Source organism: Seongchinamella sediminis, from assembly GCF_003457605.1.
Lineage (GTDB): Bacteria > Pseudomonadota > Gammaproteobacteria > Pseudomonadales > Halieaceae > Halioglobus > Halioglobus sediminis.
Genome location: NZ_QRAN01000005.1, coordinates 1 through 57671, shown reverse-complemented (window position 1 = coordinate 57671; position 57671 = coordinate 1). Strand labels below are relative to the sequence as shown.

Annotated in this window: 42 protein-coding genes and 1 pseudogene (1 of these 43 running past the window's edge); 19 read left to right on the top strand and 24 right to left on the bottom strand. The window is 62.0% G+C overall.

Annotated elements, in window-relative coordinates:
• Positions 1-457, top strand: the 3' portion of a protein-coding gene (locus DWB85_RS06135; RefSeq protein ID WP_162846032.1) for a flavin reductase family protein. It extends 212 nt beyond the left edge of the window; the window shows 457 of its 669 coding nt (coding positions 213-669); the start codon falls outside the window, past its left edge; the stop codon is at positions 455-457.
• A gap of 53 nt (positions 458-510) precedes the next feature.
• Here the strand turns inward: DWB85_RS06135 and msrA are convergent, their stop codons facing one another.
• The 5 genes from msrA to glmS form a co-directional block, all read right to left on the bottom strand.
• Entirely contained in the window at positions 511-1089 is a 579-nt protein-coding gene (gene msrA, locus DWB85_RS06130; protein ID WP_117953335.1) for a peptide-methionine (S)-S-oxide reductase MsrA, read from the bottom strand.
• Positions 1090-1161: 72 nt separating this feature from the next.
• The gene (locus tag DWB85_RS06125) at positions 1162-2730 is read right to left on the bottom strand and encodes an AMP-binding protein (RefSeq protein WP_117953334.1); all 1569 of its coding nucleotides are present in this window, start codon (positions 2728-2730) and stop codon (positions 1162-1164) included.
• A gap of 3 nt (positions 2731-2733) precedes the next feature.
• On the bottom strand, positions 2734-3921 hold the full coding sequence (locus DWB85_RS06120) for a glutamate mutase L (RefSeq protein WP_117953333.1): 1188 nt from the start codon (positions 3919-3921) through the stop codon (positions 2734-2736).
• Positions 3918-5282, bottom strand: coding sequence for a methylaspartate mutase (locus DWB85_RS06115; protein ID WP_117953332.1), 1365 nt, complete (start codon positions 5280-5282; stop codon positions 3918-3920). Before DWB85_RS06115 ends, DWB85_RS06120 begins: the two co-directional genes overlap by 4 nt.
• Positions 5279-5692 (bottom strand): methylaspartate mutase subunit S, encoded by a 414-nt coding sequence (glmS, locus tag DWB85_RS06110; protein ID WP_117953331.1) that lies wholly within the window; start codon positions 5690-5692, stop codon positions 5279-5281. The genes DWB85_RS06115 and glmS overlap by 4 nt, the downstream gene beginning before the upstream one ends.
• 138 nt (positions 5693-5830) lie before the next feature.
• On the opposite strand from glmS, the gene rraA reads away from it, so the two are divergent.
• Positions 5831-6310, top strand: a complete 480-nt coding sequence (gene rraA / locus DWB85_RS06105) for a ribonuclease E activity regulator RraA (RefSeq protein WP_117953330.1) — start codon at positions 5831-5833, stop codon at positions 6308-6310.
• Positions 6311-6340: 30 nt separating this feature from the next.
• Here rraA and DWB85_RS06100 read toward each other — a convergent pair whose 3' ends face one another.
• The 7 genes from DWB85_RS06100 to DWB85_RS06070 form a co-directional block, all read right to left on the bottom strand.
• Positions 6341-7528, bottom strand: a complete 1188-nt coding sequence (locus DWB85_RS06100; RefSeq protein ID WP_117953329.1) for an amino acid aminotransferase — start codon at positions 7526-7528, stop codon at positions 6341-6343.
• 182 nt (positions 7529-7710) lie between these two features.
• Positions 7711-8886, bottom strand: coding sequence for a saccharopine dehydrogenase family protein (locus DWB85_RS06095; RefSeq protein WP_117953328.1), 1176 nt, complete (start codon positions 8884-8886; stop codon positions 7711-7713).
• 36 nt (positions 8887-8922) lie between these two features.
• On the bottom strand, positions 8923-9909 hold the full coding sequence (locus DWB85_RS06090; protein ID WP_117953327.1) for an ABC transporter ATP-binding protein: 987 nt from the start codon (positions 9907-9909) through the stop codon (positions 8923-8925).
• Positions 9906-10877, bottom strand: a complete 972-nt coding sequence (locus tag DWB85_RS06085; protein ID WP_117953326.1) for an ABC transporter ATP-binding protein — start codon at positions 10875-10877, stop codon at positions 9906-9908. The genes DWB85_RS06090 and DWB85_RS06085 overlap by 4 nt, the downstream gene beginning before the upstream one ends.
• 6 nt (positions 10878-10883) lie before the next feature.
• On the bottom strand, positions 10884-12857 hold the full coding sequence (locus DWB85_RS06080) for an extracellular solute-binding protein (protein WP_117953325.1): 1974 nt from the start codon (positions 12855-12857) through the stop codon (positions 10884-10886).
• Between the two features lie 13 nt (positions 12858-12870).
• Positions 12871-13938: an ABC transporter permease gene (locus DWB85_RS06075; RefSeq protein WP_117953324.1), complete on the bottom strand. Its 1068-nt coding sequence runs from the start codon at positions 13936-13938 to the stop codon at positions 12871-12873.
• A gap of 15 nt (positions 13939-13953) precedes the next feature.
• Positions 13954-14976 carry an ABC transporter permease gene (locus tag DWB85_RS06070; protein WP_117953323.1) on the bottom strand — a complete coding sequence of 341 codons (1023 nt, stop codon included), beginning with the start codon at positions 14974-14976 and terminating at the stop codon, positions 13954-13956.
• Positions 14977-15212: 236 nt separating this feature from the next.
• Between DWB85_RS06070 and DWB85_RS06065 the strand changes: the two genes are divergently transcribed.
• The 4 genes from DWB85_RS06065 to DWB85_RS06050 all read left to right on the top strand — a co-directional run bounded on the left by DWB85_RS06065 (position 15213) and on the right by DWB85_RS06050 (position 19925).
• Positions 15213-15752: a hypothetical protein gene (locus DWB85_RS06065; RefSeq protein ID WP_117953322.1), complete on the top strand. Its 540-nt coding sequence runs from the start codon at positions 15213-15215 to the stop codon at positions 15750-15752.
• Between the two features lie 65 nt (positions 15753-15817).
• Positions 15818-17029: an MFS transporter gene (locus DWB85_RS06060; RefSeq protein ID WP_239017232.1), complete on the top strand. Its 1212-nt coding sequence runs from the start codon at positions 15818-15820 to the stop codon at positions 17027-17029.
• 78 nt (positions 17030-17107) lie between these two features.
• Positions 17108-18676 (top strand): thrombospondin type 3 repeat-containing protein, encoded by a 1569-nt coding sequence (locus DWB85_RS06055; RefSeq protein ID WP_117953320.1) that lies wholly within the window; start codon positions 17108-17110, stop codon positions 18674-18676.
• A gap of 130 nt (positions 18677-18806) precedes the next feature.
• On the top strand, positions 18807-19925 hold the full coding sequence (locus DWB85_RS06050; RefSeq protein WP_133300571.1) for a hypothetical protein: 1119 nt from the start codon (positions 18807-18809) through the stop codon (positions 19923-19925).
• A gap of 5 nt (positions 19926-19930) precedes the next feature.
• On the opposite strand, the gene DWB85_RS06045 is transcribed toward DWB85_RS06050, so the two are convergent.
• Positions 19931-22714, bottom strand: a complete 2784-nt coding sequence (locus DWB85_RS06045) for a cation-translocating P-type ATPase (protein ID WP_275399809.1) — start codon at positions 22712-22714, stop codon at positions 19931-19933.
• A 67-nt stretch (positions 22715-22781) separates the two neighbouring features.
• Positions 22782-23276, bottom strand: a complete 495-nt coding sequence (locus tag DWB85_RS06040) for a helix-turn-helix transcriptional regulator (protein ID WP_117953317.1) — start codon at positions 23274-23276, stop codon at positions 22782-22784.
• 132 nt (positions 23277-23408) lie between these two features.
• Here DWB85_RS06040 and DWB85_RS06035 point away from each other — a divergent pair, with 132 nt between their 5' ends.
• The 5 genes from DWB85_RS06035 (at position 23409) to DWB85_RS06015 (ending at position 30776) form a co-directional block, all read left to right on the top strand.
• Complete coding sequence (locus tag DWB85_RS06035) at positions 23409-24593, top strand: coiled-coil domain-containing protein (protein WP_117953316.1); 1185 nt, start codon at positions 23409-23411, stop codon at positions 24591-24593.
• Positions 24590-25606 (top strand): efflux RND transporter periplasmic adaptor subunit, encoded by a 1017-nt coding sequence (locus DWB85_RS06030; RefSeq protein ID WP_117953315.1) that lies wholly within the window; start codon positions 24590-24592, stop codon positions 25604-25606. Before DWB85_RS06035 ends, DWB85_RS06030 begins: the two co-directional genes overlap by 4 nt.
• Positions 25606-28671: an efflux RND transporter permease subunit gene (locus DWB85_RS06025; RefSeq protein ID WP_117953314.1), complete on the top strand. Its 3066-nt coding sequence runs from the start codon at positions 25606-25608 to the stop codon at positions 28669-28671. Before DWB85_RS06030 ends, DWB85_RS06025 begins: the two co-directional genes overlap by 1 nt.
• Positions 28668-28988, top strand: a complete 321-nt coding sequence (locus DWB85_RS19510; RefSeq protein ID WP_162846031.1) for a DUF3240 family protein — start codon at positions 28668-28670, stop codon at positions 28986-28988. Before DWB85_RS06025 ends, DWB85_RS19510 begins: the two co-directional genes overlap by 4 nt.
• A 93-nt stretch (positions 28989-29081) precedes the next feature.
• Positions 29082-30776 (top strand): tetratricopeptide repeat protein, encoded by a 1695-nt coding sequence (locus DWB85_RS06015; protein ID WP_162846030.1) that lies wholly within the window; start codon positions 29082-29084, stop codon positions 30774-30776.
• A 17-nt stretch (positions 30777-30793) separates the two neighbouring features.
• Here DWB85_RS06015 and paaN read toward each other — a convergent pair whose 3' ends face one another.
• From paaN to DWB85_RS05995, 4 genes are all read right to left on the bottom strand, one after another.
• Positions 30794-32464 carry a phenylacetic acid degradation protein PaaN gene (paaN, locus tag DWB85_RS06010; protein WP_117953311.1) on the bottom strand — a complete coding sequence of 557 codons (1671 nt, stop codon included), beginning with the start codon at positions 32462-32464 and terminating at the stop codon, positions 30794-30796.
• Positions 32465-32547: 83 nt separating this feature from the next.
• Positions 32548-33495, bottom strand: coding sequence for a winged helix-turn-helix transcriptional regulator (locus DWB85_RS06005; protein WP_117953310.1), 948 nt, complete (start codon positions 33493-33495; stop codon positions 32548-32550).
• A gap of 91 nt (positions 33496-33586) precedes the next feature.
• On the bottom strand, positions 33587-35905 hold the full coding sequence (locus DWB85_RS06000; RefSeq protein ID WP_117953309.1) for a TonB-dependent receptor: 2319 nt from the start codon (positions 35903-35905) through the stop codon (positions 33587-33589).
• Between the two features lie 74 nt (positions 35906-35979).
• Positions 35980-37503 carry a carotenoid oxygenase family protein gene (locus DWB85_RS05995; RefSeq protein ID WP_117953497.1) on the bottom strand — a complete coding sequence of 508 codons (1524 nt, stop codon included), beginning with the start codon at positions 37501-37503 and terminating at the stop codon, positions 35980-35982.
• Between the two features lie 154 nt (positions 37504-37657).
• Here DWB85_RS05995 and DWB85_RS05990 point away from each other — a divergent pair, with 154 nt between their 5' ends.
• The 6 genes from DWB85_RS05990 to DWB85_RS05965 are packed head-to-tail and all read left to right on the top strand — an operon-like array spanning position 37658 to position 45063.
• Entirely contained in the window at positions 37658-38455 is a 798-nt protein-coding gene (locus DWB85_RS05990; RefSeq protein WP_117953308.1) for a DUF1295 domain-containing protein, read from the top strand.
• 23 nt (positions 38456-38478) lie between these two features.
• Entirely contained in the window at positions 38479-39405 is a 927-nt protein-coding gene (locus DWB85_RS05985) for an NAD(P)H-dependent flavin oxidoreductase (RefSeq protein WP_117953307.1), read from the top strand.
• A gap of 4 nt (positions 39406-39409) precedes the next feature.
• Complete coding sequence (locus DWB85_RS05980; RefSeq protein ID WP_117953306.1) at positions 39410-41086, top strand: class I adenylate-forming enzyme family protein; 1677 nt, start codon at positions 39410-39412, stop codon at positions 41084-41086.
• Positions 41083-42315: an acetyl-CoA acetyltransferase gene (locus DWB85_RS05975; RefSeq protein ID WP_117953305.1), complete on the top strand. Its 1233-nt coding sequence runs from the start codon at positions 41083-41085 to the stop codon at positions 42313-42315. The genes DWB85_RS05980 and DWB85_RS05975 overlap by 4 nt, the downstream gene beginning before the upstream one ends.
• Entirely contained in the window at positions 42312-43505 is a 1194-nt protein-coding gene (locus DWB85_RS05970) for an acetyl-CoA C-acyltransferase (protein WP_117953304.1), read from the top strand. Before DWB85_RS05975 ends, DWB85_RS05970 begins: the two co-directional genes overlap by 4 nt.
• 34 nt (positions 43506-43539) lie before the next feature.
• Positions 43540-45063 carry a tannase/feruloyl esterase family alpha/beta hydrolase gene (locus tag DWB85_RS05965; protein ID WP_117953303.1) on the top strand — a complete coding sequence of 508 codons (1524 nt, stop codon included), beginning with the start codon at positions 43540-43542 and terminating at the stop codon, positions 45061-45063.
• On the opposite strand, the gene DWB85_RS05960 is transcribed toward DWB85_RS05965, so the two are convergent.
• The gene (locus tag DWB85_RS05960) at positions 45045-46622 is read right to left on the bottom strand and encodes an arylsulfatase (RefSeq protein ID WP_162846029.1); all 1578 of its coding nucleotides are present in this window, start codon (positions 46620-46622) and stop codon (positions 45045-45047) included. The genes DWB85_RS05965 and DWB85_RS05960 overlap by 19 nt on opposite strands.
• Positions 46623-46788: 166 nt before the next feature.
• Positions 46789-49476: a DUF7933 domain-containing protein gene (locus DWB85_RS05955; protein WP_133300570.1), complete on the bottom strand. Its 2688-nt coding sequence runs from the start codon at positions 49474-49476 to the stop codon at positions 46789-46791.
• Positions 49477-49754: 278 nt separating this feature from the next.
• Between DWB85_RS05955 and DWB85_RS19745 the strand changes: the two are divergent.
• Positions 49755-50486, top strand: a pseudogene (locus tag DWB85_RS19745) (esterase/lipase family protein); the annotation flags it as partial.
• Positions 50487-50530: 44 nt separating this feature from the next.
• Here the strand turns inward: DWB85_RS19745 and DWB85_RS05945 are convergent.
• The gene (locus DWB85_RS05945; protein WP_117953300.1) at positions 50531-51982 is read right to left on the bottom strand and encodes a WS/DGAT/MGAT family O-acyltransferase; all 1452 of its coding nucleotides are present in this window, start codon (positions 51980-51982) and stop codon (positions 50531-50533) included.
• Positions 51983-52036: 54 nt separating this feature from the next.
• A complete protein-coding gene (locus tag DWB85_RS05940) occupies positions 52037-52810 on the bottom strand; it encodes an SDR family NAD(P)-dependent oxidoreductase (RefSeq protein WP_117953299.1) in 774 nt (257 codons plus the stop codon).
• A gap of 234 nt (positions 52811-53044) precedes the next feature.
• Between DWB85_RS05940 and DWB85_RS05935 the strand changes: the two genes are divergently transcribed.
• On the top strand, positions 53045-54148 hold the full coding sequence (locus DWB85_RS05935) for a DUF2891 domain-containing protein (RefSeq protein ID WP_117953495.1): 1104 nt from the start codon (positions 53045-53047) through the stop codon (positions 54146-54148).
• Between the two features lie 16 nt (positions 54149-54164).
• Here the strand turns inward: DWB85_RS05935 and DWB85_RS05930 are convergent, their stop codons facing one another.
• Together DWB85_RS05930 and DWB85_RS05925 are read right to left on the bottom strand one after the other, a co-directional pair.
• Entirely contained in the window at positions 54165-56312 is a 2148-nt protein-coding gene (locus tag DWB85_RS05930; RefSeq protein ID WP_162846027.1) for a winged helix-turn-helix domain-containing tetratricopeptide repeat protein, read from the bottom strand.
• Between the two features lie 210 nt (positions 56313-56522).
• The gene (locus DWB85_RS05925; protein WP_117953297.1) at positions 56523-57515 is read right to left on the bottom strand and encodes an NHL repeat-containing protein; all 993 of its coding nucleotides are present in this window, start codon (positions 57513-57515) and stop codon (positions 56523-56525) included.
• Positions 57516-57671: the final 156 nt, after the last annotated feature.

The following is a 57671-nucleotide window of genomic DNA, read 5'->3' as shown; positions in this document are numbered from 1 at the left end:
CGGGCTGGTCATCCGCCCCGGCGGGGACGAGCGCCATACCCTCGCCAACATACTCGCCAGTGAGTGCTACAGCCTGAACCACGTCAACGCCGACATCGTCGCCCAGGCCCACCAGACCGCTGCCCGCTACTCCCGCGACACCAGTGAGTTCGAGGCAACCGGCCTGACCCCGCAGTGGTGGCCGGAGTTCCCCGCGCCGCTGGTCGCCGAGGCGCAGATAAAAATGGCCATGCGCCTGCGCGAGCATCATCCACTGGAGATCAATGGCACCCACTTCCTGATTGGCGAGATCGTGGCGGTGGAACTGCCGGAGGCCAGCATGGGTGCAGACGGGTCGGTGGACCTTGCGCGCGCCGGCAGCGTCGCCCTGTCAGGGCTGGACCGCTACCACCGGGTGCGTTTGCACAAGCGCATGGCCTACGCCAAACCGGACCTCCCGCCGCGAGAGCTTGGCTAGGCGCTGTACCCGACACGGACCGCTCCTGATCGCGGAGCCGGTGACAGCCGCTGTCAGTGCCCGGCATCCTCGCCCCAGATTTCCTCCACGCGCTGGTCCCGGCCGCAGTTCCAGCGGTAGTACTTGTAGCGCAGGGGGTTCTTGAGATAGTAATCCTGGTGGTACTCCTCCACCGGCCAGAACTTGCCGGCGTCGCGCACCTCGGTGTAGACCTTTTGCCCGGGAAAGCGCGCCTCTACCGCCGCCAGCGACTGTTCCACCAGCGCCCGCTGCTCGGCGGTAGCGGGGAACAGGGCACTGCGATAGCTGAAGCCCTTGTCACAGAACTGGCCCGCGTTATCGAAGGGATCGATACTCACCCAGAACAGGTCCAGCAATTGCTGGTAGCTGATGACCGCGGGATCGTAGGTGACCTTGATCGCCTCGAAATAGCCCTCGTGATTGCCCTTGTAGGTCGGGTTTGGCAGGGTGCCCCCGGTAAAGCCGGAGACCACATCAATCACCCCTTCCCTGTCCTGGTAGTCGGACTCCATGCACCAGAAGCAGCCGCCGGCAAAATAGGCGGTCGCGGTGCCGGCGCTGGCTGACAGGCTGGCCAGCGCAAGCAGGCCGGCAAGCAAGAGTTGACGCATTGTGTTTCCTCCGCAGCTTCCGTACTACAGATAGACCACCGCCGGGGCATTGCGTTCAGTCGTGGCGGCAGTTCAGGCGGTGATTTCCTGCTTCAGGGCATCCTTGTTGACCCGGTTCTTGTCGCTTTGCACCAGCGGCAGGGATTTTTTGTACACAATCCTGCTGGGGATCATGTAGGAGGCCAGGTGCTGTTTCAGCTCGAACAGGATTTCCTCTTCGGGTATCTCGTGGGCGGAGGAGTACACCAGCACGATTTCTTCCTCGATCTGCTCGTTCTCTATGGAGAACACTGCGCTCTGGTCGATCTGCGGCAGGTTCTTGCGCACCACCGACTCGATTTCGAAGGGCGATACCCGGAAGCCGCGGGTCTTGATCATGTCGTCGTGGCGGGAGACAAAGTAAAAGTAGCCCTCCTCGTCCTTGTAGACGTAGTCGCCGGAGGCAACCACAATCTCGTCGGTCAACTGGCCCTCGAGGTCGATCACATCCTTGAGGATTTCTATCGACTTGAAGCGCTGGGCATTCTCTTCCGGCCCGTTCCAGAAGCCCCGGTAGATATAGCCACCGCGGTGAATCAGCTCGCCCACTTCCCGCGGGGCGCACTCCCTGCCCTCCTCGTTGATCACATAAAGTTCCACGTCGGGAATGGGCTTGCCGATAGATTCGGGGCGGATTCTCACCTGTGAGGGATCCAGGTAGGTCGAGCGAAAGGCTTCGGTCAGGCCGTGCATGGAATAAAACTGCGCCCGGGGGAAGGCCCGCGCGCAATCATTGATCATCCGCTCGGTCACATTGCCGCCTGAGGAGGTGATTATGCGCAGTTTGTCGAACAGTTCCGGGCTGGGCAGGCGCTGGCCGGGGTCATCGAACATCTGCGAGATATTCACCGGCATCAACGGCAGTATGGTCACCTCGTCGTCGATCAGGTGATTGAAAAAGTCTTCCGGCAGGATAAAGCGGTGCAGCGCCAGCGTGGCTTTCTTGTACAGGGCGCAGAAAATCTGGTTGAGGCCGTAATCCAGGTTGAACAGCAGGATGCCGGAAATGACGTCGCTCTCTTCCAGCTTGAGGTACTGGGACACCACCCGCGCCGAGTCAATCAGGTTGCGGTGCGAGATGACGATACCCTTGGGGGTACCGGTCAGGCCGAAGGAATAGGTAATCACCGCGTTGTTGTGGCCGCTGATATCGCAGCTGTATGGCTTGTTGTAGTACTTGTAGATTTCCTCAAAGGAATCCACGTCCTTGCCGGCGCTTTCGTAGGAGATCACCTTGCCGTCGAACGCGATTTCCTCGATGCTTTCCAGCTTGATGCGGTCGGTGATGATACAGCGCACGCCGCAATCATTAATAATGTACTCCACCTGCTCCGGCTTCAGCAGCCGGGTCAGCGGAACCAGCACATAATCGGTGGAGAGTATCGCCAGGATGGCGATGACCTGGTCCATCCCCTTGCTGGAGTACACCCCGATGCGGGCATTTTTGGCCAGGCCCAGTTCGTCCAGGTAGCAGGCCACCTGGTTGACCCGGGTGAACAACTCGCTGTAGCTCATCCGGTTGCCGTTGAAGACCAGGGCCGTCTTGTCACCGTGGCTTTCGACAGCGCCTTCGAGAATTGAGCGGATACAGTTGATCGACATAGCTTACACCTTTGTGCCCAGGGTCCAGATATCATAGTTGCTGTCGAGAACGGCAACCGGATTATGGTCGGAACTCAGGATCTTGCGATAAAAGAACGCGATGATGGTCTGGATTTCCTCAACCGACAGCACCTTGGTGATACCGCCGGTAAGGACAATGGAATTGATGGCCAGCAACTTCAGGCTGATGTAGGACTCGCCATAAGGCGACGTCTTGTACAGCACCAGGAATATGGCCAGCTGCATCAGGATGCGGGTGGCCTTGTCACTGTCCTCATTGTAGATATTTTCGGTTACACCCAGGTGCATCAGCAGTTCGTACGCGAACTCGTTGGACTGGGCGGCGAGCACCAGCGACTGGCGCGACTTGTATACCCCGAGGCGCTTGAACACCAGGCGGTCGTACTCGTTCTCGGTAACGATATTCTCATCCACCAGGTCCTTGGAGTAGTGGATGTCGGTGGTGGCGCCGCCAATATCAAGCAGGATAAAGGGGTTGGCTACCGTCATCCGGCTCTCGATGTGCGGCAGCGCGCGGTTGACGATATACGGGGTGGAAAAAATCTGGTTGGAGGTGATCTGGTAGAGATTCTTGATGTCCTCCTTGCCCTCGATATCCTGCTGGTAGAGATTGGTCAGGTACTCTTTCAGGTGCTCTTCCACAATGTGCAGGCGGTCGTCGATGATATTCGGCAGCACCACCAGCTGCTCGACTTTTTCCTCGACCTGCGCCGCATCCTGCGCCGACCCCACGAAGACGATATTGGAATAGCGTAACTGCGCCAGATAGCGGTACAGGGCCGCGGAAAACAGGCCGCGGTGGGAATCAACGCCGCCGACAATAATCACCACATCGATCAGGTCACTGGGAATGGAGTAGTCCCCGATATCCTGGAACAGGATGGTATCGATGATGTTGATGCCGGCATTGAAGGCGATATTGGTGGCGTACTTGAGGGAAAACGACCGGGTCACGCCAATAATCAGGGTGCTGAGGCCGCCATTGGCAGAGGAACAGATGTACACATCGTCCTTGCCGAAACGCTCCAGTGTATCACCACACTTGCTGCGCAGGTCATCGAGGATATCGCGGTTGAAGTCGCGGAAATGCTGCTCGATAAGATCCGGCGATGCCAGCTTGATGTAGGTGCTGCCCACATCGATCAACAACCTGTTATCACCGCCGCTCATTGCATAATGCCTATGTCGTGGATTATATCGTTAACGATACTGGTGGTGTCCTTGCTGAGGTCACAGTGAGACCTGTCGTACTCATAGCAACGATCGGGAATGGGCACGTTGCCCCGTTCGATAATGCGGATATTCTTGTTGGCGTCACGGATGGTGATCATTTCATTCTGGTTGATGATGTGCGGTGAAAACGGCACATCGATAACGCCGTTCTTGATCGAATTGAATACCTTGCGCCACAGGGTATCCGCCGGGTCGTTGAACACCGCCTCCATGATCGAGGTCACCTGCAGGGTGAGCATTTCCTCTTCCTCCTCGTCGACCACCTTCGGCAGGCCATTGAGTATACGCAGGCAATACTGGGTGTCGGCGACGGTCTTGGCGTTGGCTTCCCGGGTGGGAATGCCGGTAGCTTCCTGCCGGGTCTTGGTGATGATCTTGTCAGCACCCACCATGGCGGCGATCACCGTGGACAGGTTGATCAACTGGTCGGCGTAATCCTGGTTGGTGGGGAACGCCCCCATCCACTGGTGGTAGACCAGGTTGATGGCCGCATCGGCGCAGTCGGTTTCCGCGGCATAGTGGCGGGCCAGTTTCTTCAGTACCGCCCCGGTAACAATGTCCTGGTTCATCGATCCCTGCTGGGCGAATGACACCGAGAAGGATTTCACCCCCTCCTCCAGCGACAACAGCATCTCCAGCAACTGGATGACAATGGTGATGGCGGGGGGCACCAGGGTCGCGGTGAGCGGGCCGAAGGACTCACGGTTAATCGGCTCGTTGAGCCGGGAATAGTTGGCACATACCCGTTCCACGTACTTCCAGTACAGGAAAGCCTTGTCCAGCGGGAAATTCTTGGAGTACGGCAGCAGGTAGGTGATGGGCCCGCCCTCGATTTCGAAGATACCGGAGGCAATGGCGGTTTCGATCAGCAGGCGGGCGTCCGGGGTACCGTGGCGCAGGCTGACCGGCTTGTCGAAGTGGGTGATCATCTTGCGCGTGGTGCGGTAGCCGTGGGTCACCAGCGGATAGCCGTTAAGCATATCCATGTCGTTTTCTTCACTGAGCCGCAGCATCTTCTTGGCGGTGGCGTAGTCGTTGAGGCGGGTGTTGGAATCGATGGTCAGCGGTAACACGTCCACATTGGCCTTGACGAAGTACTCATACAGGGCATATTGCTGCTGGTAGGTGGGGAAGCCGCCCCGGGGTTGCACCAGCATCTTCTGCCTGCGGGCAAAGTGGTGGGAGATAAACAGTTCCTTGCTGGCATTGCTGACGAATTCGGCGACCTCGGCGAAGTCGAAGCGATCCACGTACTCGTTACTGAGGATGATTTCCCGTTCTTCCTGCAACAGGCTCACGCGGGGTACCTCTGCTCAACCAGCTCCTGCAACATATCCAGGCCGGTGTTGAGGTCAACCTGGTGGCACACCAGATCGAAGCCGTAGTTCTTGTAACGGGCGACAATTTCCTCGCTATCGCCGCTACCCACGACGAGGTTACCGCCTATCATCATGATCACCTCATCCAGGTTCTTGTACTGTGACTTGAGCAGCCGGACCTCACGGCCCCAGCCCTCCGCCTCACCGTTGAGCGAGGAGATCATCAGTACCTCGGCGCCGGTTTCCACCACCGCGTCGAAAAATTCTTCCAGGTGGGTGTTGACCCCCAGGTTGTAAACCTCGTAGCCCCTGGCACGCAGGGAGAGGTCGATCAGTCGGTTGGCGACCACGTGGATATCGTTACCCACTACGCCGGTTACTACCTTCATGTACGTTGCTGCCTGCTTGCCCAGGCGCGTCGGCGGCCCTGCCAACACACCATAAAAGCTAATAGTATCAAAAGTTTATGCCTAACACGGGGTCGTGGTGCTAGAATTCCCCCGCCCTATTGCATGAGAGGATTCCCCATGGCGTTTTTCACCGCCGATATCTGTGATGAACACAGCGACAAGTCCGCCGTACTGGCCCCCGGCTACCGGAATTTCGGCGGCGCGGAAAAATGCCGGGGCGAGATTATCACCATAAAGCTCGACCGGAACAACTCCGACCTGATCAGCCTGTTACGGGATGAAGACGGCAGCGGCAAGGTAGTGGTGGTGGACGTGGACCAGGCTTACTACGCCGTGGTGGGCGAAAACCTGATGAAATTCGCCCACCAGAACCACTACAGCGGCATAGTGATCAACGGCTACGTGCGCGACACCCTGCAAATAGAGGACATACCGGTAGCCCTGTTTGCCCTGGGCACCTGCCCCCGCAAGTACATTCCGGTCACAGCCGGGGAGCGGGATGCAGTGCTGGGTTTTGGCGGCGTGGAATTCCGGCCCGGGGATTACCTGTACGCGGACCGGGACGGGGTGATTGTTTGTCCACAGCGGCTGGATTAGCCAGCGGGGCCGGGATAACCGCGGAAGAGCTTACAACACCCGCGCAATACTCTCGGCCAGGTAATCCACATTGTTCGGGGCGATCGCGGCAAGGCTGATTCTGCTGGAGCCGACAATATAAATACTGCTCTCCTCCTGCAGCCGCTGCACCTGCTCCGGATCGATTCCGAGGAAGGAAAACATGCCCTTCTGGCGGGTGATGAAACTGAAATCCCGGGTCACGCCCTTCTCCACCAGCTTGTCTACCAGTAACTGGCGCATACCGCCGATACGGTCGCGCATGTCTTTCAATTCCGCGTGCCAGCGGGCAGTGAGTTCAGGGGAATCGAGAATGGTCTCGACAATGGCGGCGCCGTGGGCCGGGGGCATGGAGTAATTCACCCGCACGGTGGGCAACAGCACCGAGTAAATAATGTCCGCCGCCTCGGCGCTTTTGCCAATGATGGAGCAGGCGCCGATGCGCTCGCGATAGAGGCCGAAGTTCTTCGAGCAGGAGCCGCAGATAATCATCTCGTCCACGGTATCGGCCAGCAGGCGCAGGCCACGGGCATCCTCGTCCAGGCCCTCGCCGAAGCCCTGGTAGGCCATATCCACCACCGGCAGGAAGCCCACCTCGGCTGCCAGTTCGGCTATCTGCTGCCACTGCTGCGGGTCGAGGTCCATGCCGCTGGGGTTGTGGCAGCAGGCGTGGATTAACACCGCATCATCGGCGGACACCTGCCTGAGCGCCGCCAGCATGCCGTCGAAGTCCAGGCACTTGTTGTCGTAATCGTAGTAGGGGTAGGTTTTCACCGTCAGGCCGGCAGCGGCAAACACACCCTGGTGATTGGCCCAGGTCGGGTTGCTGACCCAGATAGTGGCGCCGGGCTTGCAGGTCCTGATGAACTCCCCGGCAATGCGCAGGGCGCCGGTGCCTCCCGGGGTGGAAATCGTGCGGATACGGTTGTCGGCAATGACCCGGTGCTCGCCCAGCATCAGGTCGGTGATTTTCTCGTTGAACAGGGGGGACCCGGCGGAGTTGATGTAGGTCTTGCTGGTTTCCCGGTCCACGCGGAGCTGTTCGGCAGCCTTGACGCATTCCAGTACCGGGGTATTGCCCTGATCGTCCTTGTAAATCCCGGCGCCGAGGTCGATTTTCTGCGGATTGCTGTCGGCCTTGAACTTGACGGTAAGACCGAGAATGGGGTCCGCAGGACGCGGCTCTAGTTCTGAGAACATGGTTACAGGCACCTGAATCTGGGACGGAAACGAAAAACTGCACTAGGCCACGCCCGACTCCTCGCCAGCGCTGGACGGGGCGCCGGGATTATAGCGGAAGAATACCCGGCAACAGAAGGGCCGGGGTGGAGACGCATGTTTTCAAAGGCGCCAGCCGCCTGGCCAGCGCTGCTGGTTTGCGGTTACCCCTCGCGCTGGAAGCTGAGCCCCGCATTGGCCTGCAGGCGCTCGATCAGCTGCGAACCCGGCGCCGCCGCCGGCGTCCATATACCTCCGCCAGCCGCCCCCGGGTCCAGGACGAGACACACGGCTGCCTCGGCGATCATTTTGCTGGTGGAACCGTAGCCCGGATCCCTGTCGCCCTTGACGCTGGCTGTCACCTGGTAGCCCGACGGGTTGCTTCCGACGAACATGACATCGTAGCAACCCTTGTCCCGCTCTTCCTTGCTCGGCCCCTCGCCGGGCTGCAGCCTGGATTTGGCCATGGAGTTGTCGCTGGCAACGGCCTTGGCAACCGCCTCTCCCTCCTCGCCCGGCCCGGTGAGCAGCATCTCGTCGTAGACAAAGTCCTTACCGTAGCGGTGGTCCAGGAGCAGGTTGCTGCGATGAATGTTCTTGGTGTTGATGGTGGCCATGACAAAGGGGGCCGACCAGCTACCCAGGTCCTCCTCGTACAGGGGCTTCATCCCCGACGGCTGTTCCGGGCCGGTGAAGCCCTCGGCAAGAGCAAAGGGGTTGGTCAGCACGGCGACCAGTTCCGGGTTATCGCCGGCGGCGGCCATGGTGGCCCTGAAGCTGGCCAGGGTGCCGCCGGACATGGTGCCCTTCATTGCCCGTACCCTGCCCTTGACCCGGTTCAATGGCGCCTGGCCGTCATCGGCCGCAAGCTGCTGCAGGTAGAGCACACCGAGGTCGAAGGGAATAGAGTCAAAGCCGCAGGAAAAGACAATCCTTGCGCCGCTGGCTTTGGCCGTGTCGCCGTGGGCGGCAATCATTTGGTGCATCCAGGCCGGTTCACCACAGAGGTCGACATAATCCGTGCCCGCCCCGGCGCAGGCCTTGACGATATCACTGCCATACAGTTGATAGGGGCCCACCGTGGTCAGCAGGACTCTGGTGCTTGCAACCATGGACGCCACCGAGGCCGGGTCGGCGGAATCCGCCACCACCAGGGACACGGTGTCGGCAATTCCCATCTCGTCGCGCACCTGCCTGAGTTTGTCTTCGCTGCGCCCGGCCATCGCCCACTTGATGTCGCCATCGACGCCGTACTGGTCCTGCAGGTACTCACATACCAGGCGGCCGGTAAAACCGCTGGCACCGTAGACAATAAGGTCCAGTTCACGTTGCTCGGACATGGAAATTCTCCTTGCTGGCGTTCTCGCCAGTCGTAATCAGTCGGGGTTAGGATGCCCGGTCGCCAGCAGGTGGCAGGCACAGGCGTGCTCGTTCTCGCGCACGATAAGCTGCGGCACATCACTGCTGCAACGGGCCATTACCTCGGGGCAGCGCGGATGAAAATGACAGCCGGAGGGTGGGTTGATCGGCGATGGCACATCGCCACTGAGCACCTGGCGCTGGGCCTTGCGGTGGGGGTCAGGCACCGGGATGGCGGAGATCAGCGAGCGGGTATAGGGATGGGCGGGCGCGCTGTAGATTCGCTCGCCGGACGCATACTCGACAATCTTACCCAGGTACATGATCGCCACCCGGTCGGAGATGTGTTTCACCACCGCCAGGTCATGGGCAATAAACAGGTAGGCCAGGCCCAGTTCCTGTTGCAGGTCATTGAGCAGATTCAGGATCTGGCTCTGGATGGACACGTCCAGCGCCGACACCGGTTCATCGCAGATGATCAATTTCGGGTTCAGGGCAATCGCCCGGGCGATACCGATGCGCTGGCGCTGGCCGCCGGAAAACTCGAAGGGGTAGCGGGTGACGGAGCGCGCCGGGAGGCCGACAATGTCCAGCAGTTCACGGACCCGTGCCAGGCGCTGCGCCTTGTCACCCAGGCGATGAATAAGCAGCGGCTCCTCGAGAATCTCGCCTACCGTGTGGCGGGCGTTGAGGGACTCCATCGGGTCCTGGAATATCATCTGGATATGCTGGCGATAAGGCAGCAGTGCCTTGCCCCGGAGCCGGGAAATGTCCTCACCCTCGAACAGGATGCGGCCGGCCGTGGGAGTATAGAGGCGGCTGATGCAGCGCCCCAGGGTGGACTTGCCACAGCCGGATTCGCCCACCAGCCCGAGGGTCTCACCGGGGTTGATGTGCAGCGAGACGCCGTCCACCGCGCGATTGTACTTGCGGGTGCGCAGCAATATGCCCTCGCGCACCGGGAAATGCATCTGCAGGTCGCTGACTTCCAGCAGGGGCTTCATTGCAACTCCCGCCAGCGACGACAGGCGACCCGGTGGCCATCGGCAACGGCTTCCTGCGCGGGCACGGCGGCACAGGCGTCCTCGGCGTGGGGGCAGCGGTTCTGGAAACGGCAGCCGGATGGCAGGTCGTAAAGACTGGGCACCATGCCCGCGATAATACTGAGCCGCGACTTGGGCGCGGTCTCCAGCCGGGGAATCGAGGCCAGCAGCCCCCGGGTGTAGGGGTGGGCAGGGCGATCGAATATGTCGAACACCGTGCCCTGCTCCGCCATGCGGCCGGCATACATGACCACCACCTCGTCGCAGGTCTCGGCGATCACGCCGAGGTCATGGGTAATCATCATCACCGCCATACCCATCTCGGCCTGCAGGTCGCTGATCAGTTCCAGGATCTGGGCCTGGATGGTGACATCCAGTGCCGTTGTCGGCTCGTCGGCGATCAGCAGCGCCGGCTTGCAGGCCAGCGCCATGGCGATCACCACCCGCTGGCGCATGCCGCCGGAGAGCTGGTGAGGGTACTCGCCCATGCGAATGTCCGGCGAGGGAATCCCGACGTGGTCCAGCAGTTGTACCGCGTCGCGGGTCGCCTGTTCGGGCCGGATGTCCTTGTGCAGCAGTATCGCCTCGGTCAGCTGGCGACCGATGGTGTGTACCGGATTGAGCGCCGTCATCGGCTCCTGGAACACCATGCCGATATCGGCGCCGCGTATTTTGCGCATGGCCTCCAGGTCAAGCGTGGTCAGTTCCCGGCCCCGGAAGCGGACCGCGCCACCGACAATCTGCCCCATCGGCTGGGGCAGCAGGCGCATGACCGATAACGCGGTCACACTCTTGCCGCAGCCGGATTCGCCGACAATACCCAGGGTCTGGCCCGCCTCGATGTTGAAGCTGAGCCCGTCAACGGCGCGCACCCGGCCCTCGTCGGTGGTGAACTCCACCTGCAGGTTATCGACCTCCAGTAGTGACATCTGGGCCTATTGCTCCTTCCAGCGGTCGTAGATCTCGATGGAAGGCTCGAAAGTCTTGCCGGATTTACGGGCTTGCAGGGTTTCCTGCCTGATATCCTCGTCAATCCAGTGCACAAACAACTCGCTTGCTCCCTGGGTGTGTTTGTAACTGAATTGTTCCGGGTACTGCACCCAGCGCCAGTAGCCGACCCGGTAGAATCCCTGGAAAAAGCCGGGCACGAAGGAGCCGTGCTCGTGGTGCAACTCCGACATGCTGTGGGCCAGCGCAATCATTTCCTCCTTGTCGTCAGAGGCCCGGTAGCGCTCTATCATCACGTCCATCTCGGGGTCGGCGAAGCTCTCCAGATTATTGGTCTGGGTTTTGATTTTACGGTCCGGGTTGACGCTGCCGTCCTCGAGGAAGGCCTGGTCGTAGGCATTGTCAGAATGGTAATGCTCCCAGAAGCGGGGGTACATTTCCAGGAATACGCCAAAGGCGGAGAAGTGAATGTCGTGCTGTTTCTCCTGTACTTTCTTCCAGCTCGCGGTGCCGTCCAGCACTTCAATACGGAACTCAAGCCCGGCTTTTGCCGCTTCCTCCTTGAGAATCGTAAGGATGTCCTTGAGGGACTGGTAACCTGAAGAAAGCGTGAACGACAAACGCTGGCCGGCAGCGTTCACCAGAATACCGTCGGGCCCCCGTTCGCTGAAACCGGCCGCGGAAAAATGGGCCTGGGCCTTGTCGATATCGAATTCCCTCGCCTGCAGGGTCGGATGGGTAAATTCACCGAAGCCGTCGTGCTCGGTGCGCATACGGGCGTAATCGCCGCGGAAGAACTTGTCGATCACCAGTTGCCAGTTGGAAGCGTGGTTGATGCCCAGGCGGATGTCCCGGTTGTCCAGCAGCGGCCGGGCGGTGTTGATCCACAGGCCATAGGTCGGCCGCGGACGCTGGTTGTAAAACACCGCTTTCTTGATGTAGCCGGCAGCCACTTCCGGCGCGTCGTCGGGCAGCTTCTCGTACCAGTGTTCGGCCAGGTTGAGCCCGGACTGGTCCAGGTCACCGCGGCGGAAGGCCTCGAAGATTTTCTCGGTATCGCGGATCACGGTAAAGCGAATCTTGTCGGCGTTGAAACGGTAGCGCCAGTGCTTCTTGTCCCCGGCCCACCAGTCTGGAATCCGGGTCATGGTGATCGAACGCCCTTTTTTGATGTCGCCATCCTCAATCACATAAGCACCGGTGGTGGGGGCAAAACGCCACTGGTAGCGATCGACAAAGTCCTCGCCCACTTCCTTGTAGAAATGCTGGGCGATGGGTATCAGGCTCAACACTCGCGCCTCGCCGTCCGGCTTGGACGCCGGGATACTGATCGACATGGTGTGATCATCGTAGCGGGTGATATTGGTGTACATGGTACTGTAGAAGTTGTTGTACCAGGGCGCGGTCACATAGGGCGAGCGGTAAAACCAGAACATAAACAGGAAATCATCCACGGTCACCGGCTCACCGTCCGAGAAGGTCGCTTTCGGGTCCAGCTTGATATAGAAGGTTTTGCCGTCTTCGCTTCGGGCCCAGGCAGTCGCGAGACCGGGAATGTAGTCAAAGTACTCCCGGTGACGGAAACCCAGCGGCACCGCCACATCGTCCTGCAACATGGCTCTGAAACCACCATTGGAGTCCGGCCCGATGGTACGCAGGGTTCGCGGAAAGTCCTGCAGCGCCCGGTACTCGGTACCGCCTTTCTTCGCCGCTGGCGAGCCCATTTCCGACAGTGCCGAGCCATCCTCCCACACCAGTCCTGCTGGCAAATCGGCCGGGGTCTTGAAGCCGAAGAAATCCGGGTTGGCGGCGTAGTAGGCCTGCACCTCCTCGGTATTGTCGATCGGGGCCGCGCTTTGTGCCGGCGCCGCCTCGTCCGGGCCACCGCAGGCCACCAGCAGGCCGGCACAGAGAGCGCCGAGGCAGGTGGTCCGCAGTCGATGGAATATTGCAGCTGTCATAAGCAGTACATCCTCAGCGATACACAGTAAATTTTTTCGGGTCGAATGACTCACGCACTGCCTCGCCGATAAAGGTGATCAGGGTGAGCAGGAACACCAGGGTGACAAAGGCCGCCGATACAATCCAGGGTGCGGTACGCAGGTTGGCAGTGCCCTGCTTGAGCAGCTCCCCCAGGCTGGGAGTGGGCGGCGGCAGGCCAAAGCCCAGGAAGTCGAGGGCGGTAATGGCGCCGATGGCCGAGACCACCACAAAGGGCATGAAGGTCACCAGCGTCGCCAGCACATTGGGCAGGATATGGCGGAACACGATGCGGGTGTCGGAGGCGCCGATAATGCGCGCGGCGGCGACATAGTCGCGCGCCTTCTCCTTGTAGGTCTCGGTGCGCATGTTATAGGTCATGCCGGTCCAGGAGAACAACACCATCACCGCCAGCAGAATGCCGATGCGCGCCGGAATCGACAGGGTCGAGGGAATCACCGAGAACACAATGATGACCATGTACAGGAACGGTATGTTGGACCAGATTTCGATAACGCGCTGGAAGAACAGGTCAAACACGCCGCCGAAATAGCCCATGGCGCAGCCCACCGAAATACCGATAAGGTAGACCCAGACGGTAAAGGCCAGGGCAAATACCAGCGCGATACGGGTGCCGTAGAACAGCCGCGCCAGGATATCCCTGCTGGTGGTGTCGGTGCCGAGGTAGTGCTGGTTCTCGGCCGATGGCGGCGTGGGTCGGAACACGCCGCCGTGACCGTTGTTTTCAAAGGCGTTGTAGGGTACCGGCGGCATCAGCAGCCAGTTGTCGCCGCCCTCCGCGACAAAACGGTCGCGCAGGTCGCGGTAGTTCACCTCATAGCTGTAGTCAAAGCCGAAATCGGTGCCGGGATGAAACGCCGTGTAGGTGGGGAAGTACCACTGGCCCTCGTACTTGACCACAATGGCCCGGCTGTTCACCAGCAACTCGCCGCAAGCCAGCACCACCAGCATCACCGCCAGCATCAGGAAACTGTAGTAGCCGCGCTTGATCTCGCGGAAGCGGCGCAGTTTCTTCAGGGTCTGGGGATTGAACTTGAACATGGTGTGCCGGCGGCCCTACTGGAAGCGGATGCGCGGATCGACCAGCGCCACCAGCAGGTCAGAAAGGATGTTGCCGATCAGCAACAACAGGGAACTGAGGAAAACCACGCCCATCACCACCGGATAGTCCCGGTCAACAATGGCGGTCAGCGCCAGCAGGCCGAAACCGTCGATATCAAAAATCGTCTCGATGAGGAAAGAGCCGGACACCAGCAGGGTGATGTTCTGGCCAAAAGTGGTGGCGATGGGAATCAGCGAATTGCGCATGGCGTGGCGGGTGACCGCCTGGCGAAATGACACCCCCTTGGCGATGGCGGTGCGAATATAGTCTGCCGCCAGGTTATCCATCAGGTGATTCTTGAGCAGCATGGTCACCACCGCGAAGGAGCCGACCATGTAACAGATCAGCGGCAGCACCGAGTGACTCAGCAGGTCCGCCGCTTTTTCCCCGAAGCTCATATCCTCGAATTTGTAACTGACAAAGCCGCCCATGGGAAACCAGTCCAGGCGCACCGAGAAATACAACAGCAGCAGTGAGCCCAGCACATAACCGGGGATGGCGTAGCCGATGAAAATGAGCACCGAGGTAGCGTTATCGATCACCGTGCGGTGCTTGATGGCCTTGACTACCCCCAGGGGTATACACACCAGGTAGGTAAGCACCAGCGTGGTCAAGCCGTAATAAAGCGAGATCGGGAAACGGTCGCTGATCACATCCCACACCGGTTCGTTGTAGCGGTACGAGGTGCCCAGGTCGCCGCGCAGCACTTTGCCTAGCCAGTCGAAGTAGCTGGCCAGCAGGGGCTTGTCGAAGCCGTAGTATTCCCTGAGCTTCTGCAACTGAGCCCCGGATATCGCCATGCCCTGCCCCGCCGCCTGGCTGGACATGCCTGAGGCCGCATCCAGTTGCTGGGCCTCCATGATGGCCCGCTCCAGCGGACCGCCCGGCACCAGCCGGGTAACGGCAAAGACGATGATGGTGATGCCCAGCAAGGTGGGTACAACCAGCAATAATCGCCGAAGGAAATAATCGCGCATTTAGCGGCCAGCCCCGCGAAAACGCGGAGGCCGGGGGGGCCATAGCTGCATGGAGGCGTGCTCTCGCATTAGTTGATGCTCATACCGGGCTGATGGTGCCACAAAGCCCCCGGGGGCGAAAGCGTTGGCGCCCATCGCCCGGCCGGCAGACATCTGTGCTGGCCGCAGCTTCACTCTGCGTTGATTTCGGAGTAGTCTCACTACAGGCAGGGCTATTGAACAGGCAGGGATAATCCATGCAACACAGCACGCTACTGGACGAGGATTTTCCCTCCCGGGTTGAGGCCATCTTCCCCGATGGCGGCAGTGCCCGCCGCGCCGCAACCGCCCTCTGCCTGCGCTACGGGCTGGAATCCTCCCAGATCAGCTTCGTCAGCCTGGAACGGAACGAAGCCACCACCCACCGCAATCGCTTCACCTTCAACGCCAGTGGCCGCACCCTGCAGAAACGCCAGCTGATCCGCACCCTGATCGCCTTCGCCTGCATCGCCGCCGGCATTGTGCTCATGCACCTGCTGTACAGCAACGGGGTGATCTCCCGGGAACTGGCCGGGGCCCTGCTGGCCATCCCCATCGGCGCCGCGGTGGTGATTACGGTCATGGGTATGCTGTCCTGGCGGCCGGCAGGGGCCAGTTCCCGTACCCGCCCGCGGCACAGCGACGAGGTGGTGCTGGTGGTAAAACTGCACGATGTCAGCGAACAGTACGAGCTGCGGCGGGCACTGAAGGAGCTGGGGGCCGAGTCGGCGCCGGGCAATATCGCCGAAATCTCCTGATCTACAGCGCCGATCGCCTATCCGCCGAGTAGCGCGCGAGCCCCGCTTTCCGCTAGGGTATGAGCATGCCCACCACACATATCTCGGCCTTCAGGTCCCCCGCCTACCGGCACTACTTTCCCGCCGCCATATTTTCCACCCTGGGCAGCTGGATTCTGCGCTTCCTGCTGGGCTGGAGCGCCTGGGAACTGACCCACTCAGCCACCTGGGTGGGCGCGACCGCCGGTTTGATGCTGGCGCCGGCACTGCTGCTGTCGCCCTTGTTCGGGATTGTTTCCGACCGCATCAACCCGCGCAACGGGCTGCTGCTCACGATAGGCGCGCATGCGGCGCTGGCCTGCGCTGCCGGTGCCGCGGTGTACGCCGGGCTATTCCGCCTGCCGGTGCTGTTGACCATTGCCCTGGCACTGGGGGTCGCCACCTCCGCCCATACGCCGATCCGCCTGGCCCTGGTGCCGCTGCTGGTACCGAGGGAGTCCCTGCCCAGCGCCATTGGCTATTCCGCCATTGTGTTCAATACTTCACGCATTCTCGGCCCGGCCCTGGGAGCCTGGCTGCTGCATGCCGCCTCGCCCGCCGCTGCCTACATCAGCGGTGCGGCGCTTATGCTGGGCAGCCTGCCCTTCCTGGCATTTATACCCGGCCGGGTCGGCGAGCGCGGCAGCGCCGAAGGCGCCGGCTTTTTCCGGGAACTGGCCGATGGCCTCGACTACACCCGCGGCCACGGCCCCATCCGCCTGGTACTGGCGTTTACCCTGGTCAACGCGCTGCTGGGCAGGACTATCATCGAGTTGTTGCCCGCGGTATCGGGCCTGCTGCTCGCTGGCGATTCAGCGACCCTGGCCACCCTGACCGCCTGCGCCGGCGCCGGTTCCATCCTCGGCGGCCTGGTAGTCAGCCGCCAGGGCGGCAGTGAACCGAGGCTGTTCAAACTGATGAACAGCAGCCTCGCACTGGGGGCCCTGCTGGCGGCCATACTGGGCTGGTTTGACAATGTGCCGGCGGTCGCCGCCATTATCGCCGGCATCAGCCTGATCACCACCATTGCCGGCACCAGCAACCAGGCCCTGGCGCAGTTGCTGGTGGATGAGCCCTTTCGCGGCCGGGTGCTCAGCCTGTGGACCATGATCGCCATGGGCGCCCCGGCAGCGGGCGCCCTGCTCATGGGCGGGCTGGGGGATGTGTTTCCCCTCGCCCTGGTGCTGAGCGGGTTTGCCGGGTTGGCGCTTGCGGCGATAGCAGTTTTGTCCCGGCGACCTTTGGCCCGCGATGCCTAGCGATGGCTAAAAATTAGCCAAGCCTGGTTTTGTAGTCTACTTTCATCAGGGATTGCAACGCCACCCCGCGAGGTCGATATGAAAGCGCGCATAATGAAAACCCTGGGGTTCCTGGCCGCTACAATACTCGCCAGCCAGGTCGCCCGGGCACAGTGGGAGGGGGATGAAATATTCGCCGCCACCAATGACGCGAACTACGCCTGGCCGACCAGCACCGCCATCGTCGATTTCTCCCGGCCAGAGTTTGTGAACCAGCTGACGAATGTCACGATTGTGGCGGACTTCAGTGCAAACCAGCTGATTTTCAGCTACACAAACACCTCGCAAAACGTCAATATTACGCTGGATCCCATCAACTACATGTTCACCGGGCTGGACATCGGCGGCGACGGGATTACCGCGGTGACGCTGGTTGAATCCAGTTTTGCCCAACTCATCGAAACAGTGCATACCGCTGATTCGATCACGCTGAAAGTTCCCCAGCAGAACACCAATCCCGGGGACTCGTTTACAGCCGTTTTCCAGATATCACTACAAGATATTTCCGTCACCCCCGATGTGGAAGTCACTGTCTATGGAGAGGATTATGCCTTTGACTATGCGGACCTGGGCACCGCCAACACAGGATTCAGCATCAGCAACCCCGATCAGAACCTGCTGAATATCGTCTCCGCCTTCGAAGCGGACCTTGGCCTGCAGGGCGGCGAACTGGTCCAGCCCGGCTTTATGATCTTCGACGGCACCCTGCTGCTGGAAGTGGCCGCCCTCGACGCTCCCGCCGGCAGGGAAAACCTGGTTACGACCTACCGCATGAATGTTGATCCGCTGCTTCTTCGCGTTCTCGCTGAACCCCGCGAGGATTCCCGCTATGTCCGGGCGCTTGGCGCGCGCTACCTGCGCCAGGGGGTAGTCCGGACGGAAGACAGAGCGCTGGCCAGGGCCCGGGCCGCCAGGCTGTCTGACGCCCGCATTCTGCGTTATGTCGAGGACCAGGGGCGCTGGCTGCGCGCCGCCCGGGTGGCGGGGCGCGCTGACGGCCGCCGCGTTGAAGCCCGCTTTATGCCACGTATGGCACCCGACGGCATAGTCGGGCACTACGGCACTTTCGTACAGGACGACAACAGCGCCTATGTGTGGGCGGTGATGGACCGCAACAGCCGCTATACCGTTGGCCTCAATTCCGACGATGACAACGACGGGATTTTCAATCGCGATGACAACTGTCGCAATCACGCCAATCCCGACCAGGCGGATACTGACGGAGACGGCTTAGGCAATGCCTGCGACCCGGACGATGACAACGATGGCGTCGATGACGAGTTGGATAACTGCCCCCTAACTTACAACCCTGGCCAGGAAGACAAGGATGGTGATGGCGCCGGTGATGCCTGCGACTCCGACGCAGATGGTGATGGCGTTGCCGGCAATCTTGATCAATGCCCCGAAACATTGGGGGGCGCCGTGGTCGATGAGACCGGTTGTTCTATCACGGACAACTGCCCCTGCGCCAACTACTGGAAGAATCATGGCGCCTACGTGCGCTGCGTGGCCCATGCGTCAAACAATTTCCTCAAGGCGGGGCTCATTAGCGATGTGGAAAAAGACATGATTATGGAACAGGCCGGTTCCAGCAACTGCGGCAAGTAAGCACACTTTGTCGACTGCATCCCGTACCCTGGCGGCGCTCCTGCTGCCAGGGCTGCTCCATTTAGCCCAGGCCGATACTCCGAGAAAAGTACTGCTGCCAGACACCGGCGGCGAGATCAGGTCCGTCGCCATGAGCATTAACAGCGCTCGCCGTGCCGCGCTGCGCAATGCCGGGACGGTGAGCAGTCTGGTCAACGCCCTGCCCTCTTCCATTGCCATCGACATCCTGGTGAACGACCGGGCCGCGTTCACCGTGGTTGATGCAGAGGGCGGCAACAGGGTTAACTTTGTCGAACTGCCGGCAGACAACCCGATCACCATATGGCCCCAGGATCCTTTTCTTGTCCTGAGGTCCGATGATCCCAACCAGCCCGCCACCCTGCTGATGTCAAAGAGTTTTGAGCGCGCCGGCGACGCCAGCATGGCGCGCTATTTCGCCGAACAAAACGGCTTTGATATCCTCGGTTCCAGCCTGCACTTCGAGGGCGGTAATATCGTCTCTGACGAAAAGCACATCCTGATCGGTGCCAATACGATTCGCTTCAACGCGCTTGAGCGCGGGGTCCCGGACAACGATATCGGCCTCGCCTTCCAGGACGAGTTGGGGAAACCGGCGCTGGTGATAGGGCCATTCCCGCAGCCCGTGGCGCACATCGACATGATGATCACCCCGCTGGGGAATAGCCGGATAGCGCTGGCCGATGCCAGGCTGGGGCTGAAAATAGCCGAAGCCGCCCTGGCCGATGACCCCGACAGCGTCAGGGCATTTGAGGATCACTGCCGCGAGTTTTTTTTCGGCCACCCTGAGATCACCCACATAAAGCAGGTCAACGGCGATACTATCGAGCCGCCTGACCTGGAGGGGATGACCCGGGAGTTGCTGGCCCACAACCGCGACATCGCGCCGGTCCTCGACGGTATTGCCTCGGCACTGGCAAGTCTGGGCTACGAGATGTTACGAATTCCCTTTTACTTCGGCGGCCCGGAGTTACGCCCGCTAAACGGATCGGAAAACGAGGGATCTGTCGCCAGCTACCCCATGCTGACCTACAACAACGTGCTGCTGGAGTCCCGGGCCGGCGAATCGCGAGTGTACCTGCCTGAATATGGCTGGCCCGCGTTTGACGATGCCGCCCAGGCCGCATGGCGTGACGCGGGCTTCACTCCCTTCCCAGTGCAGGGTTTGACCACCAGCGCCATGTACGGTGGCGCCCTGCGCTGTACGGTGAAAGTGCTGGAGCGCGGCTGACCAGGTCAGGTCTCCCGGACAGAACCCCCGAGGTGTTCCGACCAGCCCACCCTGGTCTTGCCAAACCACCGGCGGCAAAGCTTGTCGATCTCGATGGCGACAAAGCTGGGCAGGAAACACAGCAGGATCAGGGGCCACCATTCTGCCGGGAATGGCGCGGTACGGAACAGGGCTGCCGCCGAGGGCACCAGGGTGGGAATAAAGCGAATCGCCACACTCAGCGCAATACCTGCCAACAGCCAGCGGTTGGAAAAGGGATTGAAGGTAAACGCGGAGGCGTACACCGAGCGAGCGGAGATCACGTAGCCAAAGTGGGCCAGCAGAATTGCCCAGAAAGCCGCGGTCTGGGCCTGGGTAAGCAGCAGTTCATTGACCGCGCCGTCGGCACCGATCGCGGCCTGGCCAAAGTGATAGTAAACCAGGAAGCCGGGGACAGAGATCGCCAGCCCCATCAGCAGCACCCGCTGTAAAAACAGGCCGTTGATGATATGCGCCTTCGGTTCCCGCGGCGGCACCTGCAACAGGCCCTTTTCCTTGGCCTCCATCATCAGCGGCATGGTCAACAGCACTGAGTCAAGCAGGTTGATCCACAATATCTGCACCGGCTCCAGCACGAAACGCTGGCCGAACAGGGGTATGAATGCAGCCGCCAGTATCGCGCCCATGATTAACAGGGCCTGGGCGGCATTGGTGGGCAGGGTATAGAGAATCGCCTTCTGCAGGTTGTTCCAGGCGTGACGACCCTCCTCCACTGCCGCCACTATGGTGGCGAAGTTATCGTCCGCCAGCACCATGTCCGCGGATTCCTTGGCCACCTCGGTCCCGCTGATGCCCATCGCAATGCCGATATCGGCGGCTTTCAGGGCCGGTGCGTCATTGACCCCATCGCCAGTCATGGCCACCACCAGGCCCTGGGCCTGCAGCGCCTCGGCAATGGCCTTCTTGTGTTCCGGCGCCACCCGGGCGAACACGGACACCGTTGCCGCCGCCTCGTGTAACTCGCTCTCGCCGAGATGACTGAGCTCGGCGCCGGTGAGTACCTGCCGGGCATCAATACCCAGTTGCTTCGCCACCGCCTGGGCGGTATCCGGGTGATCACCGGTAATCATGACTGTGCGAATTCCGGCGCCCTTGCAGTCGGCCACCGCCTCTATGGCCGAACGCCTGGGCGGGTCGATCATGCCCTGCAAACCCAGGAAAGACAGACCGGTGAGGTCCTCATGCCGCAGGTCGCGCTGGCCCGCCGGCAGCTCCTTGCTGGCAAACCCCAGGGTGCGCAGGGCATCCCCCGCGAACTGTTTTGCCGTCGCCAGGGCCCGAGCCGCATCAATCGGTTCGCGACTGCCGTCAACCGCGAGACTGCTACTGCACATGCCGATGACTACCTCGGGCGCTCCCTTCACCAGCACGCGCTGGACACCATCGCTCTCCACCAGCACCGCCATGTACTTGGCAGAAGAGTCGAAGGGAATCTCTTCCAGCCGCCGCAGGCCGTCAACCACCAGTTCCGCCTTGGCCCCGGAGATCCGCAGGGCCAGTTCCGTGGGATCCCCGGTACCCCCCTGGCCACTGAGATGGGCGTTGTTGCAATAAAAGCCGCATTCGAGCAGCCGCATCAGCGCCGGACGCTCCTGCGGCGGAACGGGCTGTTCCTCGACGAGGAACTGGCCTTCGATATCGTAGCCGGTACCGCTGACCCGGTAGGTTTCACCCCCGGCGCAGACCCGGCTCACGGTCATGCGGTTCTCGGTCAGGGTGCCGGTTTTATCCGAGCAGATCACCGAGGTCGCCCCCAGCGTCTCCGCGGCGGGTAATTTGCGGATCAGCGCCTTGCGCCCCGCCATCACCACTCCCGAGAGCGCAAGAATGGAGGTGACCAGGGCCGGCAGCATCTCCGGGATGGCCGCCACGACCAGCGATACCGCGCCCAGGAAACTGTAGGCTGTGTCGTAGCCCAGGTATACGCCAAAGGCGAAATTGCCGGCCCCTACCACCAGGATGGCGATAATCAGGGTATGGACAAACTCCTGCATTTTGCGCTGCAGGGGGGTCATCCCGCTGTCAGCCGCTTTCACCATGTCGGCGATGCGGCCGAACACGGTGTTGCTGCCGGTTTCCACCACAATAGCGCGGGCCGTTCCCTGGGTGAGGTAGGTGCCGGAGAAGCCCATGTTGGTCTGGTCACCGGGAACCAGGTCTTCCCCGGTAAGGGCGTCGACCTTCTTCTGTACCGGCACCGATTCTCCAGTGAGAGAGGATTCATCCACGTGGATATTGGCCACTTCGGAGAAGCGCACATCCGCTGGAATCTTGTCGCCGCCCTCCAGCACCACCAGATCCCCGGGCACCAGGTCACGGGCCGGGATACGCCGCTGGTCGCCGGCGCGCACTACCAGCGCCTCCTGGACCATCATGTTGCGCAGCGCATCCAGGGCGCCCTCGGCCTTGCCTTCCTGGACGAAACCGAGAACCGCGTTGAGCAGCACAACGCTGCTGATCACGATGGTATCCGGCAACATGTGGCTGCCGAGGGCGGTCAACACCCCCGTGACCAGGGCAGTGGCCAGCAGGATAATCACCATGGGATCATTGAACTGGCGCAGGAAGCGCAACCAGGCAGGCGTTTTCCTGAACGCTATTTCATTGGCGCCATACGCTTCCAGGCGCTCACTGGCCAGCTCTTGCGCCAGGCCCTGCGGGCCGGTGCCAAGCTCTTCCATGACGGCATCCGCCGGCAATCCATACCATGCCTTGTACATACCCTGCTCCCGGGATTCAGTCGTGCTCACAGACTATCCGATGCGCCCGCGACAACACAATTGCACCAGATCAAGGGAGCACACAATGCCAATAATATTACTCGGCCAGGAAGTCCTCCAGGAACCAGGCGGAAAACGCGTGGCGCCCTTCCAGCCCGGACTTGGCATAGATGGCCGATGCCTGCTGGCGAACGGTCTTCTCCCGGGTGTCGCGCAACACCGCAATCTCTTTGAAGCTGAGCCCCTTGAGCAGCAGCATGGCCACCTGTTGTTCACTCCTGGTCAGCCCCCAATCACTATACTGCTGCTGGATTACGGTCGCGTAGTGACTGCGCGCCCGGTGCATCTCGCCAGTCAGGTCCTGCACCTGCCGGTCGGCGCGCGCAAGGTCCGCGGCGAGTGAACCCAGTTCCCTGCTGCGCCGCCGCATCTCCACCAGCAGGTAGAAGAACGTGACTCCCGAGGCAATGACAATCATTGACTCCTCGATGATATGCCAGGGGGGGACACCCAGGGTGATATCGGTGGCCACATCCAGGGAGTTCAGGATCATGATCACCCCCAGCACAACAACAATCAGAATATCCTTCATTTTCTTTTATAAACAGCTAGTTACAGTCTATCGGGCAAGTGTACCACAGGCCTGTTGGGAACATTTGCCCGTTGTAGTACGGGTGCGGAAAAACTACAGTGGCAACAGTTCAGCAACAAAGTATTCCCCGTAATGTACCGAACACCGTGCCAGGTGCTGGCGCTGCTACTCTGCTCGCTTGTGCCCCTGAGCGGCCAGGCCAGCACGTCCGCCAGCGAACTGGGTCTCACTGATGCCGTGTGGGCTGCACTGGAGCGCAACAGCGTGGAAGCCACGCCGGCGCCATTCTCCTCTTCAGCCTGGCTGGCCGCGCTGCCCTCCCTGGAAATCAGCTACCTGCACAGTGAGGAGCGCCTGGGCAGCGACGAGACCGAGCTGGGCCTGAACCTGCCGCTGAAGTCACCCTACCTGCGGGAGCAGGATGCGATACTGCGCAGCCTGGACGAGAAGCTCTCTGCTGCTGATGCCGAACAACGCCGACTCTTTTTCTCCGGCCTGGTACGGGAGGCCGCCTGGTCTGCCCGTATCGCGGAAGTCAGGCTGGCACAGGCAGAACAGCGCAATCAGCTGCTGCAACAACTTCACCAGCGTGAGGAAGCTCTGCTCGAGGCACGTTCCACCAATCGCTACGGCTTGCTGCTGTTGCGCCAGGAACTGGTGGACGCGCAGTTACAGATCGCCGACCAACGTGCTGAGTTACGCCGTTGGCTGCAACAATTCCGTCAGCTGACCGGTCTCGCCAGCCTGCCAGCGGACCTGGAAGAACAGGCCCCGGACCCCTCTGCCGCCTGGCACGGGCATCCAATGCTGCGCCTGCTGGATATCGGCTGGCAGCAGCAACAGGCCCTGATCGCCGCCAGTTCCGAACGCTCGACCCCCTGGAACCTGCGCCTGGGCGCCAAGAAAATAGAAGTCGCGTCCTCGGACGAGACCCAGTATGGGCTTGCGATCGAGATTCCCCTGGGTTTCCTCGACTGGGCTGATGAGGCCAGCCGCAGCGACTGGCGCGAGGCCGCACGCAACTACGGCCGGGAACGTGACCAGTTACAAACTGCGCTCGAGCAACGCTGGCAGCGCTTGCAGCTGGATGCCGCGCATCTGCGGGACCGCCAGGCACTTCTGGAGGAGGCCGCCAGCATCAGCGGCGAACTCGAGACACAGGCAGAAGCCCTTGGATCACAGAATGAACTTGGCCGCGAGGTCTGGATCTCGCGGCTGATCGACAGTCTCGAGCGCCAGTCCGCGGCCGCCATCAACCGACTTTATATCGGCCAGAACCTGGCCATGAGCCGCCAGGCGGCGGGGATACCACTATGAGAGTCACTCTTTTACTGGCGCTGCTGGCCTGGACCTTACCGACGCTGGCCCAGAGCGTAGCCACGGCAAGTCTCGGCGCGCTGGAGCTGTCCTACGAACAGGTCAGTGCCGGTGATGGGTTCGCCGGGCTTCCCCTCGCGGCCGAGGTGACCTTTCGTCCGGGCGAAGCGATCAGCCTGGTAACGCTCGCCCGCATCCAGCGAATTAACTACCTGGTCGCCCCTGGCGAAAAAGTGACCCCAGGGCAATTAATTGCCGAGATGTCCGGCCCGGAGATCCACCACTTCCTGACCGAATACGAGGTAGTGGCCGAGCGCTACGAACGGGCCCGCCAACGATTCGACAGGAACCAGAAACTGTATCGCACCCAGGCGATCGACGAGGCCCGCTGGATCGAGATCAGCGACAGCTACTACGCCCTGCAACTGGAGTATGAACACCTGGGCCACTTCCGCGCCCTGTTGCGCCCGCAAGGAGAGGATCACGCGCCAATTTCGCTGGTAGCGCCCGCCGCTGGACGCCTTCAATACACACAGGGCCAGCCCGGTATCGCCCAGGGTGATGAACTGGCGTTGATTCTTCCACCGCAATCCCTGCGGCTGCGGGTAGCGGTACCCATCGCTGGCCGCCACGGCCTGGCCCGGCTGCATCACGGCGCCTGCGAATTGCCCGTGGAGAGCATCAGCAAAATCGCCGACGGATTTTTCCTGTGGGCCTGGAGCGCTCCCCTGGAAGCAGACTGTGAGCTGCTGCCCGGCGAGCAGCTTATGGTTACGCCCTACTACGCCATCGAGGGCTACGACATTCCGCGCCAGGCCCTGCTGCACTGGAACGACAGGGCCGCAGTCCTGCTGCGCAGGGATGAGCAGCTGCAACTGGTGCCAGTGGAGGTGCTGGGCAGCACACCGGCAGGGTACTATGTGCAGAGCGAGAGCGCGCTCGCCGGAAATGAAATTCTGATCACGTCGGTGAGTGCCGTCCAGGGTATACTGCTGGGACTGGGGGGCGAATAGTGCTCGACGCGATTATTCGGTTTTCTCTCACCCAGCGGGTTTTTGTTATTTTGCTGGCGGTGCTACTGGTTATTCTGGGTGCCCGCGCCTGGCTCAAGATCCCGATCGACGCCTTCCCCGATATCTCCCCCACCCAGGTAAAAATCATCCTCAAGGCGCCCGGCATGACGCCCGAAGAGATCGAACAGCAGGTCACCCGGCCTATCGAGACCGAGCTGCTGGGCATTCCCAACCAGCAAATGCTGCGTTCCACCACCAAGTATGCCATTACCGACATCACCCTGGACTTTGTCGACGGCACGGACATTTACTGGGCCCGGCAGCAGGTCAGTGAGCGCCTGGCCAATCTGTGGGACAGCCTGCCGGCGGAGCTGGACGGGGGCATCGCACCGATGAGCACACCGCTGAGCGAGATGCTCATGTTTACCCTGGAGAACCCGGCTCTCAGCCTGATGCAGCGCCGCGAGTTACTGGACTGGGAGGTGCGCCCGGCGCTGCGCGCGGTACCCGGGGTGGCTGATGTCAACGTGCTGGGCGGCTATGCCCGAACCTTCCAGATCACACCGCGTCCGGGACAAATGGCGGCTATAGGGATCGGGGTCGTCGAGCTGGAGGCCCTGCTGCAGGCCAACAACCTGAACAGCGGAGCAGGCCGCATCGTCGAGGGCAACGACACCTTGATCGTGCGCACGGAGGGCCGCCTCGACTCGATCGAATCCATTGGCGCGCTGGTGGTGGCTTCCCGAGACGGCATCGATTATCGCCTGGCGGACGTGGCCGAGGTAGGAATTGGCCATCTCGCCCGCTATGGCGCCGTGACCCGCAACAGCAAGGAGACGGCTGAGGCACTGGTCATTGCCCTCAAGGACAGCAATACCGCGCAGGTCGTCGCGGGCGTAAAAGCAAAGCTGGCAGAACTCGAGCCGACCCTGCCTCCCGGAACAGAACTGAATGTGTTCTATGATCGCTCCGTGCTGATAGCCACCGCGGTGGGCACCATTACCATCGCATTGCTGCAGGCGGTAGTACTGGTAATCGCCCTGCTCACCCTGTTCCTGGGGGACCTGCGCGCATCCCTGGTGGTGTCCCTGGCGCTGCCATTATCAGCACTGGCCACCTTCCTGTGGATGTCCGGTTTTGGTCTCTCCGCCAACCTGATGAGCCTGGGTGGCCTGGTGATCGCCATTGGCATGCTGGTGGATGCATCGGTGGTGGTGGTGGAGAATGTCGCCACACGGCTGGCGGACAAGCCGGGCCTGCCGCGCCTGCACCTGATCTACCGCGCCGCGAAGGACGTAGCCCCGCCGGTTGTTTCCGGCACGCTGATTGTCATTATCGTGTTCTCTCCCCTGCTGACCATGACCGGCCTGGAAGGCAAGCTGTTTACCCCGGTGGCGCTCACCATCGTGTTCGCCATGCTCTCCGCCCTCGCCCTGTCCCTGACAGTAATTCCGGTGCTGGCCTCGGTGCTCCTGGCTGCCGGCAGCGACAAAACACCGCGCTTTGTCCGCTATCTGCAGGGCGCCTACCACAATTCATTGCAGGTGGTACTGGATCGCCCCGCACCGCTGCTTGGCAGCCTGGTGCTGATGTTGCTCGCCAGCGCCAGCCTGTTCGCCTTTACTGGCAAGACCTTCATGCCAACCCTGGATGAAGGGGACATCATTGTGCAGCTGGAAAAGTCGCCCAGCATTTCCCTGGGGGCATCCGTCGCCCTGGACCGGCAGATCGAAACAGCACTGCTGCAGAGCATCCCCGAGATTCGTCAAATCGTCGCCCGTACCGGCTCGGACGAATTGGGACTGGATCCAATGGGACTGAACGAAACCGATATCTTCATGGAATTGCACCACAGCGCCGACTGGCAGGTCAGCTCCAAGGAGGAACTCATCTCACGCATGCGCGCGGTACTGGAACAATTCCCCGGCATCAACTTTGGCTTTACCCAACCTATCCAGATGCGCGTGTCAGAAATGCTCACGGGCTCCAGCGGTGACCTGGCCATAAAGATTTTCGGCAATGACATGAGCACGCTGGCTGAACTAACCGGCAAGGTGCAGAACGTACTCCAGGACACCCCCGGCGCAATCGATATCCAGGCGGCGGTTATCGAGGGAGGACAGTTTCTCAATATTCGCCTTAAACAGCAGTTCGCGACTCACCACGGTATGACTGTCGCCAATCTCGGCCGCCAGGTGCGAGCCCAGCTGGAGGGCACGGTGACCTCGGAAATCATTGAGGGCAAACGCCGGTTTCCGCTGCTGATTGCCAACCGCGGGACACCCGTGGATCCGGCGAGCAGCATCGCCGCGCTGAAACAGCAACCCATCAGCCTGCCCGATGGCGCGGTTGCCCCGCTGGGCGCTATCGCCGATATCAGCTTCCGGGAGGGCCCGCTGCTGATCGAACGGGAAAGAGGTAATCGCTTTGGCGTGATAACCAGCAACGTTACCGGGCGCGATATTGTCGGTCTGGTGGAGGAACTGCAGACGCGCATTGATGAGAAGATCAAACTGCCCACGGGATACGCTATTGAGTTCGGTGGCGAGTTCGAGAACCAGGCGCGGGCCACACGTAACCTGTTACTGGTGGTTCCTGCCGCGCTGTTGCTGATCCTGGTTATCCTGTTCGGTACATTTCGTTCCATGCCGCTTGCCGGGCTGATCCTGGCCAACGTTCCCTTTGCCATGATGGGCGGCATCGGCGCCCTGTTCGCCAGCGGCGAGTACCTGTCGGTGCCCGCGTCTGTCGGTTTCATTGCCCTGCTCGGTGTGGCAGTGCTCAATGGTGTAGTCATGGTGAGTCACTTCGAGCAATCGCGTTCGGTGATTCCCGACCACATGGACCGCGTATGCGGCGGCGCGGTCAAGCGCCTGAGACCGGTTCTGATGACGGCGACCACCGCCATGTTTGGCCTGTTGCCGCTGATTTTCGCCAGTGGACCCGGGGCGGAGACGCAGCGCCCGCTGGCTATTGTTGTCACCGGAGGGTTACTCACTTCCACCCTGACCACGCTATATGCCCTGCCGGTAGTCTATCTGTGGCTGCAAAGGAGGAACGGTTGAATATTCAAATTCTGGTTGCTGTAATTCCCGAAAATCTTCGCGATGATGTGGTCGACGCCCTGATAGAGATGCCCCAGATCAGCGGTTTTGGTATGCAGGTTATCGAGGGCTACAGCCGCGAGCACAGCCAGTACGACCTGCGCGAACAGGTTGCCGGACACCGCCGCATGTATCGACTGGAGGTAATGCATACCCAGGCGCAGGAAGCTGAATTACTGGACGCGCTGCAAAGCAGCTGCACGGCCAATCCGGTCCGCTACTGGATTACCCCGGTGCTGGGCTGGGGACACCTGCCCGGTCAGCGCCACGACCGGTAAGCGATGCCGCCATCCGCTGCCACCGACCGTCGCAAGCAGGTCATTTTGCCCCAGGTAGTGCTATAGTCAGCCCAGCAACGGATGGAATACTCTATGGCATCCTTTTTCACTGAGCTCAAGCGTCGCCACGTTTTCAGGGTGGCCGCGACTTATGTGGTAACAGCCTGGGTTGTGGCCCAGGCCGCGGAATTCCTGCTGGAGAATTTCACCGCACCGCACTGGATTCTGCAGGCGCTGGTCATTGTGCTCATCCTGGGCTTCCCCATTGCCGTCGTGCTGGCCTGGGCATTCGAACTGACCCCCGAGGGCGTGCAGCGCGACAGCGCCGACGAGGAACCACCGCTGCCCCAGCTCACCGCTATTGCCGCCGGACTGCCGGTAGAGTCTCCCGGCCCGTCGATCGCGGTCCTGCCCTTCGCCGATATGTCGCCGGACCATGACCAGGAATATTTTTCCGACGGCCTGACCGAGGAGTTGCTCAACCTGCTGGCCAAGGTGCCGGGGCTGCACGTGGCCTCACGCACATCTGCCTTTTCCTTCAAGGGCAAGCAGGAGGATATTCGCGACATCGCGGACAAGCTGCGTGTCAGGCATGTACTTGAGGGCAGCGTGCGCAAAGCCGGTGACCAGCTGCGCATTACCGTCCAGCTGATAAAGGCGCAGGACGGCTATCACCTGTGGTCGGAAAACTACAATCGCCCGATGGCGAATATTTTTACGATCCAGGATGAAATCGCCAGGGCGGTGGTGGAGTCCCTCAAGCCACAGCTGCTGGACGAAACCCCGGTAGCCCGGGAGACCAGTTCCGAGGCCTATAACCTCTACCTGCAGGCGCTGCACTGCAAGCGCCAGCGCACTCCTGACTCGCTCGACGAGGCCGTGCACTACCTGGAGCGCGCAGTGGACATCGATCCTGACTACGCGCCCGCGTGGGCACTGCTGTCCTCGGTGTACGCGCTGCGCGGCGGTTCGGCCCAGTCCGGCTGGGAGGAAGGCGTTGCCGCCAGCCGCAGGGCGCTTGAGCGCGCGCTGGAGCTGGATTCAAATCACGCCGTCGGCTGGATCAGTCGCAGTCAGTTGAAGAGCTATTACGAGTGGGACTGGCCGGGGGCGCATCGGGATCTGGAAAGAGCCAGGACGCTCGCGCCCAACTGCAGCGATGTATACGTGGCTGCAGCGCGCCTGGCGCGCAGCGAGGGTCGCCTGGCGGAGTCGATCGCGTTCTGTGACCGGGCCATTGCCCTCGATCCCCTTGAGCAGGATGCGCGCAGTGACCGGGCCCGCGCGCTCTACTACCTGGGCCGGCTGAATGAATCAGAGGTGGCTTTCAAGGAATTGATGGCCCTCAACCCCAATCACCACAACGCTTTCAGCTTTCTGTGCCGGATACAGGCGGCACGCGGCCAGGTGGACGAGGCCCTGCAGCAGCAGGCCAAAGTCGACACCCCGTTCTGGACCGACTTCAACTGGCTGTTGATTGCCTACAACCACCGCCGCAGCGAAGAATGCGAGGCCAAACTGGCCACTTTCATTGCGGCGAATGGCGAAGGCGGCGCGTTCCAGATCGCCGAGATCTTTGCCGCCGCCGGGGAAGCTGATGCCGCATTCGAGTGGCTGGATGCCTCGGTGAAAACGCGCGACCCCGGACTCACGGACGAACTGTTATCAACGGAAACGCTGCGCGGCCTGCACAAAGACGCCCGCTGGGAGCCGCTGGTAGAGAAGCTGGGTTTGCTGGAGGCTTACCGGGGCATGCCCGCCATGGATTCCTGGCCGGGTAAGGACTGACCGCGCAGCCGCCTCCATCAGCTGCGCATAAACTTGCTCTGCAGGATACGGAAGCGCGCGCTCACGAAGGCCAGGTCAGCCAGGCAGGCATTGCCGGCCGGGTTGAGGCCGGTGACGTGATAGTCGGAATAGGCGGCGGCGAAGTTGATCGGCATGCCATGCAGGTTGACCGCCACCGAGGCACCGGCGGCATGGTAGGCCTCTACCGCCCTGTCGATAAAGGCCTCGTCGGTGGAGTAAACGTGGGAGGTAATGGCGCCGCAGTCCCTGGCGTTGGCGGTGGCATCGGCCAGGCACTGGTCGGCCGAGTCGTTGGCGATGACGAAGGAAACCGGGCCAAACACTTCTTTGCGGTAGAGTTCACGATCCTCCGCCGTGGCCGCAATCACCAGCGGCGAAGCGGTACGCGCAGCGGGAAACTCCTCATAGTACAGCGGACCGGAGTCCCTGAGGATACGGTCGCCCGCCAGTTGCCGGTAGCGGTTCACGTTCTCGGTGACGGAGGGATCAAACAGGGTGCCGCAAAGCGTGGCCGCCCGCCGGGGCTCCGCCAGCCAGCCATCCACCGCCTCGCAAATCGCAGTCTGCACGGTCGCCAGCGGCACCCGCTCACCCGCCACCAGCACGCCCTCAGCGGGCAGGTGAATGTTCTGCACACTGGTACACATTTGCGCCGAGGCCTGGCACAGGGACTGGGCGATCGCCCGGGCAGTAGCCGCCAGGTCATCGGTCGACTCCAGTATCACCGAATTGCAGCCGGCGGTTTCGGTGTACACCTGCTTGCCGGGGCAGTTCTGTTCCAGGTAGCTGCCAAAACGGGGACTGCCGGTGAAATCGATAATCGCGGTATCCGGATGCTCCACCAGTTGCAGGGCGACCGGATTGTCCCGGGTGTCAGCCGCCATGGTCACCAGGTTCGGGTCGAAACCCGCCTCCGCCAGTACTTCCCGACAGACCCGCGCCACCATCGCCACCGGCAGGGTTGCCGCCGGATGCGGTTTCAGGATGACCGGGTTACCCGTTGCCAGCGAGGCGCACAGGGCCGGGTAGGTATTCCACAGGGGGAAGGTAGCGCAGCAAATGACCACGGAAACTCCCCGCGGTACCAGGCGGTAGCGCTTGTCGAGGCAGGCCGCGCCATCGCCGCCAAAGCTGCGCTCCCAGCGCGCGGTGGCCGGTACATCGGCCATCGCCTTGTGGGCATAGGCCAGGGCTTCCAGGCCCCGGTCCAGGGCATTGGCGCCGCTGCCGGCAAAGGCCATCACGTAGGACTGCCCGGAGGTGTGCATGGTGGCGTGGGCATTGGCAAACAACTGTTCGCCGCAACGCTGCAGGATTTCCAGGCACACACCGACCCGCTGCTCGGGGCTGGCCGCGCTCCACGCCGGCCGGCCGGCCGCTATGGCGGGAAACAGCGCCGCGGGATCGAGCTGCTCATAGCGCACCCCCAGCGCCTGCCCGGTGTAGGGCGACACCTCCTCGCCAACCCAGGCGTTGACGCCGGGCTGGGACAGGGCAAAGCGCTTGTCCAGCATGGCCTCGAACCCGGCGCGACCGGCGGCGGGCTTGTCCTCGCCGTGAATCCGGGTGCTGGGGCTTTCCGGCCAACCGCTCCAGGAATAGCGTTTGGCGCAGGCATCGAGGGCTTTATCGAGGAGGGGGCGGTGTTTGCAGAACCAGTCATTCATCGGGCTGTGATCCATTGAATCGCGGGAACAACACCATGCCACAGCATGGTCTTTTTATGCAAGCATTCGGCCCTGTCGGCGGATCAGGAGCCTGTCGATGACAGCTGGCCCAGACTGCGGATGGTGAAATCCACATCATTGGGGCGTATTTCCTCGCCACACTGATCGCATAACACCAGTCCCTGCAGCGCTTGCTCGCAGGGTTTGTGGGTTAAATCCATGGGCGGCCCGGCGCCGGTGGGGTCGCACCAGCGATCTCCCCACTGCAACAGGGTCAGGAACCAGGGAAACAGGTCCCAGCCCTTGTCGGTCAGGTGATATTCATGCCGCAGCGGGCGCTGCTGGTAGGGGCGCGTCTCAAAAATACCCTGGGCAACCAGGAAGCGCATGCGATCGGCAAGAATATTGGTCGCCACCGGCAACTCGCGATGGAACTCGTCAAAGCGATGCAGCTCGTGAAAGGCCAGCGCGATCACGTTGGCGGTCCAGCGGTCGCCCACCAGGTCCACCAGGTTGCGGTACACCTGGCGCTTGCTGGGCACATCGTCCACCGACACCGAGGAACGCCGGCGTACTTTCTTGTCGCGAACGTCGCGGCGGGCACCGGGTCCGGGGCGGTAACCGACCTCGCGGCCATCCACCGGCTCACGACAGGCGCTACAGGCCATCAACGGTACGAAGGATTTGCCGCAGTTCCGGTGCAGCAGCTGCACGGCCTGGATTTCCGGTGTGTCGAAGTAACGGTCCTCCCAGACAACGGCCATCAAGGCATTGTGGTAGAGGTCTACCGACTTGCGCGTCAGGTGATAGCTGGGATGGCGCGCGCCGCCCCGCCGCCGCAGGCAGTCATGGTCCTGCAACCACTTGAGGCGGTTGGACAGCACGCCGCGGGAAATCCCCGTTTCCTGCAGAAGGCCGCCGAAGGAGTTAATCCCCCAGAACACCTCCTGCAGTATCAACAGGCACCACTTGTCCCCTATCTGATCCAGCGCCCGGTTAATGGAGCTGGCGCGCGTCGTCAGTTCAGTCATACCACCACCCGGCTCAAGCTGGTGGCTGGTGCGGTCAAGGCCGGCAGCTTGTTCATGCCGGGCGACAGGGGACTCATGGTGGGCAGCATCCTCAGAAGTTCTTGGTCAATGTCACGCCGTAGGTACGGGGCGCCTTGTAGAACTCCGAGGTCACGCCGGTGGGGTCGACAATCTGGTTGGACAACACCAGTTCATCGGTCAGGTTCTTGCCCCACACATCCACCGTCAGGCTGGCGTCTTCACTGGCCCAACTGATGCTGGCATCGAGCAGGCCTTCCGCCTGCTGCTTCTCCACGTCGCGGTTCTGCGGCCCGAGGAAGTAATCGTCCTTCCAGCTGTAGGTGACACCGAAGTCCAGGGTCGAACCGCCTTGCATCGGCCAGCGGTAATTACCGCTGATGGTATAGGCCTGCTCCGGGGCAAAGGCGAGATAATTGCCGGACAGGTCGACTCCATTGGAGTTGATGAACTCGTCGTAACTGGCGTCGTTCCAGTTATAGCTGGCACTGATGCTCAGGTTTTCCGTGGGCAGGATATCGAAAGAGGCCTCTACCCCCTCCGAGGTCGCCTGGGCATTGAGCAGGGTCAGCAGGAACAGGCTGTTGAGTTCAAATACCTGCAGGTCTTCGTAGTCCATATCGAAGTAGGACAGGTTGAACTGCATGCGCTTGTCCCACCAGGTCGACTTCATGCCCACTTCCCGGTTTTTGACGAACTCAGGTTCTACCGGCTGCGCCGCGGTAGAGGGCAGGTTGGTCTGCGACTGGAAGGCACCACTCTTGTAGCCTTCCGAGTAGGTGGCGTAGAGCATCATGCCATCCCAGGGGTGCCATGCCAGCGACAGCTTCTGGGTAACCTTGGACCAGGAGTCGCTGGCCGAGACCGGCGCCGGAAACTCGGGCAGGATCAACGGTACGCCGGAGGGCGTGGTGTCCAGCAGATCGATGGCATTCTGGGTAATGTCTTTTTCATCTTCCGCCCAGCGCACGCCATAGGTCAGGGTAAACTGCTCGCTGATATGCCAGTCGGCCTGGCCATAGACCGCGACACTCTCCGTGGTGTTGTCCTGGGTGAACAGCACATCACCTGTGCCCGCCAGGCCGAGCCCCTGCAGCAGGGTGCTGTACTGGGTATAGAACTCTTCGTCGCGCTCCACGTCTTCTTTCATATAGAACGCACCCAGCAACCAGTTGAAGCGCTCGGTGCTGCCGGCCAGGCGGAATTCCTGCGACCACTGGGACGCTTCCTCATCGGAGGCATCGATGACGTTTTCCGGGCCGGTGAATGAGCCTGGAGGCAGGGGAACCCCCGGGGGTGAGGGTGCATCCAGGTCGATCAGCGGCAAGCCGGTGAGGTCATCCAGGATGTTGTAATCGCTGAAACGCCAGGCGGTGATAGAGGTCAGGGTGGCGAAGCTCATATCGTATTCGAAACGCGCCATCAGGCCGCCGCTCTCCCGCTCCTGGGTGGTATCGAACTGTGACGCACAGTTGCGCTCATCGGACTTGTAGCGGTCGGACATCGCCCCTTCCCAGAAGGGGCCCAGGCCGGCAATGGCATTGTCCAGGTTTTGAATGTGACGGCAGCTGCCGTTGGTCTCGGTATCGGCATAGTCAGCGCCCAGCAGCAATTCCGCGCTGTCGCCGATATCAAACAAAACCTGGCCGCGCACGCTCCAGCTCTCCACATCGCCCATGTCATCGCCGCTGTTGGCGGCGCCGATGCTCTTGCGGATCAGGGGGCTCTGGGAAAAATCACCCATGCTGGCAATCTCGTCGGCGGTGATCACGTTCTTGCCAAAACCGTCGCGCTCGCGCCAGGAGAACACCAGCTTGCCCGCCGTGTTGTCACCCAGCCCGCCGCTTGCCAGTCCCTGCAGGTGCAGGAGACCGTCGCTGCCTATCGAGCCGCGCACCCGCATTTCGCTCTCCTGCGAAGGGCGGCTGGTGACGATATTGACGGCGCCACCGTTGGTGTTCTTGCCGTACAGCGTGCCCTGGGGCCCGCGCAGGATTTCTATCCGCTCGAGGTCGAACAGGTCGAAGCCGATGCCGCCGGTGCGGCCTATATAGACCTCGTCGAGGAATACCCCGACCGCCGGGTCGGAGGCTGCCGAGTCGGAGCTGTTGCCGATGCCGCGGATATAAATGCGGGGTTCGCCCACGTTGAACTGATTAAAGGTCAAACCCGGGGTGCGGTAGGCGATGTCGTTCAGGCCCTCGACCTTACCGACCTCGATATTACTGCCGTCCAGGGAGGCCACGGACAGGGGCACGTCCTGGATACTCTGGCTGCGCTTTTCCGCGGTGACAATGACTTCTTCCAACTGCGGCTGCGCCTGCGCGGCCTGGCTAACGGCCAGGGCCAGCGGCAACACTGCGAGTGCGGGGAAATGGTTTTGTTTTTTCATTATTTGAGCCTCAAATTAACTAGTGTAAAACACGGCAGTTTGCAGTTTTGCGCCGGGGTTCCGGCGCACTTTCTTCAGCCACCGGGGTAAAGTTCTTCGCCTCGCGCCCAGGTGGCATGAAATCCGTAGGGAACCCGCTGCGGCATACGCACGCGCGCTACCGGGCCCTGCTCTATATCGGTGGCATCGAATACCAGGCAGTGCGACTGCCAGGTATTGCTGTCCGTGACCAGGGTGATGACGTAGCCGTCGTCTTCCGGGTCCGCGGCGGTGGCTCCGCGACGTGGAGCGTATACCGCCTCACTGCCGAACACCCCGGGGCCGTAGTCCCACTGCCAGCGCCGGCCGGTATCATTGTCGTACTTGACCAGACCGGTAAAGCGCAGGGTGTAGCCGCCCTCGTGATGCAGGGGGATGCGCTGGTGGTAAGCATAGCGGCTCTTGATGCCCATGTAGAGCGGATTCGTCTTGTTGAACTCGGTATTGAGGTCGTCGATGTCGCCCTCGCGAACCTCGCCGGTGCGCAGGTTGAAGGCCCAGCGATAGTTGTTGGCCTCCAGGCGCATATAGGCCAGCATCGAGGCCAGCTCTCCCTCGCCGGGCTGGGCGCCGGGCATTGGGTTGGTGGAACGGCAGCCATCCATAATCAGCCACTCGCCCTCTTCCCAGCAGTTGCTGGTATGGAGGATGTAGCCGGGTTCGCACTCGAACCAGCGCACCTCACTGCCCGCCCCGTGGCGTGGAATCACCCCGAAGCGGATAGGCATGTCGCGGTGAAAGGTCAGCACCCGGAAACCGTGCTGGCGCAGCACGTCCATGTCGTGAAAGAACGGCAGGTCGTGGAGGATGGTGTAATTGCGACTGACCCCGATATCGTGGGGCAGGCGCGGACCCGGCAGGTCAATGGCGACCTCGTGCAGCATCCGGCCGCTGGCGTCGGCGATGCCATAGGTCATGTAGGGAGGCTCGTTGCCATAATCGAAGAACAGCAGCTCGCCGGTGTGCGGGTCAACCTTGGAATGGGCAGACATGCGGCGCTTGTCCCGGCCCTGCAATTCAAAGTAGCCCCGGGTGCCCAGGTCGTGGGCGTCCATCCGGTAAGGGTGGCCGGCGTTGTACCACAGGCTCATCAGCGAGCCGTCGTAGAAAAACACGTCAGTATTGGAGGTATCCTTGATACCAAAGGGTGACAACTCGTAATCGAAGGGACCCATGACCCCCGGGGAAATCGAGCGCCCGTCGCGCAACTCGTTGTTGCGGGCCAGGGTGTCGACGTAGCGGTTACGGTAGCGGGCCCGGCCCTCATGAAAGTAGACGCCATGCATCATGCCGTCGCCGTCGAAGGGGTGATAACGGTTTTTCGGCTCAAAGCGCGGATTGGGACCATTGCGGAAATAGGCGCCGCACAAATCCAGGGGCAACTCCCCCTCTACCTGCAGGTCACCCGCATCCATCTCGGTGCTCACGGGCGCGTAGACGCCGTGGAGATAGGGATTGTCGTGACCATATATCCAGGGCTGGGTGTTGTCGAACTCGGTGACACCTCCGATACACTGCTCTACGGAGGGGTACTCGGTGATTTTTGTCAGGGGCTGCATATCGGTCTCTCCCATTGTTGACGGTTTGGCGGCCCGTTGCAAACGGACCTCAGGACGATTGGCCTGAATTTTTTATCTCACACTTGCGTAATAAGACCAAAGCATATAGTCTCTTTGTGAAAGTGACAAGTACAAATATTTACCTGGACCAGCCATGGACTACCCAAGCCTGTTTCTCGCCACCGCTGCACTCGCCCTCGCGGCAGTGCTGCTGCTGTGGCTGGTGAGCATTCCGCTGCGCGATGTGAGCATTATAGACATGGCGTTCGCCGGCATCCTGGCGGCCATCGGCATACTCGCCCTGTACCTGTCCGGGGTGCTTGCGCCGCTGCAGCTGATACTGGCGGCCATGGTATTACTGTGGGCCCTGCGGATGAGCTGGCACCTGCTGCGCCGCAACTGGGGTCACGGCGAGGACCCGCGCTACGCCCACCTGCGCAGCTGGGTGGACAACGACCGGGCCTTTATCTGGCTGAGCCTGCGCCAGGTTTTCCTGCTGCAGGGCGTGGTGATCTGGCTGGTCTCCCTGCCGCTGCAGGTGGGCATGCTGGCGCCGGCTGACACCCCGCCCGGCGCCCTGGCCTGGGCCGGCCTTGCCCTGTGGGCGCTGGGGCTGTGCTGTGAGAGTGTTGCCGACTGGCAGCTGAGCAAATTTCGCGCCGATCCCGCCCGCCGCGGCACGGTGCTGGACAGCGGGCTGTGGCGTTATTCGCGTCACCCCAACTATTTTGGCGAACTCTGCGTGTGGTGGGGCATTTACCTGGTGGCCTGCGAGGCGCCCTGGGGCTTCATTACCATCATCGGCCCCCTGGCCTACAGCCACCTGGTGGTCAATGTGACCGGCCAGCGCACCCTGGACAAGAAGATGGCGCGGGAGAAGCCCGCCTATCGCCAGTATATGGAAACAACCAGCGGGCTGATCCCCCTGCCGCCCCGCCGGCGCGGCGCATAAGTAAACAACCAAGGACAAGACCGATGACACCGACCGCCGACTTCTCCCTGTCGCAGCTGCGTATTCCCGCCTTCCAGGCGCCCATGTTCCTGCAATCAGGGCCCGACATGGTCATCGCCGCCTGCAAGGCGGGCATGGTGGGCAGCTTTCCCGCGCTTAACGCCCGCACTAGCGGGCAACTGGAGGAATGGCTGCAGCGCATTACCGGGGAACTGGACCCGGTGGTTGACGCGCCCTGGGCCATCAACCTGATGATGCATCGTTCCAATGCCCGCCGCGACGAGGACCTGGCGCTGGCGGTCAAATACCGCGCCCCCATCGTGATTTCCGCCCTGGGCAGCCCCCGGGATGCCGTTGAGGCGGTACACGGTTACGGCGGCAGCATTTACGCCGACGTGATTACCGTGTCCTTCGCCCGCAAGGCCATCGCCGCCGGTGTGGACGGGCTGGTGCTGGTGGCTGCCGGCGCCGGCGGTCATACGGGGCAGCTGTCGGGATTTGCCTTCGTTGAGGAGGTGCGCCGTTTCTGGGATGGCCCCATTGTGCTTGGCGGCGGTATTTCTTCCGGTCGCGCGGTGCGCGCAGCAGAAGTGCTCGGGGCCAACTATGCTTACCTCGGCACCCGCTTTATCGCCACCGAGGAGAGCCTGGCCGTGGATGAATACAAGCAGATGCTGCTCGCCGCCGGCGGCGAGGATATTATCTGCTCAGACGCGCTCACCGGGGTGAAAGCCAACTGGTTGCGCGGCAGCCTGGAACAGGCCGGTTACGATCCGCACAACATGCCCCAGGCCGGCGATATCGATATCACCGCTGCTGCCGGCGACAGCAAGCGTTGGCGCGATGTGTGGGCCGCGGGCCAGGGCGCTGGCGCGATTGATGACATCCTGCCGGTTGCCGACCTGGTCGAGCGTCTGGTCAACGAATACAAAGCAGCATTGGAGGCATAACAATATGAAAACCAGCTCACCTGAGCGTATCCGTGAACTCACGGAACAAGGGTTCTGGGGGCAGGACACTCTCCACAGCCTGCTGGATGACTGCGCCCGGTCCCGCCCCGATCAGCTGGCGGTTGCCGACCAGCCCAACAAGGCGGAGCTTTGCGGCTTCCCCGCAAGGCGGCTGGATTTCAGCAGCCTGCAGCACTACAGCAGCCGGCTGGCCAGCGAGTTGCTCGCCAACGGGGTCAGGGCAGACGATCGCCTGCTGGTGCAGTTGCCCAATATCAGCGAGCTGGTGGCACTGTATTATGCCTGCAGCCGCATCGGCGCCATTATCTCCCCGATACCGGTGCAGTACGGGGCCCACGAAATACAGCAGTTCGCCACCGCACTGAAGCCAGCGGCGTTTGTCAGCCTGGCGGATTTTCGCGGTGAGGACCTCTGCGCCCGCGCCAGCGGGGCGCTCGGGGATATACCGGTCTGGGTATTCGGGGAGGCAATTGGCGCCGGTGAGCCGGAGGACGCGTTTGACGCGGAAGCGCTGGCCGGCCACCAGGCGGCCAATCCCACCGATGCCAACGATATCGTTACCATGTGCTGGACCTCCGGCACCACCGGCACCCCCAAAGGTGTGCCCCGCTCCCACAACATGTGGATCGCTATCGCCCGCAACACCATGGAGGCCGGTGATTACCAGGCCGGTGAAATCCTGCTGGCCCCCTTTCCACTGATCAACATGGCCGCGATCGGCGGTTTCCTGTTCCCATCGGCGCTATTGGGAGCCAGCCTTGTATTGCACCATCCGATGGACCCGCCCCTGTACCTCAAGCAGCTGCAGGATGAAGGGGCCACTTTTACCATTGCCCCGCCCGCCCTGCTCAACCAGCTCGCCCACCAGCCCGCGCTGTGGCAACAGGGCGACTTCAGCGCGCTGCGCGCCTTTGGCTCGGGTTCTGTGCCCCTGTCGCCGGCGATGATCGCCACTGTGGAGGGCGAGTACGGCAAGAACATCATCAACTTTTACGGATCCAACGAGGGCATCAGCCTGTTCTCCACCCCGGACACCGCGCCGGAGCCGGAGTACCGGGCTGCCCTCTTCCCCCGCCTGGGGGTTGCCGGCATGCCCTGGCAGGGCCGGGCGCATGCCAGCACCGTGACCCGGGTCATCGACCCCGACAGCGGCGCGGAAATTACCGACCCCGGGGTCCCCGGCGAGCTGTGCATCAGCGGGCCCGCGGTGTTCGACGGCTACCTCGACCACGACGGCATTGACGTCTTCACGGCCGACGGCATGTTCCGCACCGGCGACCTGGTGGAGATTGCCGGCGACCCGCCCAACTACTACCGCATCGTGGGACGCTGCAAGGACATCATCAATCGCGGCGGGATGAAGATATCCCCCTCCGACCTGGACACCGTGCTCGAGGGTCACCCCGACCTGGCGGAAGTCGCGGTCTGCGCCTACGCCGACCCGATGATGGGAGAAAAGATCTGCGCCTGCGTGGTGCCCACCACGGACGCAGAGCCACCGACGGTGGAGTCACTCGGGCAGTGGCTGCTCGACCAGGGCGTGGCCCGCTTCAAACTGCCTGAACGCATCGAAATTCTCGCCGCCCTGCCGCGCAATCCCGTGGGCAAGGTAGTACGCGGCGACCTGCAAAAACTGATAGAAAAGGAATCATCCTCATGACTGGTATCTACATCCTGGGCGGCGCGCAAACCGACTTCGCCCGCAACTGGGCCCGGGAGGGCCTGGAAATCTACGACATGTTCCGCGAGGCGCTGACCGCGGGAATTGACAACGCCGGCATTGAACCGGAGCAGATCGAGGTCGGCCACGTGGGCAATTTCGTCGGCGACCTGTTTGCCCGGCAAGGGCAGATCAATGGCTTTTTCGCCGAAGTCTACCCGCAGCTGTGCGGAATTCCCACCTCCCGCCATGAGGCGGCCTGCGCCTCCGGCTCCATCGCCATACTGGCGGCCATGCGTGATATCGAGGCGGGACACTATGGCTGTGCCGCTGTACTCGGGCTGGAACTGATGCGCAACGTGAACGGCCAGACCGGCGCCGAGTACCTGGGGGCCGCCGCCTGGACCGGCCACGAGGCCACCGACTGCCAGTTCCCCTGGCCCGCCATGTTCGACCGCATCACCCGCGAGTACGAGACCCGCCACGGCATCGACGGTAACCACCTGCTGCAGATCGCTGAAAACAACTTCGCCAACGGCAAGCGCAATCCCTTCGCCCAGACCCGCGACTGGCAGTTCCCCCCGGGCTGTTTCAGTATCGATGACGATTTGAACCCGGTCATCGAGGGCCGGGTACGGAAGATGGACTGCGGCCAGATTACCGATGGCGCCGCCTGTATTATCCTTGCCGACGAGGCCACCGCCCGCGAGCACGCCCGTGCCCGCGGCCTGTCACTGGCCGACATTCCACGGATCAAGGGCTGGGGGCATTGCAGCGCCCCCATCTCGCTGGAACACAAGCTCAAGCTCAGTGCCGGCCAGCCGCTGCTGTTTCCCCACGTCCGCAATATGTTCAGTGACGCCCTGCAAAGGGCCGGATTCAAGGACGTTACCGACGTCGATGGCCTGGAAACCCACGACTGTTTCTCCATCACCGAGTATATGGCCATAGACCACAGCGGGCTGACTGCCCCGGGGGAAAGCTGGAAAGCGGTTGAGGAAGGCAGGATTACCACCACCGGTGATTTTCCCATTAACCCCAGCGGCGGCCTGATCGGCCTGGGACACCCGGTGGGCGCCACCGGCGTGCGCATGGCACTGGACTGTGCCCGCCAGGTGAGCGGCCGCGCCGGCGACTGCCAACTGGCCAACGCCCGCAACATGGCCACCTTCAACCTCGGTGGCAGCGCCACCACCTGTGCCAGCCTGGTAATCGGAGTCGACGCATGAAGAACGCTGTAATCTACGATGCGATACGCAGCCCGCGGGGCCGCGCCAAGGACACCGGCGGCCTGCACGAGCTGACCCCGCAGGCCCTGTTGCAGCAACTGTACCAGGCCCTCGGTGAACGCACCGGCCTGGATCCCGCCAGAGTCGGCGACGTCATTCTCGGCTGCGCCACCCAGCACGGTGAGCAGGCAGGCAATATCGCCAAGAATTCAACCCTCTACGCCGGCTGGCCTGCCAGCGTCCCGGGCATGACCATCAACCGCTACTGCTCCTCCGGCATCGACAGCGTCGCCCTGGCAGCGCTGAAGGTGCAGGCGGGCCAGGTCGACACGGCCATTGGCGGCGGCGTCGAAATGATGTCGCGGGTACCGATGCTGGCCGACGATGCCCGGGTGTTCAAGGACCCGGCCTACGCGGCCCGGTGCCAGATGCTGATGATGGGCAATGGTGCCGACCTGGTCGCCACCCTCTATGGCGTCAGCCGTGAACAGGCCGATGCCCTGGCCGCCAGCAGTCAACAACGGGCCGCCCATGCCCGCGAGGCCGGCTACTTCAGTTCCATCGTGCCAATCACCCGGGAGGACGGTAGCCAGTGCGCGCAGGATGAGTGTATTCGCCCCGAGACTACCGTTGCGGGACTCGCCGCCATGGAACCGGCTTTCGCCAAAGCCGGGGCCATGGGTGTGGACGACTACCAGCTGGCGCGGCACAGTGCGCTGTCTGCGGTTAACCATATCCACACCGCGGGCAACTCCCCGGCGATGGCCGACGGCGCCTCACTGGTGCTGGTGGCCGCCGAAGGCACCCTGGACGCCAGGCCACGGGCGCGTATTGTGGCCAGCAATACCGTGGCCGCCGATCCGACCCAGGTGCTCTCAGGCTGCGTGGAAGCGGTGCGCGCGCTGCTGGCACAGGAAAAGCTCAGTGCCGCCGATGTCGACCTGTTCGAGGTGCACGAGGCCTTCGCGGCGATCTCCGTCATGGGTATGCGGGAACTGGATATTGCCGAGGACCGGTACAACGTCAACGGCGGGGTGATCGCCCTGGGCCACCCCATGGGTGCCACCGGCGGGATGATGCTGGGCACCCTGCTGGACGAACTGGAGCGCCGGGACCTGCAGCGCGGTATTGTCTCTGCCGCCGGCGCCGCCGGCAGTGGCAGCGCCATCCTGATCGAGCGTCTAAACTAGGGCCTGTTCACACTACAACAACAGGGGCATTACCATGTTCCATCGCACCAGCCTGCTGGCGGCCAGCGCCCTGCTCGCCGCTTGCGCCCAGCAGCCCAATGCCCCGGGCGACAGCGCGGCAAACTGTGCGGCGCTGGCCGGCCAGAGCCCGGCAAACACCACAGTAAGCAGGGCGCACGAAATGCGCGACCACCAGCAGCTGCCGACCTTCTGTCAGCTGGAAGGGCAGATAGCCGACAAGATCGGTTTCGTCATGCGCCTGCCGGCAGCGGATTGGAACGGCAAATTCGTGGTCGCCGGCTGCGGCGGCTTTTGCGGCAGCCTGAACCCGGACAAGCCGGGCTACTCCAACAGCCTGAACGCCGCCCTCAGGGATGGCTATGCCGCTATCCAGACCGACAGCGGTCACCAGGCCCCCAGCTGGCAGACCGACTGGGCGCTGGATGATCCCCGGGCGCTGGAGCTGTATGCGGGGGCGTGGATGCCACTGGCCGTTGCCAGCGGCCAGGCCTTGGCCACAAGCTACTACGCCAGCGCTCCCCGGCGGACCTACTTTTCCGGCTGCTCCAACGGCGGCCGGCTGGGACTCTTCGCGGCACAGCGTTACCCGGAACTGTTCGACGGCATCGCCGCCGGGGACGGAATTTTCGACCTCAGCGGCAACGGCGGCATTCATGGGCTGTGGCTACTGCAAACCACCCGCAGGTCCGACGGCAGCGCGGTCATCAGCCGTGACAAGATCCCCCTGCTCAGCCAACACGTGATGCAGCGCTGCGACAGCCTGGACGGGGTTAGCGACAACATCGTGTCCCGCCCGGAGCTCTGTGATCCGGCACCGCAGGCCCTGCAATGCAGTGGTCAGGAGAACGGGCAATGCTTCACCCCCGAGGAGGTTCACGCGATCAAGCGCCTCTACCAGGGCGCCACTGTCGATGGCCAGCAGCTGTTCCCCGGGATCAACCCGGGTTCCGAGGCCTACTGGCCACTGTGGATTGTCGGCACTGATGACGACATGGCCTGGGGCGAACGCGCCGGGGAGGGATACCTGCGCCTGGCCTATGGCATCCCCGCCAGCGAAGCCTTTAAGCCCCACGACTATGTGCTGGCCGAGGCCCTGGAACCCATCCTCTCCCTGGCGCCCATCGTCGATGCCACCGAACCCAACCTCGACGCGCTGGCTGCGGCCAATACCCGCCTGTTCTACTACCAGGGCCTCGCCGACCCGCTGATTATTCCCGGGCGGGCCAGCGAGTACTTCCAGCAGGTGCAGGCGGCATCAGCGCCACAAACCCTTGCGGAGAACCTGCGTTTCGTCGATGTCCCCGGTTTCGGCCACTGCTGGGAGCGCACCGGCCTGAGCGCCGATGAATTCAACCCGGTAGCGATCATCGACCGCTGGGTGGAACAGGGGCACGCCCCGGACGCCGTGCGGGCCCTGCAACGCAATGCCGATGGCGAGGTAGTGCGCAGCCGCACGCTCTGTGCCCTGCCCGCCCGGTCAGTGTACCGGGGCGGCGACCCCGACAAGGCGGAAAGCTTTCACTGCGAGCTACCCTGAGCGCCGGACTTCAGCGCCGGCACGGCACCGCCCGTGGCGCGCAGCTGCAGCATTTGCTGCATCTGCTGCATCATCCGGTCGATGGTGAAGCTGGCTGTGGCCTGGCGCGGCGGGAACTCGCGGAAGCTCATCAGGAACTTGCCCACCTCCTGCTGGGTCGGCACGAACAGCCAGAGCTGGTCGGCAAAGAAGCGTGAGTACAGGCCCGACTCCAGTGATTCCTCGTAGGGATCCGAGCGCAGGTTGATCACGCGGGGAAAATTCAGCGCTTCCCGAGGCCCGCCCCAGCCATCCCAGGCCACCGCGAAATGGATTTTCCAGTCATTCCAGCGCATGGCATTGAAGTTGGCGTTGTCGTCAAAGTAGTAAATATTGGAGCGCTGTCCCGGGCCCTTGCCGGCCAGCAGTTCGCTCTGGTCGAAGCCGTCGATGTGAACACGGAAGGTCTTGTCGCCAGCGCGATGTCCCTGCTTCAGCTTGGCAACCACATCAGTTTCCCCGGCGGCGGCGAGCAGGGTCGGAAACCAGTCCTGGTGGGAGAAGATATCGTTGATCACCCGCCCGGGCTCGACCACTCCCGGCCAGCGGATCATTGCCGGCACCCGGAAGCCACCCTCCCAGGTGGAGCCCTTTTCACCGCGGAAGGGCTCGGCGCCGCCGTCGGGATAGGTGTTGGTCTGGGAGCCGTTGTCGGTGCTGTAGACCACAATGGTATTGTCAGTGATCCCCAGGTCGTCCAGTTTGTCGAGCAGCTGGCCCACATGGTGATCGTGCTCCATCAGGCCATCGGCGTAGAGTCCGTGACCGGAGGCACCCAGCCACTTTGGCGCCAGCCGGGTCCAGACATGCATACGGGTTGAATTGAACCAGACGAAGAACGGCTTGCCGTCGCTGTGGGACTTGTCGATGAACTTCAGCGCGGCGTCGGTAAATTCCTGGTCGACGGATTCCATACGCTTGCGGGTAAGGGGGCCGGTGTCCTCGATCCTGCCATCGGCATGGGAACGGATGACACCGCGGGGCGCGAAGCGCTGGTGGAAGGCCGGGTCCTTGGGGTAGAAGTAGGTCTCCGGCTCCTCCTCCGCGTTGAGGTGATAGAGATTGCCGAAAAACTCGTCGAAGCCGTGATTAGTAGGCAGGAACTCATCCTTGTCGCCGAGGTGGTTCTTGCCGAACTGGGCGGTGGAATAACCGTGCGGTTTGAGCATTTCCGCGATGGTCGGGTCTTCCCCGCGCAGACCAATATCCGCCCCCGGGAGACCCACTTTCAACAGCCCGGTGCGCAGCGGATGCTGGCCAGTGATAAAGGCAGAGCGCCCGGCGGTGCAGCTTTGCTCACCGTAGTAATCGGTAAACATAGCGCCCTCGTTGGCGATGCGGTCGATATTGGGGGTGCTGCCACCGAGCATACCCCGGTGATAGGCACTCAGGTTGGACCAGCCGATATCGTCCCCCCAGATCACCAGGATATTGGGCTTGTCGGTTCTGGCCTGGGCCGCCATTGCCGCCATGCACAGCAGCGGCACAAGCAATGCGCGCAGTAAACGTCCAGCATTCATGGGTTCTCTCCTCGAGCAGGTGTTTATTAGTGAAGCATACAGCTTACCGCCTGGACAGCAGGTTTGAATAACGCACCTGGCCAGCTATCTGGACTAATCGGCTGCTTCGCACTTCATCGCACACCGGGCTTGTGCGACCCGCGCCGGTGCAGGTCCCGGCCCGGGTTTATGACCAGCGCCGAGCCCCGGCCAGCCCCGCAAGCAGCAACGCCAGCAGCACCAGTCCCAGAACGGGCACGCTGGGTATCCGCTGCGGCCCGTCACTGGTAACAACCCTCAGCTCCGCGTTCGCCGGCCCGGGGTTATTACCGCCGTCCGTGCGCAGGCCGCCGACGGGAATGGTGTTGAGGTAGCTGCCGGCCACTTCCGAGGTAACATTCACGGTGATGGTACAACTGCTGGCGGCAGGTAGGGTTGAGCCCTCGGTGTAGGTGAGCGTGTTACCGCCCGGGCTGGCCAGACTCGTGCCCGGACAACTCCCCGCGGTACCCGGTGAGTCTGCCACCACCACCTGGGCCGGCAAGGTGTCCACCAGAGAGGCAGTCAAGGTGAGCGGCGAGGGATTGTCATTGTGCAGCGTTACCGTCAGTGTGGAAATTGCCCCGCTGACAATGACATCCGGGGCGAAACTCTTGCTGATCGCGGGCGCCACCGGGGCCGCGCTGACACCGGTGAGGCCGCTATCCCGGTTGTTGGCAACCAGGCTCTCCAGCCGGTCCACCGAAATCAGCGAAGACACCGGCACTTGTCCGGATGGCGGTGCCGCGTAGTTGAAAAGCACGGTGAACTGCTGGCCACCCACCAGCATCGCTGGCAGGTTGCTGAAGGTTACGGTGCCCGCACTACAGACGCCGCTTGCCGCGGCATTGCCGGGGAAACTGAAGGTCAGCGCCGCGGGGCAGCCATTGGCGAAGGTCATGCTGTAGACCACGCCGCTGCCAGAGTCGACAGTGCCGGCATTCTGGTATAACACTTCACCAAAAACCGTCTCCTCCGGCTGGGCCGTAGCCGGCACGGCAATACCCGTGGCGAGGTCGACTTCGGTAGCGGCGGGAATAATGGTCAGCGCACTCTGCTCCGGCGCGGTGCTCTGGAAGGTCCAGGTGTCCAGGGCTTTGTTGTTACCAAAGTGATCCGGGGTGGGCACGGTATTGCGATCCCACTGGCGGTAGTAGCGCGGCGAAAAAGCGGTGGTGACCGTCGACACAGCGGGGTCCGAGGAATCTATCCCCAACAGTGAGAAGAATGGATCGGGCGCATCAATGGACCCACCCCCTCCGCCGACTGGCAAGGGCGCCCCCGGTGTACCCACCATGTCGCCGCCGCGAGTCAGGTAACCGCGATCGTCAAAGTACACGATAGTTCGACCTGCCGCAGGGCCGTTCAGCCGCGTGATTACCGGGCCACCGAAATCATTGCGCTCGACATCGATCAGCGGGAAGTGCGATTCGCCGTTGCGGCCGGTCAGACGGAAATCATAGGGACCGCCCACCGGGAAGTCGTTGCCGGCATTGTCCTTGCCATCCCAGGTGACCCGGTGACTGCCGGTGGCAACCAGCCCGGTCAGGGTGCGGTTCTCCGCTTTCGCCGGATCAAAGTCCACGCCGTCCCGGCTGAGGACAATCTGGTAGGAGATGGTATTGGCAGAACTGAAGCTAAACGTTCCTCCCGCACCCAGCGTTGTCTCCGCGCCGGCGGTAGTGCCTTCGAACAGCAGATTGGAGATCGCCGGCAGTACGGGGTTCAGGGGTATACCGAGCGCGGCGAGCACCTTTTCGACTTCGGCGTTATTCGCTGCAGCCGGATCAATATCACTTAAAAATATCGGGAACTGCGGGTTCTGGGCAATAACCCCCGCAGGCAAGCCTGACGCATCGAGGAGGGTATCCTTGTACAGCGGCTGTCCCTGATCAAGGAATCCCGAGGTGTTGCCGTAAAACACATGGTTGGCTGGTGACACCCCCTTGAAGTCCTGCTGGTAGCGGTAGCCATCCGTGGTCGCGTAGTACAGCGTGAAATACAATCTCTCGTTGGTCCCAAAGCGGTTATTGGCGCCCGTCCACTTGTAGGTGAATACACGGCCATTGATATCAGTTGTATCACTGGCAGTGGCGCGTACAGATACGTCCCAAACCGAGACTACCTGGTCACCAATATTGGGATCTGATGGATCGGGGTTGGTAACACTGGTGGACGAGGTGATATCAGTACCCGACCAGTCTTCAAACCAGACCCCATAAATGCCATTCACCGGGGCACGATAGGCACAGGGTTTCCAGCCATCGTTGACAGTCACACTGTTGTCGGCACTGTTCGGCCCGGCCAGTTCAGCGGCCCGGGCGTTGCCACCAGAGCTGGCGCCATTGGGGCCGATCAGGCCCTCAATCCCGTTCGCCGCAATGCCGTCGTCAAAGAAGTGTGGTCCTGCCCCGGTCGGCATCCCTGCACCGCCGGGGTCCAGACCCGATTCGCAGGAGAACGCCACGTCGAGGTCTGGCTCCTTGTTGGGCCAGGCAATTTCGACGCCGGGGGTGCCGAAATTTTGTGGGTTATAAAGGCGAATATCCCGGTCTCCCCGACCGGAGCTATCGGCATCGATGCGATTGCGTGATCCCAGCAGAATATATTCACCGGCCTCGGCGTAGACATAGATGAAGTGCGTATCGGGAATAGCGTCGAAGTACTGATCATCGGGGTCAACCCGCAGCGCAGCCCGGGTTCGACCGTCCAGGCTCTCGTAACCGGCGGGATAGAGGTTCCGGCTGCCTTCTGCCTGCATGGGACCTGACTGGAGAAGCACGACCGCGATCAGTGGAGTGATAGCCGCACAAAATCGGCGATTAGCATCGCTCATTTTTTCGTCCTTGAATTACCGCTCAGAATGTCGATGCCGGCGATTTTTGCCGTGCATACGAATCAGCGGGGAATGCTCGCAAATACCCCGGCAATTAGCAACTCACTCCCCGGAATTCTTGAAGTTTGCACAATGTCCCGCTGCGCAAACTCTCGCTGACACTGCCGGCGCGAGCACCAGATACGTAGCCGGCGTGGCTTTATCTTCGGGCCCCGGCATGTTAACTTTTAGCAACTTTCATAACAATACTATCACCGCTGGCGGCAACGGATAACAATATGCTCAGAGATGCACTGCGCCTGCAGCTGGATGTAGGCCTGACCATGGCCGAACTGGGCTGGAACCTGGCCAGCTGGCGCACTCTCGACCGGGTCAGCGCCACCGGCGATGGCCACCAGCCGGTGATACTGATTCCCGGTTTCACTGCCTCCGAAAACAGCCTGGGCCTGCTGCGCCGTTTCCTCAATCGCAACGGTTTCAACGCCGAGGGCTGGGGCCTGGGGGCGAATATCGGCCCCGGTCCCGATGGTTTTGATGCCTACGTGGCGCAGCAGGCCGCGGCACTGCGCGATCGCGTCAAGCGCCTGGCCGACCACCACGGGCGGGGGGTGGCACTGATCGGCCACAGCCTGGGCGGTGTGTGCGCGCGCGAACTGGCCCTGCGCTTGATGCCGGATATCGACCGGGTGATCACCCTCGGCGCGCCGACTTTTCCCGCCGACAGCCTGCCCCGTCACAATGCGGTCCTGCGCATGATTGGCGAGCGTAGTTCCGGCGTACCGCTGGACCAGGTATTTACCGATGCCGGCACCGCCCACTGGCCAAGCGGGGAACCGCCGATTCCCATGGTGGCGATTGTCAGCCCCATCGACGCCGCAGTCAGTGAGCCGGATGCGCTGATACCGCTGGCCACCGTGGGACTGACCCGGCCACCGGCCATCAGGGAGAACGTGCGAATACTGGCATCGCACGGCGGGATGGGCGTAAATCCGCGCACCCTGCTGGCAGTGGCTGACCGCCTGTGCGCCGATCCCGCCGCCTGGCAGCCCTTCGATCAGCGTCGCTTGCGCGCCTTGCTGCCCTTTCGTCGCGGGCGCAGCGCAGCCAGCAGTTCGTCAAAGGACGCCTGCATGCACTCGGCGAACAACCCCGGGTCGGGCATGATATCGCGACAGGAAGTGGCGCAAAGGAACATCTTGCCGTTATAGCTGTGGGCGGAAATTATCAGGCCGACCCCGTCCAGCAGCGGCCCGCAGCCCCAGGTGGCCAGCAACTCGGCGCCGCACTGGTACAGCGGTACCTGTGGCCCTGGGACATTGGTAATCACGCAATTGAACAGCGGCTTGCTGCGGTGCATCAGCCCGGTGGCGGAGATCAGCCGGCTGGCCATGGTCAGGGTGGTGGCCGGCAAATGGTGGTTGATGTCGGTCATGCGCCGCGCGCTGACCGCTTTCTCGGTGGTTTTCTCCGCGGCCGTCAGGTCGCGAATCTGCTCCAGGCGCTGGACTGGATCGTCGACATGAGTCTGCAGGGGAATGGACATGGATGACACCACGTTGCCCGTCAGGTCACGGTCCTTCTCGGTACGGGTGTTGATCGGCACACCGGCCACCAGGGGTTCCTCGGGCAGCTCATCCACAGCCAGCAGGTAACGGCGCAGGGCGCCCGCGCAGGTGGCCAGCACCACGTCATTGATGGTGACCCCGGTCACCGCCTGGCGGATGGTCTTGAAGTCCGCCAGTTCCAGCATCTGCCCGGTGAACACCCGGTGGGCCGAGACCGGCTGGTTGAACGGCGTTCTGGGCACGGGCCGCTTGGGCGCCTCTGCCCGCTCTTCTTCCGGTTCCTTGCGTCGTGGCAGCCAGTCGAAGCCGGGGCGCGTGCGCGCCAGCACCGAGGCCAGGTGAAAGGGCAGCCGCACATTGTTGATCCCCGAGCGTTTCAGCAGTTCCACGGTCGATGGCGGCTCGTCCGCCTGGCTGGCCTGCTGCTTGTGCCTCACCGGCTTCGGACTCAGGTCATGCAGTCCACTGACGATCTCCACGCCCGATGCGCCGTCGATGGCCGCGTGATGGTACTTGGAGAGAGTCGCGAAGCTGCCCGGCGGTATGCCCTCGATATTGTCCAGGCCCTCAATGATGTACATCTCCCAGGGAGGCCGGGACATGTCCAGGCCCTGGGAGTGCAGGCGCGAGGTGAGAATACACAGCTGGCGCCAGTCTCGCGGTGCGGGCAGGGCGATATGCCGCACGTGGAATTCCAGGTCAAAATCGGGATCGTCCACCCAGTAGGGATAGTCCAGGTCCATGGGCACGTGCAGCAGCTTCTGGGTGAACACCTTGGAACTACCCAGGCGGCTCTCGATGTGCGCCATTAACTGCTTATAGGTGACCTTCTTCCCCGGCGCAGTACTCGGGTCATAGATATACAGTGAAGTCAGGTGCAGGGGCGTGGCACGTTTCTCCATGAAGATAAATGTTGCATCCTGTCCGCTGAGTTGCCTCATCACCCTGTCCCCTTTTCACTGGCAGGCCCTATTATGCCTGTTCTTGCCCCGCTGCTACAGCGAGTTGCTGCTATGGCCCCCGTCAACGGTGACGGTGGAACCGGTCATGTACCGGGAGGCGTCCGCGGCCAGCAACAACAGCGCGCCGTCGAGATCGCCCATTTCCCCTACCCGTCCCATCGGCACCTGTCGCTGCAAGCGTTCCAGGGCGGCGGGATTGTCCTTCAAATCACTGAGGTCACTGGGAATGTAGCCCGGCAACAGGGCATTGACCCGGATACGGTAGCGCGCCAGCTCCAGTGACATCCCGCGGGTGAGGTGAATCACCGCCGCCTTGGTGGCACCGTAGGCGGCTGCCATGTTCCCCGGGCGCAGGCCAAGGATGGAGCCGATATTGATGATCGAGCCGGGCCGCTCCTCATCCCGCATCCGTTGGGCCGCATGACGGGCAACGCTGGCCAGCCCAATCACATTGGTATCCAGCTGTCGCCGCCAGTCCTCCTCGTCGGTGTCGAGAAAGGCTTTTACCACCGAGATGCCGGCATTGTTGACCAGCACGTCCAGCGGCGCCACCTCGCGCTCGATGCGGTCCAGGGCAGTCGCGATACTCTGCTGGTCGCAGACATCAATAGCCACGGCATGGGCAAGACCACCCCTGCCAGTGATGGCCGCCACCTGCTCGGCCAGCCGGTCCTCGCGCCGGGCGGCCAGCACCACACGGGCTCCCGCGGCAGCGGCGACATCGGCAAAGTGGGCACCCAGCCCCCCCGAGGCCCCGGTCACCAGGACACATTTTCCACTCAAATCAAAAATCGAATGCTCGCTCATTTGCTGGTACTCCTCTCGCTGGGGTCATTGTCGCTGCCTGCGGATTATCCCACGCTTTGCTGGCGGCAAATACTGGCCTGGCTGCAATTTCCAGCCCGGCGAGCGTCGTCGTTGAGCCGCTGATCCCGCGTTCCGCCAGCGGGTCACGGCTATTACACGGGTTTGTAGAACACACGCGGATTACGTATGTTGGGCATCCATTTCCCAAATCCACACGGCCTGGACTGGTTTGCCATGACAATCACCTTCAAACAGCTCGTTTTGCTCCTGTTTTCATCCCTGGCGCTGAGCCCTGCCCTGGCCGCAGGTGACAGCCAACCCGCCGGGCACTACGAAACGGTGTTCGCGGATTTGGCGATGCACTGCATGCACCAGCAATTCCCCAACGTGATCAAACACAAGATGAATACTGCCGCCGATGTGAAAACGCCCAGGGAACTGTACCCGGCATTCTACGGCTGCTACGACTGGCACTCCTCCGTGCACGGCCACTGGCTCCTGGTGCGGATGCTCAATACCGCCCCCGACAAGGTTGACACAAACCTCATCAAGTCCAGGCTCGGCCAGAGCTTCAGGCCTGAAAACCTGGAGGCCGAATTGCAGTCTTATACGCGGGAAGGTAATCGTACCTTCGAGCGCCCTTACGGACTTGCCTGGTACCTGCAATTAACGACCGAATTGAGAGAGGCGAGTTTTTCCCAGGCAAAAACCTGGCTGCAAACCCTGCAGCCACTGGAGTCCGCTATTGTTGCCGCCATGACGGACTGGCTGCACAAGCTGGCTTACCCGATTCGCACCGGCGAGCACAGCCAGACCGCATTTGCCTTCGGCCTGATGCTGGACTGGAGCCGCCACAGTGGCAATACCGACTTTGAACAGTTGCTGACACGCCGGGTAAGGGACTACTACCTCGAGGACCGCGATTGCCCCATTGCCTATGAACCCTCCGGCCAGGACTTTCTGTCGCCCTGCCTGGCTGAAGCTGACCTGATGCGCAGGGTGCTCCCTGCTGATGAATTCCGCGACTGGCTGACGGATTTTTTTCCGCGGTTACACAGGGGCGATGAAAGCTGGATTACGCCGGCCACCGTTAGTGATAAATCCGACGGCAAGCTGGCCCACCTGGACGGCTTGAACCTGAGCCGGGCCTGGATGCTGGAGGGCATCATCAGCGCGCTTGACGACAACGATCCCCGGGTGGCCTTACTGGAGAGCAACCTCAAGGCCCACAGGAAAGCAGGACTTGATGCAGTCATCGGTGACATGCACTACATGGGCTCCCACTGGCTGGGCAGCTTCGCCGCCTACCTGGAAACCCGGCGCGGCATCGCACTATAGCCGGCGGAAAAAAACATCAGGACCCGGATGACTCCAGCTGCGCCAGCAAGGCGGCGAACTCGGGGGACTGACGCACACTGTCGTAAAATGGCAGCCAGGGTTCCATGAAAGGCATTACCAGGCTGGCTTCCGCCAGGCCCACGCCAATACATTGTGCCGCTGCCGCGGCATCAGCCGCCATACCGAGCACCCGACAGGCATCGTGCCGGCGGTTCATTCGCTCAGCCCGGTCCACCGGGGTGTTGTGTTCCCAGCGCTGTATCCATTGCCTGGCGGCTGCGGCGTCCCTCTCCGCAATCGCGATCAGGGCCAATGACAAATAGAGCGGGGAGCGGTGATAAGGTTTCACTGTCTCCAGGCTGGTCGCCAACTGCTGCTTCCAGTCCGGCAAGCGATGTGTCAGCGCTGTGCTGTCCCCGGTCAGCCATACGGTATACAACCAGCGGCGAGCACTACCGGAATCGGGTGCCGGCAGATCGGCCTCATCGGGGAGACTCAATACCGCCAGCGCGCGAGCGTAGTCACGATTGGCCACGTACTCATTCCAGCCACAGTCGGCCTCCCGATAGCGCTGGCAGAGCTGATCTACACCGGCCTGAAATCTGCCCATATCCCTGTCCCGGCTATAACGCTGCAGCAAGCGCGTGTGGCCGATTCTAAAGCTCTGCAGGCCGCTGGCAGTGCTCTCTGTCCAGGCCTCCCTGTAACGGTGAGTGACTAACAGTGCCAGCAGCAGCTCGTCGGTACGCTCCGGGTCTCTCGGGTCCAGCCGCCGGGTTTCATAGCGGGTGCTGACGTAGGCGTCAAAATCACCCTGGCGACGCTCGACCCAGGACTTCATCTGCAGCGCCCAGATGTTACTCGGGCTCAACTGCAGCGCCTGGCTGAGTATATCGTGGGCGCGGTCGAAGTCCCTGAGGGTGTAATAGACATAGGCTGCCTGGCCGATCAGGTGATCGGCGGATCCGGGCGCCACGCGCTGCAGTTGCTCCAGCACCTGTTCCGCGCGCCGGGTCAGCTCGGGCTGCTTGCCCTGGAAATTCGCGAATGCCAGCGTGCTGGCCAGCTCCGCCAGCGCCCGGCTAAAGGTCGGATCCAGCGCAACCGCTTCCTCCAGTGCCTCGATGTACTGCGGCGTGCCGAGCACCGAGTAGCCGATGGTGTCACGCATATGGATAGCCCGGTGGTAAGCCCGGTAGGCTGCCATATTGTCGGTGGGAATCAACGCCAGCTGCAGCTGGTCTGCACGGGTCAGGGTGGCTTTCATTTCGCCGGCAATGGCGCTGGCGATTTCGCTCTGGATATCAAACACATTGGCCAGGGTCAGGTCACGATCGTAGCGCTGGGCCCAGACATGCTCATCGCTGCGGGCATCGATAAGCTGGGCGTTAATACGCAGCCGCTCGCCGGCAATCTGCACATTGCCTTCAATAATGAAATCTGCGCCTAATTCCGCGCCTATCTGGCGCAGGTTGCGCGCCACATTGCGATACTCCCGGGTGGATGTAGAGGAGATGACCCGCAAGGCCTGCAACTTGCTCAGCTGGGTGAGCAGGTCCTCGAACATGCCATCGGCCAGGAAGGCACTCTCCCCGCTGTCACTGGCGGTGGCAAAGGGCAACACGGCAACCAGCGGTGGCCCGGGCAGCCTGTCCTGTCGCAATTCAACGGGTGCCCCACCGGGGCTGTCGAACAACAGGACCAGCGCAAACACCACCGCGCTCGCCACTGCAGCCAACCAGAGAAAGCGCTTGCGCACCGGCGGCGACTGGCTTGCCTCTCCTTCTGCCGGCGGCGGAAAATGGGCAATATAGCCCTTGCGGACAACGGTCTCTATATAGCCTTGTTTATCATCGGGAGAGAGGAGTTGCCTGAGGATGGAGACACAGCGGGTGATGGCGTCATCGCTGACCGAACGACCGTCCCAGACGGTGGCGATGAGCTCGTCGCGGGAGATGAGCTGGTGCTGGTGGTCGAGCAAATAGCTGAGCAGGGCCGCCACCTTTGGCTCCAGGCGGACGACGCCATCGGCACCGTGCAGATCCCCCGTGTCGGCGTTGAATTTCCAGCCGCCAAACTGGCGGCTGACAGCGCCTGCCGAGCGCGCTACCTGTTGCCCTCCGGCCCAATCGCTGCCCTGCCCTGTTTGTTTCGAAGCTGCCACGGCGTCCGTCAATAATGAATCTGCACACCGGGGCGCCGCTATCAGCCGGCGACCCGGTCGAGAATTTCATTATTGCACTAATTTCCAGCAGGCGGGAAACGCTTATTTTTTGCAGCGGGCAGCGTTGAATCCCAGCGCCTGGCAACACCATTGGGCGGCAGCGAACGAGCCCGCGCGCGACGGGCTGTATCTTGTTCTGCGTAAGCGCTGTTACTGTAGCGGCGAGACATCCTTGCGATTCAGGCGTGTCACCGAGTATTCCGTGGTCGGCAGGGGGAAATCCCGGTACCGCGCGTTATTGACGTACAGCGATCCGCCAAGCATCGCACCACTGGCCACGCCGTCGAGATCCGGGTCAACGATATTGCCCACCAGGGTGCCATTCAGCAGTTCCCTGTCCAGCTCTACCACCTGGATTCTATCGATATCCGTGGGGTCTGCGGGATTACCCGGGCTGAGTATGTACAAGGTATCCTCATGCATCACAATGCCGTCGATAAAGCCCTGCAGGGGCGGCTCAACAACAATCCGGTTCGCGTGGCCGGTGAGCGGATCCACCCGGTAGATTTGCGCGGTCACGGAATCGCCGATGATAAGCGCATCGCCATTGGGTGTGGCCACAATGCCATTGGCGGTAAGTGGACTGGCCAGGGGATCGCCGTTGTCGTCGCCCTGCATGGCAATAGGCAGTGGAGCCTCACCCTCGATCATCTGGCCATTCGCCGCCAGCGGAAGCCGGTGGATGAACGGCGCACTGAAGTTGGTAAAGTACACGGCATCGCGGGTAATGGCGATATCGTTGATCACCTGACCAAAGTTCGTCACCGTGAGCCTGGCTATCTCCTCGCCGCTATCCGCGTCGAATACATAGGCGTTGCCCCAGAAGCAGCCTGCCGCATAGAGGTAATTGCTGCGCGGATCCACTCGCATACCCAGCTTGTAGCAGTCCGAGAATATGTCGAAGCTGTCCTCTGGCGCCACCAGCACCTCACCTTCACCGCTGCGCAGGTCAACCTTGTAGATCGAGCCGTCGATGGAACTGCTGTAGGCTGTTGTGCCACTGCCGATGGTAAACCCCTCCACCGGGGACCCGGTCAGCACCGGCACATGTTTGGGGAATGCCGCCTGCTTGCCGGACTCAGCCAGGGCCGGGAGGCTGCTGGCCAGGGTAATGAACGCTGTCAGTATCAGATGGTTTTTCATGTCTCGTGCTTCCTCTGCCGGATATCCTCGGAGCAGCCTAGCAGGCTGCTGAAAAAGGCATGATTTTGATGCACTTAACTTTCTCGTCGTTCCAAGGCCCAAGTTTGGTCAACGGCGAGTCGGATTTGTGGCAGCTTCGCCAAATTGGGGATTCGG

Coding starts and splice junctions, on each gene's coding strand:
- DWB85_RS06035 (WP_117953316.1), top strand. CDS start 23,409: ATGTACCGAACACCGTGCCAGGTGCTGGCGCTGCTACTCTGCTCGCTT.
- DWB85_RS06015 (WP_162846030.1), top strand. CDS start 29,082: ATGGCATCCTTTTTCACTGAGCTCAAGCGTCGCCACGTTTTCAGGGTG.
- paaN (WP_117953311.1), bottom strand. CDS start 32,464: ATGAATGACTGGTTCTGCAAACACCGCCCCCTCCTCGATAAAGCCCTC.
- DWB85_RS05980 (WP_117953306.1), top strand. CDS start 39,410: ATGAAAACCAGCTCACCTGAGCGTATCCGTGAACTCACGGAACAAGGG.
- DWB85_RS06085 (WP_117953326.1), bottom strand. CDS start 10,877: ATGTCACTACTGGAGGTCGATAACCTGCAGGTGGAGTTCACCACCGAC.
- DWB85_RS05985 (WP_117953307.1), top strand. CDS start 38,479: ATGACACCGACCGCCGACTTCTCCCTGTCGCAGCTGCGTATTCCCGCC.
- DWB85_RS06060 (WP_239017232.1), top strand. CDS start 15,818: ATGCCCACCACACATATCTCGGCCTTCAGGTCCCCCGCCTACCGGCAC.
- DWB85_RS05995 (WP_117953497.1), bottom strand. CDS start 37,503: ATGCAGCCCCTGACAAAAATCACCGAGTACCCCTCCGTAGAGCAGTGT.
- DWB85_RS06075 (WP_117953324.1), bottom strand. CDS start 13,938: ATGTTCAAGTTCAATCCCCAGACCCTGAAGAAACTGCGCCGCTTCCGC.
- DWB85_RS06050 (WP_133300571.1), top strand. CDS start 18,807: ATGAGCATTAACAGCGCTCGCCGTGCCGCGCTGCGCAATGCCGGGACG.
- DWB85_RS05960 (WP_162846029.1), bottom strand. CDS start 46,622: ATGAATGCTGGACGTTTACTGCGCGCATTGCTTGTGCCGCTGCTGTGC.
- msrA (WP_117953335.1), bottom strand. CDS start 1,089: ATGCGTCAACTCTTGCTTGCCGGCCTGCTTGCGCTGGCCAGCCTGTCA.
- DWB85_RS06030 (WP_117953315.1), top strand. CDS start 24,590: ATGAGAGTCACTCTTTTACTGGCGCTGCTGGCCTGGACCTTACCGACG.
- DWB85_RS05935 (WP_117953495.1), top strand. CDS start 53,045: ATGACAATCACCTTCAAACAGCTCGTTTTGCTCCTGTTTTCATCCCTG.
- DWB85_RS06090 (WP_117953327.1), bottom strand. CDS start 9,909: ATGAAGCCCCTGCTGGAAGTCAGCGACCTGCAGATGCATTTCCCGGTG.
- DWB85_RS05955 (WP_133300570.1), bottom strand. CDS start 49,476: ATGAGCGATGCTAATCGCCGATTTTGTGCGGCTATCACTCCACTGATC.
- DWB85_RS06120 (WP_117953333.1), bottom strand. CDS start 3,921: ATGAGCGGCGGTGATAACAGGTTGTTGATCGATGTGGGCAGCACCTAC.
- glmS (WP_117953331.1), bottom strand. CDS start 5,692: ATGAAGGTAGTAACCGGCGTAGTGGGTAACGATATCCACGTGGTCGCC.
- DWB85_RS05965 (WP_117953303.1), top strand. CDS start 43,540: ATGTTCCATCGCACCAGCCTGCTGGCGGCCAGCGCCCTGCTCGCCGCT.
- DWB85_RS05990 (WP_117953308.1), top strand. CDS start 37,658: ATGGACTACCCAAGCCTGTTTCTCGCCACCGCTGCACTCGCCCTCGCG.
- DWB85_RS06080 (WP_117953325.1), bottom strand. CDS start 12,857: ATGACAGCTGCAATATTCCATCGACTGCGGACCACCTGCCTCGGCGCT.
- DWB85_RS06005 (WP_117953310.1), bottom strand. CDS start 33,495: ATGACTGAACTGACGACGCGCGCCAGCTCCATTAACCGGGCGCTGGAT.
- DWB85_RS05970 (WP_117953304.1), top strand. CDS start 42,312: ATGAAGAACGCTGTAATCTACGATGCGATACGCAGCCCGCGGGGCCGC.
- DWB85_RS06070 (WP_117953323.1), bottom strand. CDS start 14,976: ATGCGCGATTATTTCCTTCGGCGATTATTGCTGGTTGTACCCACCTTG.
- DWB85_RS06065 (WP_117953322.1), top strand. CDS start 15,213: ATGCAACACAGCACGCTACTGGACGAGGATTTTCCCTCCCGGGTTGAG.
- DWB85_RS05925 (WP_117953297.1), bottom strand. CDS start 57,515: ATGAAAAACCATCTGATACTGACAGCGTTCATTACCCTGGCCAGCAGC.
- DWB85_RS06040 (WP_117953317.1), bottom strand. CDS start 23,276: ATGAAGGATATTCTGATTGTTGTTGTGCTGGGGGTGATCATGATCCTG.
- DWB85_RS06095 (WP_117953328.1), bottom strand. CDS start 8,886: ATGTCCGAGCAACGTGAACTGGACCTTATTGTCTACGGTGCCAGCGGT.
- DWB85_RS06125 (WP_117953334.1), bottom strand. CDS start 2,730: ATGTCGATCAACTGTATCCGCTCAATTCTCGAAGGCGCTGTCGAAAGC.
- DWB85_RS06055 (WP_117953320.1), top strand. CDS start 17,108: ATGAAAGCGCGCATAATGAAAACCCTGGGGTTCCTGGCCGCTACAATA.
- DWB85_RS05945 (WP_117953300.1), bottom strand. CDS start 51,982: ATGAGGCAACTCAGCGGACAGGATGCAACATTTATCTTCATGGAGAAA.
- DWB85_RS05940 (WP_117953299.1), bottom strand. CDS start 52,810: ATGAGCGAGCATTCGATTTTTGATTTGAGTGGAAAATGTGTCCTGGTG.
- rraA (WP_117953330.1), top strand. CDS start 5,831: ATGGCGTTTTTCACCGCCGATATCTGTGATGAACACAGCGACAAGTCC.
- DWB85_RS06100 (WP_117953329.1), bottom strand. CDS start 7,528: ATGTTCTCAGAACTAGAGCCGCGTCCTGCGGACCCCATTCTCGGTCTT.
- DWB85_RS06000 (WP_117953309.1), bottom strand. CDS start 35,905: ATGAAAAAACAAAACCATTTCCCCGCACTCGCAGTGTTGCCGCTGGCC.
- DWB85_RS05975 (WP_117953305.1), top strand. CDS start 41,083: ATGACTGGTATCTACATCCTGGGCGGCGCGCAAACCGACTTCGCCCGC.